Below are 57,671 nucleotides of genomic sequence, written 5' to 3' on the forward strand. Positions count from 1 at the left end.
TATTCTTAGTGACAAAGTGAAATGTCCTTAACATACTTATTTTGAGCCATCCATGATGATTTACTACAGATTAAATATCCCTCAGATTTTAATTCATCATCAACATAAAAAGATACAAATAAAGTAAGAATAAACCCCATTATTGATACACATGAAAGATAATCCCAAATTTTACTATTGAGATTTTTTGTTCTATTTTTAGCAATCCTTAAAAAGCATAATAAATATGAATAAGCAAAGGAGTAAACCAAATAAATCCCGCACTCTTCCATGAAAATGGAATAACACTATCACGCCTAAAAAACCTATATAATCATTTAATGAGAAAAATACAAATAATGCCGCCATAAAAAAACAAATAGCGAACCTAAATATATTTTTATTTTATTTATATTATCCACGGCTATATCTACCCCACATATTAAAAAATTGATCTGCCGTAGGTGTTCCTACAAGCACATTTCTTTTTCTATTTTTTATATTTTTTATATTTTTTATATTTTTTATATTTTTTATATTTTTAATTATTCTTTCACTAATTTTAAAATAATCATCCAACCAATATAAAGCAAACGAAACTCCAACCCCAAGAGCAAAAACGCCAAGAGCTACAAGCATAAGACTTCCCCCTACAGCTAAGAGTGGAGAAACTATTAGAGTATTAGCAGCCGTAGCAATACCTATTGAAATAGCTAATTTTGCACCATCTATTGTTAAGTTCACAAACAAATCAGCTAATCCATAATCATCTTTAAGTATTAACTCAACGGCTCTATATGCTGCTGAGAATACTATACCGAATCTAGCACCTTTAACAATCCCATCATGAATACCTAGAGTACCTACTCCAAAAGAGACTATATACCCGTTATCTTTCAAGTTGCCTCTTTGTTGGCTGCACTCGCTCACCCCGGTCACATAGTTTGCTATGCTCCCGGGGATTCTCTCCCTTGCCGTTGCGATGCATCTTGAAATCCATTGGGTATACGTGGATTATTAGCAAGATATCTTGTAGAATTTAAATAGTCTCTCACACTAGGGTAGGGTAGGGTAACCTGTCAATTTTATATATTTTTTACCATCTTTCCCGGCATACTCCGTTGCCTTAACACCGAAACCTCTTAAATCATTTACTATTTTAGCCACGCCATAAGAGTCTTTTATATTACCAGCAAATGATGAAACTGGATCAGCATAAGAATAAAAGGTTTTAACATTATTTTTCCATTTATTATAGAAGTTATGATCTAGTGTTTTTATATAATTTATTGCCTCATCTTCTGTTAATAAAGCAATAACTTCTTGGTTTAGTTTAAATTGATGCTCCAATTCCAATAGCATACGGTTATATTTTTGATCTTCTATTTTTTTTAAAATCAAAATGATCTTCTAATCTGTAATCATTATCAACAAATGTTTTTAACCGTAGGTCATACTTCATTTTATAACTCCATCTATATTATATAGTTTATTGAAGTTTTATTTCATATTTTATCGGACTTAGCTATTTTTTCTTTAATTTTTCTGAATTATTGGGAACTGGATCAAGTTTCCCTGTTGAGGATTGACACTCTGTTTTAATCTGTTCGATAAGATTAAGCCTGACATCTTTTAAATATGTACTGAGTTGTTTCGAATTAGTCACTTTCATATTGAGGTCAACCAATTTGAGCAGTTAACCTCATTGTTACACGGTATAACAGGTAAATCAATTTTTACACGCTAAAACCGTTAAATGTAATTTAACCTGTTATAGCCGGTAAAAAAATTCCACATCCTCCTTCTACAAATTCACTTACCAATACAAAATGTGAAAAATATTATTAAAACAATTTGTTATGTGCATTCTGGAGTAAGTATGGATCAAAGTATTTACTCCCTAATTAATACTATGCTTAGTAAAACTTTGTTCTGAAAGGATAATCGTAAAACCATTACTCGTGCGCTTAGCCAAAAAGCAGATGTTGAGGCAGAAGTTGAGCGCTTACCCAAGTTATTGGATCAGGCTAAACAATTCCAAGCGCTGGGTATTGATGAAAAGTTGAAAGTGATTCCAAAGCTGGAAAAGGAAAAACAACTGAGTGGGAGAGTTAATGAAGAAATTGCTCGAGTAAAAGAAGCTATCAACATCTTAAAAGACAGTTTGCCAGATACGGTATTTTTAAGCGATGCCAGCTTAGAAGGATTGCCACACTTAGATCTTTTAAAACAAAAGCGTCAAGTTTTAGAAATGTTAAAGAGCTCTTTAACTCAATGTTTAATCCAGGTTGAGGAGCTCTCCAGTAAAGCCTCGAGTGATTTACTTCCTCTACAGCAACAACTGTCGGAAAGGTTACAAGCGGAAGAAGAACAACTTGAAAATGCGTTTAAAGACATACCTACAAGTCAGGGTAAAACGGGTCGGCAGATTGACGCTGAATATCAAACCTTACTCAAGCAAATTGAACAGATTCGCCCAAAAGAAACTACCTTGCAAAACCGACAAACCCAACTCAACGAGCTCTATAGTCAGCGCAAGAAACTATTGCTTGAGTTAGATCAGCAGACCAGCGCACGTGCTAGCGCCATGCAGAAGTCGGTTAAACGGCTCACTCGCAAGTTGGATCAGAAGGTACGCCTTAGTCTGAATTCTAAAGGTAACCGCCAAGAATTAGTGAATTTCCTGAGTGATTGCAATTTGGAAGGTGTTGGGCAGGAAAGACTAGCGTGGGTTTTAGAGGGTGAGTTCACACCAGCTAATCTTGCTGCCACTATTCGCCAAGGTGAGGCTGAATTAACCTCTAATTTCGGTATATCTAATTCCGTTGTACGAGCGTTAAGCCGTTTGCCTGAATGTAAACTGCTTGAGCTAGAAGAGTTGCAGCTTCCCGATACAATGGCGATTGAGCTGAATATAACTCACGGTGAACGGGAAGCCGTTTTCCGCCCAATTGGGGAACTATCGACCGGCCAACAATGTACGGCGATTTTGCACCTGTTGCTATTGGACAACCAAGATCCACTTATCCTTGATCAGCCGGAGGATAACCTTGATAACGCCTTTATTGCTGAGCGTATAGTTTCTGAGCTGCGCAGAGCCAAGCTAAGCCGACAGTTCTTATTCGCAACCCACAACGCCAATATTCCGGTATTTGGTGACGCGGAATGGATTGGTGTGCTGAGTGTGGAAGATAGCAAAGGGTTGATCCTGCCAGAACAGCAGGGTGCGATCGATATGCCAGAAGTGCAAAAACTAGCGGCAGATATATTGGAAGGTGGTAAGAGTGCGTTTAATCAACGCCGTGAAAAGTACGGCTTTAACTGAATGCTTTACTTCCTTGGGAGAGAACGATGTTAAAAACAGAATTGAGGTTTCTAGTTATTCCGACCGGCTTGAAGTAATTAGCCTAGGTTCTTTACCAAACTCCATGACGGTAGAAAAAATGAAAGCAGGACAGCGTTCACCCAGAAATACCATTGTTATGGAAGTATTACGTGATTATGGCTATGTCGATTACCGAGGAATGGGTGTGAGGACTAAAATTATGCCACTAACGAAAGCGTTAACAGGTAAAGATCCTGAGTTTGATTTGGCAGGCGATCATTTAAAAACAATCTTGTTTCGGTAACAGATGTTGTGGCTGTTGGAACAGCGTATACCGCACTGTATTTGGCGCTTTTAAAACAGCGCCATTTTTTAAAAGCAATCGGAAAACGACTTTGCAATGCGCGATGGAATTCCGGTAAAACGGATCAAAGCGAAGTAAATGGGTTTTGAAGCGTTACACTTTAAAAATGACCACTTCACTTACCAATACAAAAACTCGAAAAAATCCTTCCTAGCAGATCATCGGAAGTAAATTCACCCGTGATCTCACTCAATGCCTGCTGCGCCAGACGCAGCTCTTCTGCCAGCAATTCACCTGAACGAGCAACCACCAATTGTTCATGGCCCTGTTGTAAATGCTCCGCCGCGGTATTTAATGCTTGTAAATGACGACGACGAGCCAAGAAACCACCTTCGGTATTACTACTAAAACCCATCGTTTCTTTTAGATGATCGCGCAATAAATCGATACCTTCACCGCTACGGGCAGAAAGTCTAACCAGCGAGTAACCACTTACTTCGGCAATACTTGTCTCTTCATCAGTCATATCTGTCTTATTACGAACGACTGTGATAGGGAGCGATTTAGGCAGACGAGCCATAAATTCAGGCCAGATTTCCACAGGTTCAACCGCGTTCGTTGTCGTGCTATCTACCATAAACAGTACACGATCAGCCTGCTCAATTTCCTGCCAAGCACGCTCAATACCAATACGCTCAACTTCGTCACTGGCTTCACGCAAACCTGCGGTATCAATAATATGCAACGGCATACCGTCAATATGGATATGTTCACGCAACACATCACGGGTTGTGCCTGCAATATCCGTCACAATCGCCGCTTCACGGCCTGCTAATGCATTAAGCAAGCTGGACTTCCCTGCATTAGGGCGACCGGCGATAACAACTTTCATCCCTTCACGTAAAAGGCTACCCTGACGAGCCTGAGCACGTACACGCCCAAGCTCAGCCATCACTTCATCCAATTTGGCCTCGATTTTCCCATCAGAAAGGAAATCAATCTCTTCATCTGGAAAATCAATAGCCGCTTCTACATAGATTCGTAAGTGAGTAAGTGCTTCCACCATCTGGTGAACTTGAGTCGAAAAAGCGCCCTGTAAGGAATTCATCGCTGAACGGGCAGCCTGCTCCGAACTGGCATCGATCAGGTCAGCAATGGCTTCCGCCTGAGCTAAATCCAGTTTGTCATTAAGAAAAGCGCGTTCAGAAAACTCACCAGGATTAGCGATTCGCACACCTGGCAGAGTCAGAATACGTTTAAGTAGCAAATCGAGAATAACCGGCCCACCATGCCCTTGAAGCTCCAGTACATCTTCTCCGGTAAATGAATTGGGTCCCGGAAAGTAAATAGCAATTCCCTGATCAAGTACCTGACCATCTACATCACGAAATGGCAGATAATCTGCATAACGGGGTTTGGGTAATTTACCTAATACCACCTCAGCGACCTGTGCAGCTTTCGGGCCGGAAACACGCAAAATGCCAACCCCTCCTCGCCCTAGTGGGGTAGCCTGAGCAACAATCGTATCCGTGGTATTCATGGTTATCTCTCTATTGACTTTTTCGCTCAAATTGCTTTTAACTCAAATAGTTAAGGCGGTCAATGACCGCCTTTCCCGTTACAACGGCCAGCATGTATTCTGGCTGAAGCTATACCCGTCATCTTTCAAGTTGCCTCTTTGTTGGCTGCACTCACTCACCCCGGTCACATCGTTATCTATGCTCCCGGGGATTCGCTCCCTTGCCGCCGCGATGCATCTTGAAATCCATAGGGTATATGTTTTATTTCGCTGGCTTTTTCTCGCGACTATGCAAACCGCGTTTTTCCAGCCCACGATAAATCAATTGCTGCTGAATAATTGTCACCAAATTACTGACGATATAGTACAAAACCAGACCTGATGGGAACCATAAGAAGAATATGGTAAATATGACTGGCATATAGGTCATAATCTTCTGTTGCATCGGATCAGTAATTGTTGTCGGAGACATTTTCTGGATGATGAACATGGTCACACCCATCAGCAACGGCAGGATGTAATAAGGATCTTGCGCAGACAGATCATTAATCCAGCCAGCAAATGGCGCATGACGCAATTCAACAGAACCCATCAACATGTAATATAAAGCAAGGAAGATTGGCATTTGAATCAACAGAGGCAAACAGCCACCCAGTGGGTTCACTTTCTCTGCTTTGTACAATGCCATCATTTCCTGGCTCATACGCTGTTTATCATCACCAATCCGCTCGCGCATAGCCGCCAATTTAGGCTGTAACAGACGCATTTTCGCCATTGAAGTGTATTGTGCTTTGGTCAGCGGGTACATGATACCACGCACAATAAAGGTGATAACAATGATGGAGAAGCCCCAGTTACCAATAAAACCATGCAGGAACTTCAACAGTTTAAATAATGGCTGAGAGATAAACCACAACCAACCATAGTCTACAGACAGATCCAGATGAGGTGCTACAGCGGCCATTTCATCTTGAATTTCCGGACCAATCCACAGTGTAGAAGAGACCGTTTTTTCACTGTTAGCGGCAACAGAGATTGGTGCACTCTTATAGCCAATCGCCGCCATCTCTTTACCTAATGCGGCAGTGTAGAAGGTACTGGTTTCATTCACCGCGGGAACCCAAGCGGTAGCAAAATATTGCTGCAACATGGCAATCCAGCCACCTTTGGTGGTCACGGATAAAGATTCACCTTCAATATCGCTAAAGCTGTATTTTTTGTATTTGGTATCATCTGAAGAATAGGCGGCGCCACGATAAGTATGCAGGGCAAAGTTACTGCTGCCTGTATCACGATGCTTGGGTAGTTCAACACTTTGTTTCAACTGACCAAAGAAGGTCATCTGTAACGGTTTTTCTGTCGTGTTATGAATATGGTAATCCACACTAATCGCGTATTCACCACGTTTCAGGACAAATGTTTTGACGTAAACAATGCCATCTTTAGTGACGAAATTCATCGGGATACGCAATTCATCCTGTCCATCAGCCAATACATAGCTATCCTGTGCTGCGGTATACAGCGGGCGCTCACTATTCATCGGGTTATCTGGACCATCTTTCCCCGTCAATCCGCTTTGCGCTTGATAAATGAAAGCAGGTGTTGTTTCCAACAATTTGAATGGCTGGTTTGAACCCAAGGTATCAGGATAGGCTAACAGGTCAGCCTCTTCGATATCACCGCCACGAGTATTGATGGTCAAAGAGAGCACATCAGTTTTAACCGTGATAAGTTTACCTTTTCCACTGCCTGGTACAGCTTGATTCTCACTGCTCGGCATATCCGTTTGTTGCGTGGCCTGTACTGTCGTTGGCTGCGGATTTTTATCTGCTTCCCATGCTTGCCAGACCAAGAAAGAAACGAACAGCAAAGCGATGAGAAGAAGATTACGTTGCGAATCCATCGTTAGTGTTCTCTGTTATCGTTGTTTTTTACCGGTGGGACAGGATCATCACCACCTTCATGTAAAGGGTGGCATTTTAATACGCGTTTCACCGTTAACCAACAGCCTTTTATCACCCCAAATCGACATAATGCCTCAATGCCATATTGAGAGCATGTAGGATTAAAGCGACAACGAGGCCCCAACAGCGGGCTTATTACCAACTGATATCCCCGGATTAATGCGATCAGGAAACGCGAGCCAAACGACAGTGACGACGCCATAATTTACCCAACGCCTCCGTTAACGCACGGTTATCAAGCTCAGCAACGCCTTTCCTAACCAATACCACAAAATCCATAGGAGGCAAGTTATGTTGGTTTAAACGGAAGCTTTCACGGGCTAACCGCTTAATCCGGTTACGCTCATGAGCACGTTTAACATTTTTCTTGGCTATAGTAAGACCGATACGGGGATGCCCCAGCTCGTTCGGGCGACCAAGGATAGTAATCTCTGGCGAACTTGCCCGTTGGGGTTGCTGGAAAACATAAGTGAAATACTTGGGAGTTAACAAGCGTAACTCCCTCGGAAAAGCGAGCTTAACCACTAGATGGTTAGCTTTATTACTTAGAAACGGTCAGACGAGTACGGCCTTTTGCACGACGGCGAGCCAGAACCTGACGACCATTTTTGGTAGCCATACGAGCGCGGAAACCATGAGAACGGTTACGCTTCAGTACGGATGGTTGGAAAGTGCGTTTCATAGCGATTTCTACCTAACTTAAGATTATTACTGATTCAGTAAATGCGTTGGCAGCCAGTGAGAAATAGACACCGATGCCTCAATCGCAACATCAATATAAAAGAAGCGGGATTGTAATAAAATGTACAGCCCTGAGTCAATTTACATAACACAAAGTCGGCCGGCTTTTCTACTGAGTTGGATGTTTACCAACACTCTGGCCCATGCGTACACCAGACCCTTCACCAAACATTATCGGTAAAAACTCTGGTATCGCACATAGGGTGCAATATTATACGGACTACTGAACAAAGCGCAACGATCACTGGCAGATCTTCGTTTTTTGTTATGATCCTTGGCCCGATTTTATTTCGAATATCGGCTTATCCTCGATCTGCATTTGGCATCCTCCATAATTCCACTACAACCCCTTTACAGCCCTTTATTTCACACACAATTTTATCCTGTGGATAAAAAGCGCTTAAACTGTGTAAAAGAATGAAGATCTATATCGTCTTTTGCGCTATGATCCCAAGCCATGATTTGGATCTTATCCTCGGATCATGGGGGAGCGATGACATTAAAAATCGCCATACACATAACAATTGATCCTTCCTCGCCTTAGAGGAGTCGTTGTTTTGTACCCAATATAATGAGCTAACCACTCCGATTTCTTTAATTGTTAATTGGCCTTGTTTTAGGGGAGTCCACCGTGTCACTTTCGCTTTGGCAGCAATGTCTTGCCCGATTGCAGGATGAATTACCTGCCACAGAATTCAGTATGTGGATACGCCCCCTTCAGGCAGAGCTAAGTGGTAACACTCTGGCACTTTATGCCCCAAATCGGTTCGTTCTGGACTGGGTAAGAGAGAAGTATATCAACAATATCAATGGATTGTTGAATGACTTCTGTGGAGCAGAAGTACCATTATTACGTTTCGAAGTTGGCAATAAACCCGTTTCCCAAAACGATAGCCCACCACAAAGGGTTGTTGCTCATACGCCAGTTACACCTGCACCACAGAGCACATCAGTACGCCCCAGTTGGGATAACACTACGGTACAACCAGAGCTCTCTTATCGCTCTAATGTTAACCAAAAACATACTTTTGATAACTTTGTTGAAGGTAAATCCAACCAACTTGCTCGTGCTGCTGCAAGACAGGTAGCTGATAATCCCGGCGGTGCCTATAACCCACTATTTCTTTATGGTGGTACGGGTTTGGGTAAAACCCACCTATTACATGCCGTAGGTAACAGTATTATGGCACGTAAGGCAAATGCCAAGGTGGTCTATATGCATTCTGAACGTTTTGTTCAGGATATGGTCAAGGCATTACAAAATAATGCAATAGAAGAGTTCAAACGCTATTACCGCTCTGTCGACGCATTACTGATCGATGATATTCAGTTTTTTGCCAATAAAGAACGCTCTCAAGAAGAGTTCTTCCACACATTCAATGCATTACTGGAAGGTAATCAACAGATTATTCTGACATCAGATCGCTACCCAAAAGAGATCAATGGGGTAGAAGATCGGTTAAAATCCCGTTTTGGCTGGGGGCTAACCGTTGCAATTGAACCACCGGAACTCGAAACCCGTGTCGCTATTTTGATGAAAAAGGCAGACGAAAACGAAATCCAGTTACCAGGCGAAGTTGCTTTCTTTATAGCCAAACGTCTGCGTTCTAATGTCCGTGAGCTTGAAGGGGCATTGAACAGGGTAATAGCAAATGCCAATTTTACTGGCCGAGCGATTACTATTGATTTTGTACGTGAAGCATTACGTGATCTGTTAGCACTGCAAGAAAAACTGGTTACCATTGATAATATTCAGAAAACAGTCGCTGAGTATTATAAAATCAAGGTGGCCGATTTACTTTCCAAACGGCGCTCCCGTTCCGTTGCCCGTCCAAGGCAAATGGCAATGGCGCTGGCAAAAGAGTTAACCAACCACAGCTTGCCTGAAATCGGGGATGCCTTTGGTGGACGTGACCACACAACTGTGCTGCATGCTTGTCGTAAAATCGAGCAACTGCGTGAAGAAAGTCACGACATCAAAGAGGATTTTTCTAACTTAATCAGAACATTGTCTTCCTAGTGCTATGAAATTTATCATTGAACGTGAGCAATTGTTAAAACCACTGCAACAGGTCAGTAGCCCGCTGAGTGGGCGTCCTACCCTGCCTATTCTTGGTAATTTATTACTACAGGTTACAGAAGGTTCCCTGTTGCTGACCGGCACAGATTTAGAAATGGAAATGATGGCAAGAGTCACGCTTTCATTGCCACACGAAGAAGGTGCAACCACGGTACCGGCACGTAAATTCTTTGATATCTGGCGAGGTTTGCCAGATGGGGCCGAGATCAGTGTAGAACTGGATGGCGACCGCCTATTGGTGCGTTCTGGTCGCAGCCGTTTCTCACTTTCCACACTGCCCGCTTCTGATTTTCCAAATCTTGATGACTGGCAAAGTGAGGTGGAGTTTTCACTGCCACAAGCCACACTGAAGCGCCTTATTGAATCAACTCAGTTCTCAATGGCTCACCAGGATGTCCGCTATTACCTCAACGGTATGTTGTTTGAAACCGAAGGAGAAGAGCTGCGTACAGTTGCAACGGATGGTCACCGTCTGGCAGTCTGTTCTATGGGAATTGGTCAAAAGCTGCCTTCCCATTCGGTCATCGTGCCACGTAAAGGCGTTATTGAACTAATGAGATTGCTGGATGGTGGCGATACTCCGCTACAGTTACAAATCGGCAGTAACAATATTCGTGCCCACGTTGGCGACTTTATTTTCACCTCTAAATTGGTGGATGGACGTTTTCCTGATTATCGTCGCGTATTACCAAAGAACCCGGATAAAACTCTGGAAGCTAATTGCGATATGCTGAAACAGGCTTTTTCACGCGCAGCTATTCTCTCTAATGAGAAATTTCGCGGAGTTCGCCTTTATTTCAGTGAAAACCAGCTAAAAATCACAGCAAATAACCCTGAACAGGAAGAAGCCGAAGAGATTGTAGATGTCAGCTACCAAGGTGCTGAAATGGAAATAGGCTTTAATGTCAGTTACGTGCTAGATGTTCTCAATACACTAAGATGTGAAGAGGTCCGTTTACTACTGACTGATGCTATTTCCAGTGTTCAGATAGAAGACTGTGCAAACCACAATGCGGCTTATGTCGTGATGCCAATGCGCCTGTAACCGGATTTTTATTTCAGGTATATGACTCTCACGCGTTTACTTATCCGCGGTTTTCGTAATATCGCCGCCGCTGATTTGCCTCTAGCTACCGGATTTAACTTTCTGGTTGGATCTAATGGCAGCGGCAAAACCAGCGTACTGGAAGCGATTTATACGCTGGGTCACGGGCGCTCTTTTCGTAGTATTCAAGCAGGACGGGTAATCCGTCATGACTGCGATGAGTTCGTTCTGCATGGGCGGTTAGGACAACAGGAGAATGAGCGGGAACGGTCTATCGGTCTGAGTAAAAACCGTAATGGCGACAGTAAAGTCAGAATTGATGGTAGTGATGGCTGTAAAATTGCAGAACTGGCCAAGATGTTACCTATGCAGCTTATTACTCCAGAAGGGTTTACCCTGTTAAATGGCGGGCCAAAGTATCGACGGGCTTTTATTGACTGGGGGTGCTTTCACAATGAGCCACGCTTTTTTTCTGCATGGGTAAACTTAAAACGGCTACTCAAACAACGCAATGCAGCACTACGACAAGTTACCCGCTACAGCCAGATACGGCCTTGGGATCAGGAATTGGTACCACTCGCTAACCAAATAAATCAGTGGCGTGGTGAATATGTTACAAACATCACTCAGGATATCACGAATACCTGTAAGCAGTTCTTACCCGAATTTACATTAAGTTTCTCTTTTCAACAGGGATGGGACAAAGAGAGTGATTATGCTGAATTACTGGAGCGCCAATTTGAGCGTGACAGAACGTTAACCTATACAGCTTCCGGCCCACACAAGGCAGATCTGCGCATTCGTGCAGAAGGAACACCAGTAGAAGATATGCTATCCCGCGGTCAATTAAAGTTACTGATGTGCGCACTGCGGCTAGCACAGGGTGAATATTTCACCCGACAGAGCGGACAACAATGTCTGTATCTGCTTGATGATTTTGCCTCCGAACTGGATGCCGGCCGCCGTCAGTTGCTGGCCGCTCGTCTAAAATCCACGCAAGCTCAGGTATTTGTCAGTGCGATAAATCCTGACCAAATAACAGACATGCTTGATGGAAATAGCAAGATGTTTCGCGTGGAAAATGGCAAAATAGAGGTTCAACCACAGGATTAAAAATGAGCGAGAAACGTTGATGTCGAATACATATGACTCCTCAAGTATCAAGGTATTAAAAGGGCTGGATGCGGTTCGTAAACGTCCGGGCATGTATATCGGTGATACAGACGATGGTACCGGCTTACACCACATGGTCTTCGAGGTTGTCGACAACGCTATCGACGAAGCCCTCGCAGGCCACTGTAGTGAAGTTATCGTCACTATCCATGCTGATAACTCAGTCTCCGTACAGGATGATGGCCGCGGTATTCCTACCGGTATACACGAAGAAGAAGGTGTTTCAGCAGCCGAAGTTATTATGACGGTGCTGCATGCGGGGGGTAAATTCGATGATAACTCTTATAAGGTCTCCGGCGGTTTGCACGGCGTAGGGGTTTCTGTTGTTAACGCCTTGTCTGAAAAGCTGGAGTTGGTTATCCGCCGTGACGGTAAAGTTCATGAACAGACTTATCACCTTGGTGTGCCACAAAGCCCACTGAAAGTCGTTGGAGAAACTGAACAAACAGGTACCCGTGTCCGCTTCTGGCCGAGCATGGATACTTTCCGTAATAACACAGAATTCCAGCACGACATTCTGGCTAAACGCCTGCGTGAACTATCCTTCCTGAATTCCGGTGTATCCATCCGTCTTATTGATAAGCGCACTAATATAGAAGACCACTTCCATTATGAAGGTGGAATTAAAGCGTTTGTTGAGTTCCTAAATAAAAACAAAACACCCATTCATCCAAATGTTTTCTATTTTTCTACAGAAAAAGATGGCATCGGCGTTGAAATTTCAATGCAATGGAATGATGGTTTCCAGGAAAATATTTACTGCTTTACCAATAATATCCCACAACGCGATGGGGGAACTCACTTAGTTGGCTTCCGCACTGCGATGACACGTACCCTTAATAGTTACATGGATAAAGAAGGGTACAACAAGAAATCTAAAGTCAGCGCCACCGGCGATGATGCACGTGAAGGTTTGGTCGCAGTTATTTCTGTTAAAGTACCTGATCCAAAATTCTCTTCTCAGACCAAAGATAAACTGGTTTCTTCCGAGGTGAAAACGGCGGTTGAAACACTGATGAACGAGAAGCTGGTGGAATACCTGCTGGAAAACCCAAATGACGCTAAAACCGTCGTTGGTAAAATTATCGACGCTGCCCGTGCCCGTGAAGCAGCCCGTAAAGCACGTGAAATGACACGTCGTAAAGGTGCTCTTGATCTGGCTGGACTGCCAGGCAAACTGGCTGATTGTCAGGAACGTGATCCCGCACTTTCTGAACTCTACTTAGTGGAAGGGGACTCTGCGGGCGGTTCGGCAAAACAGGGCCGTAACCGCAAAAATCAGGCAATTTTGCCGCTAAAAGGCAAAATCCTGAATGTCGAAAAAGCACGTTTCGATAAAATGCTCTCTTCTCAAGAAGTCGCGACCCTGATCACTGCATTGGGCTGTGGAATTGGCCGTGACGAATATAACCCAGATAAGCTGCGTTACCACAGCATTATCATCATGACGGATGCGGACGTCGATGGTTCTCATATTCGTACCCTATTGCTGACTTTCTTCTATCGTCAAATGCCAGAAATCATTGAACGTGGTCATGTATTTATTGCTCAACCACCGTTGTATAAAGTCAAAAAAGGCAAACAAGAACAATATATTAAAGATGATGAAGCAATGGATGAATACCAACTATCCATTGCACTAGATGGCGCTTCACTTTACACCAATGAGCACACGCCAGCCCTGAGAGGCGAACCGCTGGAAAAATTGGTGACCGAATTTAATGGTGTTCAAAAAATCATTAAACGCATGGAACGTCTGTATCCGCTAAGTTTATTAAATAGCCTAATTTATCATCCGAAACTGACCGAAGAAGTATTGTCTGATAAGACGAAAGTTGAAGAATGGATTGAAATGCTGGTCACCCGTCTGAATGACAGTGAACAAAACGGCAGCAGCTACAGTTATCGCCTCCATGAAAATCGTGAGCGCCAAATGTACGAACCGATTCTGTGTGTTCGTACACATGGTGTTGATACTGATTATCTGTTGGACTTCGATTTTGTCCACGGTGGCGAATATCACCGTATCACTCAGCTAGGCGATAAACTTCGCAACTTGATCGAAGAAAGCGCTTATATCGAACGTGGTGAACGACGCCAATCGGTTAGCAGCTTTGAACAAGCGCTAAACTGGTTGACTAAAGAGTCTCGCCGTGGATTGTCTATACAGCGTTATAAAGGCTTGGGAGAAATGAACCCTGAACAGTTATGGGAAACTACCATGAACCCAGAAACCCGCCGCATGATGCGTGTAACAGTAAAAGATGCCATTGCAACTGACCAACTGTTTACAACTCTGATGGGTGATGCTGTTGAACCTCGTCGAGCATTTATTGAAGAGAATGCCCTGAAAGCAGCCAATATTGATATCTAATTGATATTATTATCAACTGAAATAAGCGCTCATATTGATTCTCTATGGGCGCTTTTTTTATCTGTTATTTCCAATAGATAAAGTGTAATTTATTTAATGTTTCTGTAAAACATCACTTAAATATAATCTAAGGATATAAATATGGCTGACATGATTTACATGACAATAAAGGGGAAAAAACAGGGATTAATATCGGCTGGATGTTCTTCTGTTGATTCTATTGGTAATAAATATCAAGCAAACCATCTTGATCAGATATTAGTTTATAGCTTAAGCCATGCGATAACACGGGCTCAAAATGTCGATCATCAACCCATTATTATCCAAAAACCTATCGACAAATCATCACCATTACTCGGTGTGGCTATTTCTGATAATGAGTCTCTTGAATGCTCTATTGATTTTTACCGAACTAACTCAAATGGTGCTCAAGAACGTTATTACAATATAAAGATCACTGGCGCCACAATCACTGAAATAAGTGTCTTACATCCACATTCATTGAATCATAATGAGCTTCCACCACAGGAAAGTATTTCGTTAAAATATACAAACATTACCTGGAATCACCTTATCGCAGGTACTGGCGGTTATAGTATTTTGGATGACAGGATTTATTAAATAATCAAAACAAGGCGTTTTAATTTAACACCTTATTTCATTATTGAACTTTTTTCGGTAGAACCAAAGCATATAAAACAGAGAATATCATACTTCCTATTTTAATATCTTCACTATTTAAATTAATAAAAATTGATATAACTTCATGATATCCATCATATTTAACAATAAATAATTGAATTGAACAAAAAATTACTATTATAAAGAAACCAAAAACAGAGAGTATATAACTTCTTTTTTTTCTATGAAAAATTTTATAAAAAAAAGAAAAAGCAAAATAATCAATGATAAAGAATAGTACAGAAAAACATCCTGCCAAGTAGATTGAGTGGAAATTGTAACATCAATATAATCCATCATTATTTTTCCTTTTCTAGCTGATAAATACTCAGAACTGTAGCGTTATCAACAATTAGTTCAGTAACTAAATTTTATATCTTTGAAAAAATCATCTAGAATATCTTCTTAGTATTAAAATAATATACAATAATGAAAATATAAAACCACCAACCTTTATACTTTCGCTTTTAAAATTAATAAAAATTGGGCATATCGTACTCATATCCTGTTAGAATTAATTGGGCACTAGATAATAAAATAACCAAGATAACACCAAAAATAACTATGATATTGTTATTGTTATTGTTATTGTTATATTTATTCTTATCTTAAAAATAAATATAAAAAACAATATAACAAGAGATAAAACATAATAGTATAATATATCCAACCATGATGATTTAGTAGAAATAATAATTTCGGTATAATCCATTATTCTTTTTCACCAGTAATTTATCGTCAACATTTAAACTTCCTTGGGAACATTATCATGATTAAAATTGAAAATATCACCGCACTTACTCTTATTACCTCATCATTTAAATTCAAAAATCTAAATGGTGGAATCAAGGAATAACTAAATTTAGATATAATTAATTGATCTGTGCAAAAAGAAAACAAAAACAAAAGATTAATTATAAATAGAAAAATACTCTTTTTACTTTCTGTGTATTTTTTAATAAATAAAAAAAACATAGAAAAAATTATCATAAATAAAAAATATAATAAAAAATCCATATCAGATGATTGAGTAGATATAATTAACTCCTGTCCCATATTATTTCTCTTCTTCTGTTATCTTATAAATACTCCAAAGAGTAACACCATCAACCGCTGTCTCCATAAAAACGATTCACTATACATTTAGACAGAAAAACCATAAATATAATTTATGAAAAATAACAAAGATAAACCAATAAAGAAAGGTTTTTCAAAACTCACTAATCCGTGAAATTTACGAAATAATAGTTTCGTATTGGTACTAAGCAGGGATATATATGGCGAAGATTAGCTATATTCGGGTACTAATAAATGACCAGAATTGTGGTTTATGAAAAAATGTGTTGACAAGAGTAAATTATGAACTATTTTGGAAGATAAATTTGTAGTAAAAATAAGCCTCTGTATTTTCAACGTACAGAGGCTTCTTTCTGTTGGTAAACAATAACCCTATTATTACCTATAGGGATTTGATTGTTATAAATAAACCTCGGATGCAAGCAGTAAGTGAGGTGGTCCAGATCTCAAGTTGATACTTGATCGAATCTTAGGGAGGACATCATAATTAATCAGACACGCTAATAGTTCTCTGCCATTTTTCTCCAATCACTCGAAAGGTTGAAAGGACCGCTTTTACCATGTCTTCCACCATTGGCGCAATGAAAGCCAAAAACAAAGGTAAATCTGTATAGAAAAGTATTATGTAGCAAAGGGGTATACCAAAAAACCATGCTGCTACCACATCCATAATGATGATAAAGCGATTGTCTCCCCCACTCCTGAGAGCGCCGACGATATTTATCGTTGAAAGTGACCTGATAACAATAGTAAATAATACAATAAAATAAGCGCCCTGAATAAAGTCAATAGACCTTTGTGATAACCCAGGATAAAAGGATAAAATAAACCCATTTAGCAGATAGAGTAGGACTGCGAGTAGTAAAGCGAATGCCAAACCTAATGCTATACACAAACGTGATATAGCCGTGGCTCTTTCATACTCCTTTTTGCCTAACGCTTCACTTATCACGATCCCTGCAGCAATTGCAATCCCCCAATAAGAAATATGGGCTAGGTTAGTAATTGAGGAGATCACTGCTGCTGAAGCCACTAAATCTTTGCCTTGAAAAGCAATTATTAAAGTGTATAGGTTCACACTCGCCGCCCACAGTAAAGCATTTATAGCTTGCGCACCTCCTATATTCAGCAACTCTCTAGAGGATTTGCACTTATAATTAAACTTGTAAAAGTCAAGGTACAATCCATTGTACTTTTTTAATAGAAAGAATATGATTAGCCCTATTTCTACTAACTTTGAAAGAATTGAGCCCAATGCAGCTCCAATAAATCCAAGTCCATCCACATCAGCTATGCCAAAAACCAAAAAATAGCTGAAAAAGATATTGGAAACAACACCACTTGCAGATATCAGAAACGCTAACAATGTGTTACCGAGCGCATTGAGAAGACCTATATAGACTTGAATGATGGCAGACGCCAAAATTGTATATGAAATGACATCAAGGTAGTCTATTGCTTTAGAGGTGTAATCCTCCTCTCCCCAAAAAAACAAAATAACTTCTTCGTTAAACAGCTTAACAATAGAAAAAATGAAAAATGATAAAGTAAGACTAAGTACAAGCCCATTAGTCACAATCAATTTTAGAGTGTTTGGCAAGTGCTTATTTTGAGCAACTATAACTGATACTGAATTTGAGAAAGAGTAGACTACACTCAAAAAAACTAACACAATACTAGTTGCCAGTCCCATTCCAGCTAGCTCTTCTGTGCCTATATACCCAATCATTATTGTGTCGATAATTGACATCGAAGTAAACAATATCGACTGAGCCATAATCGGCAACGCAAGCTTAATTATTCGATAAGTATCAGTGGTTACGCGAGACGTCATTGAGTCCGCCTCAAAACTGATCTTTGACGAAGTACCTCTTCAATCCCCCAATATTCATGCTGTAATAACAGGTATGTTTCATCTAGTAAATGCTTAGAGTGTATATATTCAAAGGCATTAAAGTTAGATTTCTTTTTACTGACAACGTCTTCTGATTGAGGGATATGCATCGAAGCTGATTCAAAAACGAAACTAAATATTGCTCCCTCTTTCATAAGCCTAATACCCAACTCGATATCCTCGCCTCCCCAAGATCTGAACGACTCATCAAATCCAGATATAGAGTCGAAGAGAGACTTGTGTATAGCTATTACCCCACCCCAGCAATACACCCATGGAGCACGTAAGTTCCGCATATCCATATCATGATATGAAAGATGATAGATTCTAGGATCAAGAAAAGTGGAAGTTGAGATATATAGTTTTAATGCACCTTCGACTCCATAATTTTCAATATCGCTAAGAATGATTTTCTTGTTGTCAGCGCAGTTAGTGATTCCGTAAATATTTCCTAGAGACACACAGCATTTATCACACAAAGAAGGTTCGATAATACTCGAAACAGCATTTTTTTCTAGATATATTCCACAATCAACGAACAATAAAACTTCACCACTGGCAATCCTTGCTCCTCGGTTTCTAGCTAATGACACTTGAAATCCTTCATCCCTTTGAGAAACGACAATTATTTCATGCATGCAATTAATATTATTTACATTTATGGGCTCGTCTGAACCGTCATCAACTATCACCACCTCCAATTCAACCTTATTTGGTAGTATTTGATTATCTAAAGATGCTATAGTCGATAGTAATTGAATCGTATTATTATAACAAGGAATGATAATACTGATAATCATAATAAGCCAGCCTAAAATATCTCACTTTTAATCATTTTTACAATATCATGCCTACCACATATTAATGCTTGAGCACTGCTTATATCACTAAAAGAATAATGTACCTGAAAGCCTGCCTCCTTTAATATAATATATCCCGCTGCGACATCCCATTGATACAAATTTAGCTCAAAGAACGCAAGCAGACGGTTTGCAGCAACGTATGACATACAGAGAGCTGCGCTACCATTTCTATAGGGCAAGTAGCCAAACTCAAGTAAACTTGTTAATGCTTTTGAAATTTTCCTCTTGTCATCACGATAAGACGTACCAAACGCTAAGTAAGGCATAGGACTATGCTCCTGCTCTACAAACGGCTGGGCGCTTGCAGATAATCTTGTGGAATTTAAGAAAGCTCCTTGAGCATGGTAAGCACTAAAACATTCTTTACGAATTGGATCGTAGATTAAACCAAATAATATGCTGCCTTTCCTAAAGGCAGCAATAGATATACACCATCCAAACACACCTGTGGAAAAGCTATGAGTTCCGTCAATTGGATCAATTAGCCAGATATATTCGCTTGTATCTGTAAAGTGATGAAAGGAAGACTCTTCAGAAACAATCGTATCACTAGGAAATATATCTGAAATGGAGCTTTTTATATACTCATCTACAATCAGGTCAGCACTGGTAAGCACATCTCCTTCTTTTTTATGTTCACATATAAAAGCTAGGTTGTTAAACATTTCTAGTGCAATATTTCCTGCATCTGCAATAACTTGCTTGGCATGTACAAACCTTTCATCCTTTAGCATACTTCTCTACTTCCTATGAATGAGATAGTTATCTATAATTAAAAAATCCAGCTTGCTTTCCCTATAGAAATTAATCGCATCTTCGGGAGTTTCTACAATGGGAGTGTCCTTGCCATTAAAGGAGGTATTCAGCAAAATTGGGACATCTGTAAGTTTGTAGAACTCATTAATAAGATTATAGTAGTTTCTGTTTAATTCTCTAGTCACTGTTTGAACGCGAGCAGTTCCATCGACATGTACTACCGCACCAATTTGCTCTGATTTCTCTGGTATTACTTGTGAAACCTTGATCATATAATCGCTATCTTCATTGCCAGGCTTAAAGAAGTCTGAATACCTATCCTTTAAAATTGAAGGCGCGAATGGACGAAATTCTTCACGATTCTTGATTTCAATGTTGATATAATCGAGCATCTCTTTTCTTCTTGGATCAGCTAATATACTCCTGTTCCCCAAAGCCCGAGGTCCAAATTCAGATCCCTTTCTAAAACACCCGACTACCTTTCCCTCACTAATATGCTTTGCGACAACTTCTTCCAAATTACCCGGCTTAGTTATTACATAGTTGTCATCCAAGTATTTGCATAGACTAGACTCAGAGGTATCATACTTTATGCCAAAATATGGGTTTCCATTAAATAGGACTTTTTCTTTATTAAGTACTTTCATCCAACCGTAATAACATGCTCCTATTGCAAGGCCATTATCACCAGCAGCTGGCTGAATATAAACATTCTTGAATGGCGTATTCTGCGTTATTTTACTATTAGCTACCGCGTTTAGTGCTAATCCACCCGCATAACATAAGTTATCTGACGAGTACATTTTGTAGTATTCATTAAGCAGATAAAATAAAGCTTCTTCAGTTTGTTCTTGCACCCATTTAGCTAAATCAGCACAATACTGGAAATTATCCTTGATGTTTGTATCTTTTAGGCCCAAGTTCTCAATTAGGTCATAGTTTATCTTGACCCTGGCATCCTTCATCAGAAATAGTTCGCCCGAGAATCTTCCACTTTTACCATATGGTGCCAAGCCCATTAATTTGCCTTCGTTGAAGTCGTTACCGAATACAAACTTACTTGCACCTCCATATAGCCCACCTATGGAATGTTCGATATCATAAGGCGCAATTTTATATCTATTTAGATCATTAAAATTAAATCTTGAGTAATCTTTAAATACTGGTATTACATTATTATTAAAGAATTTATAGTAGCTCTCCTTTTCAAAATAGTCGATATAGTCCGATTTAGATAATTTTGCTATATCGCTGGGAACTAGTCTTATGTCATGATCTAGGCAACTATCAATACTTCCTCCCATGCCATCGCATACAATCACGGCAGACTCTGAAAATGGAGAAGTGCCAACTGCACTGTATGCGTGCGCAATATGGTGACCAATTCTAACAATGGGGAGGTACTCAGGTATAATTCTACCTCGACGTTTGATTACATCATCAGGCTTGTGTTTTTCATTTACCGTATATTTCTCAACAAATAGATCTATACCCAATGGATTTCAAGATGCATCGCGACGGCAAGGGAGTGAATCCCCGGGAGCATAGCAAACTATGTGACCGGGGTGAGCGAGTGCAGCCAACAAAGAGGCAACTTGAAAGATGACGGGTATACATCCTTAAAAGTGATTCCTGCTGCGTTTAAGCAATACCTTATAGCATCATTATCATTAAATCCATCATGCTTAATCTTCGTGAGCCTTTCTTTTTCAATGCCAACGATAATCTTACCATTCTTCATTAAGCACGCTGATCCGTCATGTGATAACCCAGAACCTAAAACATAAATTGGCTTGTTCATAGTTCCCCTCAAACTTAAAACATGTATTTTGGTACTTCAAAGGCAACCAGCTTTTGACATTCAGAAATTGCTTCTTCGATTTTTAACTGCACAGGGGGTGTTTTCTGAGTCCATGCTGAAGGACCTTTTAAGGCACCTTTTAATCCCATGTCTCTAGCAATCTTCAAATAACGTATAGCGTCAATCACAACGCCAGCTGAGTTCTCAGAATCTTGCACCGATAATTTAGTGTCAATTTCGACTTTGCTTCCTCCAAACCCGGTAAGCTCCAAGCGTATATGCGCAACCTTATTATCCTTCAAATAAGGTATATAAGTCGATGGTCCGGCAAAAATAGAATCCTCGTGAACATACACTCCGGCAATTTCATTTTGACTTCTAATAACGTTCTCTTTCGAGATTTTTTTGGATGTTAATCTCTCTTGAACCATCATATTATTAAAGTCAGTATTTCCACCAATATTAATTTGCTGATGATAGTCAACAGTTAGATTTCTTGAGTGTGCTAATTCCTGGTATACTTGTGACAATATTGACGCACCTAAATGACTCTTCATATCATCACCTATGATAGGGATGCCTTTATCGTAGAACTTCTTGTCCCACTCCGGATCAGACGCTATGAAAACTGGAATACAATTAAGCAACGAAACACCAGATTCCAGACAACATTCAGCAAGATATTCGGTAGCCTTCTGAGGGCCAACAGGTAAATAGTTTATCAATATATCTATTTCGTTTTCTTTAAGGCCAGAAACCAAGTCAATTGGTTTTTGATCACTCGAAACCCGAAACCCGCGATCTTCAGGTTGATTGCTCATATACGGAGATACACCATCAAAAACTTCAATTTTCTCGACGATCGGACCTTCTGGCAAATCGGTACAGAATACCCTTGCACAGTTGGGTTTTGCAAAAATTGCTTTTGATATTGGTAAGCCAACTTTCCTACAATCAACATCATATGCAGCTTTCACATTAATATCTTTGATTGAAATACCTAGATTATTAATTATTGGATCGCTATCTGAGTGAAAATAAATCCCTTGATAAAGAGACGAACAGCAATTTCCAACACCTACAATAGCAACGTTAATCATATTAAAAATCCTTTTTGTTAGTGTTTTTTGAAATTATTAAATCATTTAATTTGAATATATTCTCTTCTTTTATAAGCCAATCAGTCATTTCATTACTATACTTCTCAGAAATATACTTTTTATTTTCCAAGTTGGTCTTATAGTTTGCATCATCATCCTCTGGATGAGACAGATGTATACCTTCTATCCCCTCAAACAAATGAAATTGAGAATTAGCTTTGTGTAGCCGGAAACCAAGATCAATATCTTCACCACCCCATGATTTAAAATGTTCATCAAAACAGCCCACTTTTTCAAAGAGTTCTTTTTCTACACTAAATATTGTTCCCCATAAAAAAACCCAAGGTGCAGGCATGGAGCACAATTTATAGTCGAATCTCGCGTACGAGCTTTGGCGAATATCTTTGCCAACACCCAGTTCTTTCATCCTTTTAATTGTGCTGTCTACATCATCTAGGTCAACCTTTAGATCCCACTTATTTTCAGAGTACAGACCGTATACATTTCCAATCGAAACTGATTGTGGGTTAGATATATGGAACTTAATCACGCTCTTAACGAAATCGCTTGGCAAAAGTACGTCAGCATCAACAAAAGCCAGTAGCTCCCCTTTTGCATTTTTAGCTCCAATATTTCTCGCTCGGGCTACACGGAAACCTTCGTCAGGTACATATATATACTTGAGTTTATAGTTGTAAACTTGTTTAGTAACAGCGAGACAAGTCTCATCGCTAGAACCATCATCTACAACTATTACTTCGAAGTCACTAAAGTCCGCACTTTGCTTGTTTAGTAAAGAGAGCAAGGACATTAGGCTTTCTTTTTTGTTATAAGAAGGGATGATTATACTTAGAGTCATAAATTTCTTACTCCTTGATCTTACTTTTTATTTCAAGAAAAGAGGCTTTAAAATTATACATATCTGATAGAGTATAGTTTCCTTGTACAGATAAACAATTATTTAATCTGTTTAGGAATTCTTCAATAACCTCGTTAATATTGAAATAAGCACCAAATTTTTCAATATATGAATTCATTGAGATTATAAAGCCTTCAATATCGTTCTTATACTTTTCTTCCAAAAAGGTATCAGGACGATGCACAGCATCTCCTTTGAACCTATATTTAAATGGAATATCTTCTAGTATTTTAATAAATGCCCCACCCGCAACCATATTCATCCAAGTGACATGATCTTCCGAAACTGAAAAGTCTGGGAATGGACATCTAAGCGCCAAGTCAACATTGACTGCCGTGCCTGACGTCGGGAATATGTACCCACAGTGCCTTATCATATCGAGGTATTTATTGCTTCCTTCTGGAGTATACCGACTATGCTGAACAGCGACGTCGAGCATATCACTCCTAAAGTTTTCGAGAGAAACCGAATTACCACTTTCATCGATTCCGGTAAAGGTTGTGCTAATAATTAAGTCTGATTGATTAATCTGTTCTGCAGCACATAACGTTTTCTCTATACGATATGGATGCGCAATATCATCATCGTCCTGAAAAAAAATGATATTGGCACCATATTTGTGAGCATACTTGACACCAATATTTCTTGCTGATGATACCTCCCCCCTCTTCTCGTTAACTATAAAATGAAATCTATTATCAATTATATCGCTCGGCAAATAGTCTTTTATTCTAACATTCAATCGATCATAGAAACTTGAATTATCATTCACTATTACAACGCACCAATCTGGGGTTGACTGAGCATGTATTGAAAATAAGGTTTCAACCAGATAATCACTATCTCGTTTGCTCTTTGCATGATGAGGAATCACAAACCAACTTGACATTTATGTGCAACCTTATTTATTTCTTTTGCAAAATCAACTATCCAATCTTCCGATTGAAGTAACACTTGATGAGGGAACGCCATTGTTCGATTGTAAAAATTCTCAGCACCTGGAAGCTTATAACTTATACTATTCAGTCTTTCGAAATGGCTATAATACTTGTTTCTATCAACTCGACTTGGTTGGTAGAGTGGATTGTTATTTAAAGGTTTATCAAGCCTTTCAAAAGGTATTCGATATTTCTCTGAGAAATAGTTCGATATTGCTTGTGCTTGTTCATCTTTAACTTCACAATTGAAGTCAACGACACAACGCCAATATACTCTTTGATCAATATTTTCGTCTGCATCAAGGATATTACATATTTTATTTTTTCTAAGGCAGTCATCAAGAATCATGGCGTTTAAACGTCGCTTTTCGTTCTCGCCATCTAATCTTTTCAGACCGTTTAACAAAATGGCACACTGCATCTCAGTAATGTTGTAGTTCCTTCCTTGCACTTCTCCATTACCGGAAATAACCATAAGATTTCTTGGATTTACGCTATCAGTTTTAGCTCTCCCATCCACCATCAAATTTTGTATTATGGAATAGTAAACATCCGAGCTAGTAGCAATAATCCCACCTTCTCCACTAGTAAGTAGTTTTGATTGCTGGGTAGAAAATACAGATATATCAAAAAAAGAGCCAGCCTTCTTTGATTTCCACGTCGCCCCATGGCTTTGTGAACAATCTTCAATAACTTTTAAACCATATTTATTTGCAATAGCACCAATTTTTTTCACATCTACCATGCCGCAATAAGCATGTACCAAAATAATGGCTTTGGTGTTCTGGGTAATATTCTCTCGTATTGCCTTCTCTGATATTTGTCCGGTTAAAGGATCAATATCAGTCAAAACGGGAATAGCACCTAGATTATATACAACTTGGGCAACTGCAACCCAAGTCATACCTGGTACTATGACTTCATCTCCAGGCAAGATACCTATGGTTTCAAGAGCGATGGATAACGCCGCTGTTCCAGAAGTGCATGGAATAGCATGTTTAATACCTATGTAGTCTGCCCATCTTCTTGAGAAAAGAGTACTAAAGTATGGCAATGTTTCAGACTGGCCTGACAACGTCCAACGCGTAGATCTAAGTGCTCCTTCTACATCAGTTAGTAGGTCAACATCGCACACCGGCCAATTCATCTCAAAAGGTTTCATGCATCCTCCTATAACACCAAATTTAATAGCCTTTTGCTTAACAACCGTTTGTAGGCACTTATGATATCGCCTTCTCGAATACGTCCATCAAGTAGAAGTTGACTAATTGTTTTAATGCCATCAGCGACATCAAAACAGGACAACTCTGTCTCTGTAACCCGCTCGCTGTATGTTGCTATATTGATGTAATATGAACAGGATTCACTTGTAGCTTTTTTGATAGTAGTTACAAACTCTTTTTTTATTGGTCGCAATAACTCGTATAGCTTATCACCACGAATTCTTTTCTTAATAATGAAATCGCCGACAACCAAATAGTCCAAGTCTGTAAGTAGAAAGCATTGTATAGCATCATACGCATCACATACAATTGGCTCCGCATTTACATTAAATGAGGTATTCAATAAAACAGGAACCCCTGTAATTTCTTTAAAATTCTTTATTAGCTGGTAGATGTCTTTATTATATTCTCCAACAGCTTGAACTCTCGCTGTATTGTCTATATGTGTTATAGCTGCAAGTTTTTGTTGGTTTTCTTTAACAACCGGGAAATTAAATACCATATACTCCAAGTTCACTTTACAATCTGGAACTAGGAACCAATCTGAAATTTCATCCACCAACACCATGGGTGCAAATGGGCGATAGGACTCTCTCTGCTTAATAATTCGATTAGTTCTATATTTTGATTCAATAGGTCTGGGATCAGCTAGAATACTACGACTACCAAGAGCTCTTGGACCATATTCCATTCTACCTCTAGCCCATCCTATTATCTTGCCATTACTAATTTCATTCGCAAGAAACTGAAACTCATCTTCAGCATTAATAACTTCTATGATATCTTGATTTCTATCTATTATTTCAAGCGCATGTTTACTATTTATATCGGGTCCTAAGTAAACATTGTCGAGTTTATTTCCATTAATCCTAGCGTCAGGATACATTGCGCACATAGCTGCACCGACAGCACTTCCACCATCGTGTGAGGCCGGATGAACAAAAATATTATCAAACAATTCGCTAAAGGCGAGCTTTCCGTTCAATGTACAGTTTAGAGCTACCCCACCACTGAGACATAGATTTCTTTGATTTAGCTTCTTTGACCAGAAAGATATTATATGAAATGCCATCTTTTCCAAGTATTTTTGTATGGAATGCGCAAAGTTTTGATGACTTTTTGAAATATATTCATTTTCTCTTCTTGGCAAGATACCTCTATCTAAAAAGTAAGCAAGTATATTTGTATGATTAAATGAAACCTTTCCACCTTTTTCAAAATTTATAAGTTCTTCGAAAAGTTCATCAAATTGATTTTGTTTGCCATAGGAAGCCAACCCCATTACCTTATACTCATCAAATCGTTCATATCCTAGTAAAGATATACAATCGAGATAATATCTTCCCAGTGATGAAGAAACTGGATATCTATATATACTTCTAACAACCCCATCGATATATGAGTAGATTGATGTAGACTCATCTTCTCCATTTCCATCTATTATGACAACTAATGAACTATCGAAGCCAGAGTTTTCAGCCGCCATGATCGCGTGGGTGTCATGATGACGTACATATTCAATTGGGATATCTTTAACTTCTTCACCAAATTTACGCACAAGTATCTTGTTAATTAAACTTCTAGAAGTTTCGACCTCGAGACTTTTTCTTTCAATATATTGTAAGCCAAGTCCAGTATCTGTATTTAACTCTTCAAAATAAAATGCAATTTTGTCAACATCAGTTATTTCAACTTGTGCTATTTTTAAGCACTCAACAATGGCATCAATAGGAAACTGATTAGAGTGTTTAATCCTATCCAGACGCTCTTGTTCCACAGCCGCAACAACCTTACCATCTTTGATGATTGCAGCTGAGGCATCATGACCAAACCAATTTGGTATATCCCCAATAACAGGTATTTCAAATGTTTCGAAACTACCGCTAATCCCTAGAGTTATCATAAGAAGAATCTCCTTACCCTTGATGAAAATAATTCGATATCTAATAGCGTCTCATTCATTTTAGTAAGCGGCCTAAATTTACTATTCGTCATTATAGTTTCTATGATATTGATGGACTCCAAAGACCGTTTAATATCAAGTAAAGGTTCTAATTTGTAATTTAGTGAAGTGGCTAAGTCTAAGACGCCAGTAGCTTGGTCAATAAAGTGAGTATCATCATATCTTCTGTCTATCTTGTGAGGGTGAAGCATTTTTCTTAGAGAAAAGTGTTCTGGTGGGCGGTCGATTTTATCTTCTTTATTCTTCCTTAAAATTATTGGAGAGTTCGCCATCCATAAATCTTCAACTATTATTTCACCTTCATCTCCAATTATCCGAAAGCTATGATCCTCACTTTCAACAATGCTAAGCTCAATTTTTGCTCTTCTACTATCACCATACTCCAAAGTAAGATCAATCCAATCAGGAGCAGGTGAATCTGTAACTTCTTTATCCGGGTAGATTAAGGCAGAGCTATAGTTCATACTATCTGGCGTCCCCATTAAAGCCAGAATTAGATCAATCACATAAGAACCATGTTCAAAGCCACAACCAACTTCGAATTCATTCTTTGCCGGCCAAGGTGCTCCTGAAAGACTAACCCAACTACCAAAGTTCATTTTATGAACTGGTCCCTCATGGATAGCACTCTTAATTAAACGTATTTCTCCAATTTCGCCAGAACTCAATATCTCCATTACCTTGATGATTGGAGGATTTAATAATAAGGAGGGTGCGCTTGTTATAATACAATTATTATTTTTGGAAACTTCTACCAATTTTCTTGATTCTGTAATGCCCATAGTAAATGGCTTTTCACTGTATACTGAAATTCCATTAGTCACAGCTTCCAGTGACACATTGTAGTGTTCTTCTGGATTCGTCAAGTTTAGCAATATATCAACATTTACATTTTCTAACGCATCGCTTACCGAAGAGTAAGCATCGAAACTATGATAGTTTGAGAAAGCTTCAAGTCGATTGCTATCTCTATCGACACAGCCAACAATATTTAGGCATTCATAGTTATTAAGATTTGACACATAGAAGTCTGCAGCATAACCACAACCAACAATTAGAATATTTAACTTTTTCGCCTAGCCTCCACTTTCAGATTAATGCGCACTAGGTAACCACGCTTATTAATATAATAGTTAACCCACCCTCAAAGGCGATTAAGCAATACGCTAAATTCGAAGCCCATCTATATTCCTACAGTAAATAACTGTGCCTAATTGTGCTCCACTTTCAGTAATCCATGTTGACTACTGGGAAACGGTGAGGCGTTGTTGATCAATTCCTAAGGTCGGAGCATACTTTGGCGAATACCTAGCCAAAGAATATTTGAGCCCAATAGCCATCCCTCTAACCCGCCTTTTAAACTTATTTCGTTGACTTGGGGAATTACGGTTACATTGTCGAGCATATTTCTCAATATAAAAATGCACATAATTTCATAAGATGCGACTCAGTTATCAGATTGAAAATAACTATCTCACCTATGCTGGAATGGTATCGCCTAACACAAAATATGTAACCGTTCACCAGTCCCTAATTGACATTCCAATGTGGCCAAGCACATGTAATGACCCAAAGAAGAGTTTGACATGATATTGTGTCACTCCAATTAGGACTCATTATGAGTAACAAACAATCAACAGAACCATCAAATGCCATATAGATAAATCCACTCGAATAACGAGTGGATTTTCACATAAATAAATAGATTAAAATAATTGAACCAAGATACGCAGCATACGACGCAGAGGCTCTGCTGCTCCCCACAGCAACTGGTCACCTACCGTAAAAGCAGATAAATACTCTGGGCCCATATTCAGCTTACGTAAACGCCCTACAGGAGTATTCAAAGTTCCCGTTACAGCAGCTGGGGTTAATTCGCGCATACTCAATTCGCGATCATTTGGAATAACACGAACCCAGTCATTATGTGCAGCCAGCAATTGCTCAATTTCAGGAACCGAAATATCTTTTTTCAATTTCAAAGTAAATGCTTGGCTGTGGCAACGCAACGCCCCAATACGCACACACAAACCATCCACAGTAATGATATTATTACCGGTATTGAGGATCTTATTGGTTTCTGCCTGCCCTTTCCACTCTTCACGGCTTTGGCCGTTATCAAGTTGTTTATCAATCCACGGAATCAAACTACCAGCCAACGGCACGCCAAATTGCTCAGTTGACATAACTCCGCTACGGGTGAAATCCGTTACTTTTCTTTCAATATCCAGAATAGCCGATGCCGGATCTTGCAACTCTTTTGCTACCTGAGTATGTAGAGATCCCATCTGAACCAGCAATTCCCGCATATGACGAGCACCAGCACCAGAAGCCGCCTGATAAGTTGCAACAGAAACCCATTCAACTAAATCATTAGCAAATAAGCCGCCTAAAGACATCAACATTAGGCTAACGGTACAATTACCACCAACAAAAGTTTTTATGCCTTTATTAAGACCTTGCTGAATATGCGTATGGTTAACTGGATCAAGAATAATAATGGAATCATCATTCATACGCAGCGCTGACGCTGCATCAATCCAATATCCCTGCCAACCCGTTGCCCTTAACTTTGGATAAATCTCATTAGTATAATCTCCCCCCTGACAGCTAATAATAATATCCAAAACACCAAGAGCTTCGATATCGAAAGCATTCTGTAACGTACCTTGCTGACCAGTAAAATCAGGTGCTGGCTGTCCGTATTGTGATGTCGTGAAGAATACCGGACGAATAACATCAAAATCCTGCTCTTCAATCATACGCTGCATTAATACTGAGCCGACCATACCGCGCCAGCCGATAAAGCCCACATTTTTCATCATTATTGTCCTACTTTGGTGAGTGTTGATCAGTGATTCTGATTACACCAAAGCTGACAAAATATGACCAGGGACGCAAGTGAATTTATTAACTAATTCACAAGATATTTAGCAACGTAACTAGCAGCAAGATATATAACAAATCTGGCATCCAAGTAAAAAGCCACCTATTGGTGGCAAATATTTACTATTAACTTTTAATCTTCAAGTCACATTCAATTGAGTTTTAGTTTTTTCTTTGGGATGCGGCTTAACACTTATCACTTCACCCGGTTTGGAAATAAAACGGACAAACGTTTCATGGCTGACGAAAGTAGCACCACAATTGATGTTCTGGCATTGATTATAACGTTCTTTTGTATGGCAGGAATGCTCAAAGCTGCTGCGTGCATGAGCAGCTTTACCACAAAGAGGACACTTGATCATATTTTTTACCTTTAACTAAAACATGAACTCTCATTATGCGAACAATATAACAATGAGATCTCATTTGAAGAACAATTATTTCATGTCGAGATCATCAATTTTTAATTCCAGAGTCAGTGCTGTTGTAAAACCACCAGCTCCATTCACCGTGTGGGTAACTGTCGTTAATGTCCATTCAGCGGCATCTATTTCTGGTTTAAAGCCGGTAACTTTGATTGGTATTTCAGGGTAGAGATCTGCACGCCCCTGAGCCAATTGAATCGAAAACGTCGCTGCCCCACGTTGTATTTTCTCCCAGGCAACCTTGGCAGCACGTTTAGCACTGGCTTCATCAGCATAAGTACGGGAAAGTTCCAATACGTTATCTTTGCTACCTACTAAATAAGAGGTTAATTTATCAGCATTTTTCTGACTTTTTCGCTCAACGGTTAAGGTATGTTTTTTCTCCGGTTTACGGACATCCAACCAGTTTGCTACCACGCCAGTATAAGCCTCTCGGTCAGATAGCGTAAAATTGTGGTTGTCACCTGACCGACGTGTAATCACCAATGCAGGGATAACCGCACCACTGGCTGTTTTATTCTGTCCCTGCCGAATAAATATCAACTTACCATTTTTTACTGAAGCAATTGCCCCTTCTTGCCTTGCCAAGCGCGTAAGAAAACTACCATCTGACTCATTCGTCTGATCAATATGGTTAATAAATATCTTCGCAATATCCTGATGCAAATCGGCGGTAAGGTTATTTCTAGCAGCGATAGTATGGACAATATCCCCTATCGTTTTCTCATGATAAGACTCTTCACGTCTCATATTGAGAGATTCACGGAAATCAGCACTACGGGCACGAATCGTTAATTTGTCCGGTGCTCCACTGTGACCAATTTCATCCACAGTAAAACGCCCTTTACTAATCAGTGGCTGATCACGCCATCCCAACGCCAATGAAATTACATTACCTCTGGAAGGTAGCACTAAACTTCCATCTGCATCATCCAGTTCAATATCAAGCTGGTCGGCTTCAAAGCCACGATTATCTGTCATCGTTAGTGACATTAGGCGCGATTGAATGCGCCCGCTGATATCTTTATTGTCAATTTCCAAAAGAAATGCTGGTGCACTGCCTTTTTCGGAACCTCTGCCAAATTCAGATGTCATGGCAACACCTCTCTGACCCTATCTGACAAATTGTCTGTAAGCATAGAGAATTGTTCCTGAAGATCACCGAACATTTCACTTAGAGAACTATCCACTCGCCGTAATGTCAATGTGAAATCAATTTTGCGGGCAGAACCATTCGACATAAATTCAGTTTTTGTCTGGTCGATACTCTCAATGACAAACATACCGTAAACCGTGCCGCTGCCATCTATAAAGGACCAAGCTTTACCGCTATCAGCCATCACTTGTAGTACCGTCAATGATAAACGACCACCGGTAATTTCTGGATATAACGAACCGGAAAGTGTCATTGTGTCGTTATCCGGCCCCAGAAATTGCCAGGCAGGCCGCATCCCGATACGGCTGTTAAAAGCATGCCGCCATGACTGCTGATGTTGCATACTTTGGTATGGTGTGGTTTTCAACATAAAAACAAATAAACCCAGTGCAGCCATCATAATTAGAATTCTCCTCTATCAGAGAATGAACTGCGTAAACGCGCCTGCTGTTTACGTTCCCGATCATCCAATTCGCGCCTAACCGCTGCTGCAATATCCTGCGCAGATTGCCCCGGCGCACCATAGATATTTATATGATAGACCGGTGATTCACTGCGGTACTCTACCATCTGACGTTTGTCCGCTTTCTTTTCCTGAATCTGAGGATAAGCATGAACCGGTAAGCTCTGAACATGCAATGGTGCGGTTCTGGCTGCGGCAGAAGGCGCCATTACGCTCAAAGAAAATGCCGCAGCGGCAGCAAGTTTAGCAGTCTGTCGGCGGCTAATCACATTAACAGGGCCAGTAACAATCTCTGGTCCATATTCACCAACAATACCAAATCGGCCAACCGGAATAATGCCCCCCTTATCATGTTTGGGCAGAACCGAACTAACATTAGGACTCATATTATTACTGGCGTCTTTTGAAATATCCTCCTTTGACCGCATCCAATCAGGGAGATACTCAGACAATGAAGTCAGTTTCTGTTTCAGGGCTTCCCATTTTTCATTAATCCCATCTAGCAAACTATTAACTATCGCAGTTCCGAACTCTTTAAATTTATCGGGCAGACTCATTATGCCGGCAATAATTTCATTCCATTTATCCGAAATCGATATTTTAATATTCTCCCAGATATCCAACGTGTTCTGCTTAACTAATTCCCAGGCATTACTGATATTAGTTTTAATACTTTCCCAAGTTTGCAAAACACTCTGTTTAATGGATTCCCATTTCTCACTTAGGCTAATTTTAATATTTTCCCAAAGCTGAGAAAATTTCGGCCCCAATGTTTCCCAGTTTTGCCAAATATAAACAGCCGCCATAGCAATTACACCAATAATGGCGAGGATTGGGTTAGCCATCATCAAACGACCAACGATCATCATGGTGCTACCCAACATTTTCAGAGCATTCCCGACTAATCCGAGCGCTCTCACACCAGTACTACCAAAGAAAGTAAGACTATATTTCGCCACAGCTAACGGAAGTAATATTGAAGCGATCGCCTGTACCAATGCGCCAAAAACAGTTAACATGCCTCCGACCACTACTGTAATAGTCGCAAGCGTTGCAGCCAAGCGTGGGTTGGCTTCCATCCATTCACTGACTTTATTGACTACATTTGTTACTTGCTGAGTGACTTCTCTTGTAGGACCTTCTACGCCAGAAAACATCTGAACGCCCAGATTACTCCAAGCGGCATTGAGTTTTTGGATATCACCGGTGAGATTATTCGTCACTACAGATGCAACTTTTTGGGATTCACCTTGAACATTTTTTAGTCCAGCGATAAAAGTTTGCAATCCTCCCTGCCCTGCTTGATTTACCAATATATCCAAAGCAGGAACAGCGTTTTCACCACCAATTGCGGTGAAATAACTCGTACGTTGTTTACCGTTCATTGAACGGGTTTTATTATCTAGTTCAACGAGAATATCAGGTAATTGCCGTAAATTACCTTTAGCATCACGAGTCTTAATATCTAGTTGTTTCAATGCGGCGGCGGCAGCTTTAGGCGGTTCAGCCAACCGACTTAGTACATTGCTCAAAGCCTCTCCAGCTTCACTTCCCTTAATATTGGCATCACTTAGCTTTCTTGTAGCAGCCGCAACGGTTTCAATATCAATCCCCAAAGAAGTGGCCGCTGGAGCGACAGATTTCATGGTGTCACCCAATCCCGCCAACGTTGTTTTTGAGCCAATAAGCGTTGCCGTCAAAACATCACTAACATGCCCCATCTCCTCGGATTGTAATTTAAACCCTTCCAGTACATTAGTACTAATATCAACCACATTGGCGAAATCTGTACCGCTTGCCTGCGACATTAATACCGCACCAGGCATCACATTCTTTATCTGGTCAGGAGAATACCCCTTGGAGGCATACAGGCTCTGTCCCTGTGCAATCTGGCTGGCAGGAATCCCTGTACTTTTGCTCAACTCACGACTTTGATTGAGCAACATAGTGTATTCAGGAGAATTTTTTTCAATATTGGTTTGTGCCTGAATTTTAGACATTTGAACATGAAGATCATAACCCGGCATCAGAAAGTTTTTACTGGTTGTCAGTATCTTGCTACCGGCTGATTTTGCACTAGCACCATATTGGCTAACGCGGTCACGAAGCTCTTTGATTTTGCTATAACGACCTTCACCGCGATCTTCTTCCTTTTTGTTACTGGTATGCGCAGTTTCCTGCGCATATTCAGGAGCAGAATAAGGTTTAATTGCTTCATAAGTCTGATTTAATCGCTTGAATTCATCGCGATTTTGCCGGAGAGAATCCGCCAACCTTTTATTATTTCGCTGGGCAGATTTCAAGGCGCTGGTCAGCTTATTAACGGACTGTATTACCAATTTAAGCTGTGACTGTGTATTACTCATTTTCTGCACCACTTCGTAAGATGGCCCGATGTCGCCAGTCCAGTAATTCCGGTAGTGACATTTCATCTGTCACTGCCGGAGACCAGTGGAAAACGGTGGCAATATCTGCCACCAATTCATCTACGGTTAGTCGGTCTGGAAACCGGACTTCGCCGACTTCGGTAACAAAAAATTGACCACCTCAACACTGAGATTAATCAGATCGCCGGGTGTCATTGACAACAGGTCGCTTTTAGTGAGCGCTGGTGTGGTAACACGTGGCAAAACCAATATCATTGAATCCACATCCATCTCCAGCAAAGCCTGTAGCCGAGCACCACGCAGCGCGCCACTGTTCGGTTTGCGCACCACCACTTCAGTGATGTTGCTACTACCACGTGCAAGCGGTTCTTCTAATACGATTGTGCGCTGCTCGTCGTTTTGAGTAATTAGTGTTTCTGTCATGGTTCAACCTTGTTTATCCGATTAGATTAAAGACCCATAGCGCGACGGTGATCTGCCAAGCGATCCTCACCATTAACGACTTCAACCATGTTAACGGTATCCACTTCGATCAGAACTTCACCGTCCCATGTCAATTTGAAATAGGTGTTTTTAGCGCTGATTTTGGTCTGAGTATTATCTCCTTGCTTATAAGTACCGTGGTCAAACTCATGGAAACGGCCACGCATCACGATTTCAACAGCAATCACATCGCTGGTATCATCGCGCTGGCAGGAGCCCGCAAAGCGCAACATTACGCCATCGGCTTTGGTCAGACCCCATTGCCGATAATGTTGAGCTTCCATACCTCCCAGAGTAAATTCAACGTCCAATGCACCTTCATCCAAGCCTAAATCCACGGTTGCGCTACCGTTCATACCACCGCCACGATAGGTTTCCAGTTTACGACTCAGCTTAGGCAGAGTAAGTTCTTCCACGATTCCCTGATAACTATTGCCATCATTAAACAAGTTCAGGAATTTAAGTTTGCGAGGTAATGCCATCTGTGTCCCCTTAGCCGTTTATGCTTTTAGCGAAATCCATCAGGTAACGATCTGTAATACGCTGGCGTAACATCATGTTTTCCAGTGGTGGTACAGGTGTATAGTCGTAATCGAGGGTCAATTTACCCGCTTTCAAGGTGTCTTTATCATTGGCGTTTTCGTCATACCAACACTGACCGTCAATAATGTAACCCCCAGATTTCAGTTCGCGGAACTTAGCGTTAATACCTTCGATAATGTCTCGTACGAGTGAAGGAGTAAGTGGTTTATCGATCGCCCACATATGCGCTTCCGCCATAGTGTCAGCCAATACTTGAGCGGTACGAGTGTAACTTTCGAACTGGAACAATGGGTCATCAGCACAGGTACGGGAACCCCAGAAACGGAAGCCATTTTTACGGATAAGTGTTGTGATACCATTTTGGTTTAGCAGACCTGAATCTGTTGCTGGCTCTTGAAGATCCCAGAATACGTCTGCTGAAAGACCGGTCACACCATTGACACCGATATTGGACAGTGTTTTGTGCCAACCTGTTTCTTCATCAATTTTTGCGCGCAAACCCAGTGCACGAGCAGTAGCGTAGGCGATAGTCTCTTTATTAGCAACAGTATCCCAACTCAGGAAATCAGGCCAAATCAGCATCAGTTCGCGCTGACTGAAGTTTTTGCGATATTCGATAACTTCTGAGATAGTCTTACTGCCATAGGCGCTGATATAAGCCATTGCTCTCAGCTTGTATGCGATACTCGCCAACTCAACAGCAACAGCCTTTGTATCCAGCCCAGGAACCCCCAGAATACGTGGCTTCACACCTAATTGGCTTTGTGCTGCCAACAGTGCCTGTATACCGGTTTTCTTACCTTCATTAGTTGTAGTACCAATGATGTTGCTGGTAGTTTGTTCTTCCGTTTCACCTTGTGCTACACGGACAACAACAGTAACGGGTTTAGACTGGTCTGAGATAGCTTTAAGTGCCTGAGGCAATGTACCGGTTTTACCCGCTTTGCCAATTGCCATCGAAACATCAGTAATCAAAACCGGAGTGTTTAATGGAAAAGTTTTTTCGTCTGCCTCAGGACCAGTACAGACCATACCGACAATAGCGGTGCTAACAGTGGTTATGGTGCGTGTGCCTTCGTTAATTTCCTTTACACGGACGCCGTGATGATATTCTTGTGCCATATTAGCGGTTCTCCTATTAAGGTGTCCCGCTATGTTGAAGTATCCGAATTATTAAATCATTCGATGGGAAATGTGTGGGAGATGATACAAATCAGGTTGGTTAATTTATTATTTTTTCTAATTATTTAACTACCCATCTTTATAGAGAGTGGAAAATGAAACCTCAGTAAATCAATATCTGTTTCTTCTGTCGTGAACTCTTAGCTCTGTTCATTGATTATTTTTTCACAGATTTTCTCTACAAAGACAGATGATAATTTATACACATCGACGCATTTCTCTGTAAATCACTGTTTTGGTCATTTATTGGCACCCTGATATAGCCAATCTTTGCCATATATACTCCTGCTTAGTGCCGATACGAAACTATTCTTTCGGAAATCTCACGGATTAGTGAGTTTTGAAAAATCTTGGTTTGGTGGAAACCGTTACCAAAGCCGCAGACGCGTTGCAACGTAGCGGAGGCAGTGTAACAGGTGACATAACTATTACTACTGACTCTATGCTGAGTTGGAACAGACACACCGACTTCGCCTCTGTCGGTTTTAAAGACACAGGAGATAATGATACAGACTCCTATATGTGGTTTAGAACAGGAGATAATGGTAACGAATATTTCAAATGGCAGCATGCTCTCTCTGGAGGGCCAACCAATGAATGGATGAGCTTGAAATCTGATAATCTTCGAGTTAGGGGGTATCAGGTCTATCATGAAGGATATAGACCAACCGCTGCGATTATTGGTGCTTATACAAAATCAGAATCAGATACGCGTTATATTCAAGACATTCGCCTTGGCGCTAAAGAGAGCGCACAAATATGGAAAAGTCCCGGAGATAAAGACACAAGTGGGCATACCATTATTGCTGCAATAAATGAAAATAGAGATGAATTAGTTGACACCGTAAACCGCAGGCCAATACAGAAGAAGGTTAACGGCATATGGATGAATATATCCAATATTTAGTAAGGTGATAAATGTATGCAAAATATTAAAAATTTTTCCCAATACATACCTGACTCAAAACAAGCCAAAAAATTCATTGCGGATTTTAATGTCATTTATTTGAAGTCAGAAGACGGCCAAGACTGGTATGAATGCCAGAAAAGCTTTAACCCTGACACAATCAAAGTAATGTATGATTTTAATAATGTAATCCGTTCAATATCAGGAGATATATCAGCTTTTAACCCAGATGGAATGAGTGTAGCTGAGGTGAGTAATTTGCCTGATTCTTGTGATATTTCTGGCAAATGGCAATATATAAATGGTGATATTGTTCCGCGTGAGTATACAAAGGCCGAGTTAGTTGCTCAAGCAGAAAGACATAAAGAGGAATTGTTAGCCCTTGCCAGCAATAATATTGCCCCCTTACAGGATGCCATTGATCTGAGCGAAGCAACTGCGGAAGAGATAGAACGACTCAAAGCCTGGAAAAAATACCGAATGCAGGCAAACCGCATTGATCCCACCATAGCACCAGATATTGAGTGGCCTGTACTACCAGTATAAATAATATAGGCCCGCAGTTCACAGACCGCAGGCCTTTTTTCTACTCTGGCTTTTTAGGGTAATCAATAAGTGTTTACCTAATGCGTCAGGTCTTATTGGAATGGAAAAAATACCTAGCCATACTTAACCAGGTTGATACTTCAAAAGCATCAAAAATCGACAGGCCAACATAGCCATAGCCTTAACTGAAAAAAGACCGGAGACAGAATAACGCCCGGTCTTGATAATTTTATTATTCTGGTATTTGCGGCCACTCAATATCTGAAGCCATTGAAGTATCAACACGGCTCAGTAATACCACATACTTCTTCCAGGCAAGCAATAATGTTTTCTCTGCGTCTGAGGCCATCTCAGTCTCAATAGCATATTGTAATAAAGTCATGGCTTCATCAGCCTGTTGGCGAAGAGTGACACGTTGTTGTTCTGCCTGTTTAATCTGAGCGGCTTTTTGAGCTTCAATGTCCGTTACCCATCTTTCACCATCCCACTTGTCAAAATCGGTGCTTGGCTGTTTGAATGTCAGCATTTCTGGTAATTCACCAGGTTTAATGATTTCCTTCTGTTCCCCAGTTTGTGTGCTGTAAGCTATTTTTCCTCGATAATCTGGTACAATTTGCCAACCGGTCAAATCAGATGAACGGCAGGCGACATATCCCTCTTGGGTATCAGGTGGCGCGTCTGCGCAGGAATTGGCAGGAATACCGACACCAACGGGAAGATACTCATCAGAACTGTTTAAATATTCCAGCGTAATCGCATCGTAATTAAACACAACGATACTTCCAGTACTGATAGCAATATTATTTTTATCCAGTACAACCTTATTCATCAGGCAATCCTTACAATGTAATTAAATGCCACGTTTCGTGGACGTGTTTCTATTCCTGTTGAAGCAGCAATTGCATTATCCATATAACCGAAACCACCAGCTCCCATTCCAATAGCAACACCTAATCCGCGAGGATCAATTCCGTAGTTAACGCCTTGGTGCACACTATTGAGAATATAGCTTGGTGTACCCACCCCCTCGATTCCACCATTTGAGTTAGACCACATCCGTCCAATCCTGTGACTGTGTGGAGCAATATCTGCTAATTGAGAGGATAATATATATCGACCAATATCTACCCCACGTCCATCATCCCAGCCCCGGATAAATTCACCACGTAAATCGGGTAATCTACCAGTAGGATAAACTTCCGCTAATTTTGGATATAAAGACTTATCAAAGATTGCCCCATTACATTTCACCCACCCATTTGGTGGTATGTCAGTCGGCCAAGGAAGTGGTATTCCTACCGGGATCTCTTCAAGTACAGACATGAGCATTATGCTGCCCTTACAATGTAGTTAAACGCTACGTTACGTGGCCTTGATACCCCTATATAATTAGCACTGGTAGTCCAAGTCGTTGCTGAACCTCCAGAAGCTCTAGCTCTTAATTGAATATCTTTATTTTGAGGGGTATCCCACTGTAATTTCGTACGCTCATTAACTGAGAAGTTAACAACATTATCAGCAGGTTGATGAACTTCCTGTAGTAAATAAGACCCTTCTTGCCATACCAATAATGTACGATCTGGATCAACGCCACGCTTGTCATCCCAGCCACGGATAAATTCACCCCTTAAATCGGGCAAATTACCACCAGGATAAGCCTTGGCTAATTCCGGAAATTTCGCTTTATCAAAGGCCGCACCATTACATTGCAACCACCCATCCGGCAGTGTGGCCGTCGGCCAAGGAAGTGGTACACCTATCGGAATTAGCTTTTCCATCAAACCAAGGTTTTTTACAAAAGCATTTTTATCTGGGATATCCGCGCCATTTTGGTTTTTTGCCAATTTACTATTAGCATTATCATAAGCCGCTTTTACTGCTTTGGGTGTTGCTGCTGTAGTTTCATCATTACTGTTAATAGCACTACTAAGTTTTGTAAAACCTTTTTCTGTCAACGTGGCGTCTGGGTGATTACGGCTTTTTTCATGTTTCTGAATAGAGCTATCTACATAATCACGAGTTGCTAAAACTACAGAGGGATCGATTTTCAGCGTTACCGAATCCGTATTGCTAACAATCAAGATCATTCTGATAGTTTGTGTTCTACCCGAACCTTCCTGTAATTGTGGTTTATAGGTTTCCGGACAGTTTGCTACTGCAATCAAGTTACCTTCACTGTCAAACAGACCAATTTCACGCATCCACCAACCACCCTCACTTTCAGGGATAATTTGTTCGGCAATAATTTGGTTGGTGTTTACCGGGTCGACGCCTAATGTATTAATTGCAGCACGACGCTTTTCATTAACTAATTTTGTCTGATTGACGTCAGGATCTGGTAATTTACCGCCACCGTCACCAACAGCCATGTGAGTAATATCGACTTTTGTCCCCAAAGCAGCAGCATTTGCCAGTTTCGCCGCTCCCAGGTTAGTTAAAATTGCAAAATATTTCATGGTGAAACCCTCAATGTATCTGTTTCGATCAAATGAATTGCTGCCCCTAAAGGCGTATTGTCGCTAGTTGTAATGATGTCAGGGAGATATTGGTAAACAGTGAGGTCATCTCCACTATAACTCGTCGCAGCACAATAAAATTCGCCCTTAACATCCAGATTGATTGACAAACCTATCAAATGACGACTTACAGGCTTGGCATCAGAAATTAGTCGTTCCAGCTCTAAAAAAGTTTCTTCGGTGATCCCGTTTTCCTGTACCCCTATCGCCAACCGGAATGTGCCCGGTGTTTCATTGTTCTGCCACCATTCCTTTATTTGAATGAGATAACCAAGCGGTTCTACCACGCGACGGACGGCACCAATGGTTCCCTTGTGTTTATGCAGAAACAGCGAATTTTTTATCACTTCCCGCTTAGTGTTTGCCGACCAATTTTCGTCCCAGCGATCAACCGACCACGCCCATGCTAGATAGGGTAATAATTCCTCAGGGCAAGTATCAGGATTCCAGAGTTGGCGAAGCGGGACTGGAATATTTTGCAATTGTGAACATGCCTTAGCAGCAGCCAACTCCAAAACCGTAGAACCTGTTGGTAACAGGCGGTCATTCATCAGAACCTCCTACTATCAAACCTGAATTTGGTTTGGAACAATCAGCAGTTTGTGTTTTACCTATTTCCAGTTTTGCGTCAGTACAATAAGGAGCTTGATCTTTACACAGAATTATGTCCTTCGTCGGAGCTCTCAGTTCTACCTGCTGTACTCCCGCGACATGCAGCGCAGCATAAATGGCAGATAACCGAATATCTCTGCCTAACTTATGTTGATCTAGCATGTATTTATCCATATTTTGTTGAGCCAATTTACGGATAGGCTCAGATTCAGGTGTCGGATAGAGATAAAGCACAGCATCAATTTGATATTCCACTATTTGGGCTGACTGCACTTTGACCCGATCAGCAACTGGTCTGACGTTTTCATCATTAAGTGCCACAATCACTTTATCTAATAAATCTTGTGAAGCTACACCGTTATGCTCCTTATCTTCCTCATCTTCTTTATCTTTTTCCCATTTCCATTTCCGTGATAAAACAGTCACAGTCACATTGGCTGGTGATGGGCTGATGACGGAAACATCTGCAACAGTTTGATATTCACCTTTGTATTCGCTTTTATTAGCATGAATACTTTCATTAACCTTAAGAGCATGATATTCATACGCACCTATTGGCCCTGCAACACTTAGCCCTTCGAAGGCTCTTTGGATGCGATCACGGAAAGTGCTATCAGGCTCCATAACTGCCCGGGTAACGTTATAGTTCGCTCCTAACTGGTCTAAATCGCTATTGGTTGCATAGGCCAACATTACTGCACGAGCAGCTTCATTAACCCGCTGGCGCAATATCAATTCCCGGTAAGCATTTTCCTCAAGTAACTTAACCAGAGGTTCGGATTCTAATTCCAATGTTCGAGTAATAGCATCCTGTTGTTCTTCAGGATAAAGAGATATTAATTTGGCTTTACGTTCAGCCAACAGGCTTTCATAATCTAGTGGCTCGACTACATCAGGTGGCGGCAACTGGCTTAGATCAATGGTCGGCATTGTTTTACCTCACAGGGATAGATAAAGAAAACCCCCCAGGGGACAGCTGATAATGACCAGATATATCTACTGTCATTTTGCCGTCTTGTTGGGTATTTATGGTGATAGCTGTCAGATTAATTCGCGGTTCCCAACGGCTAATAGCTGTATAGGTGGCTGCCATAATTTGCAGGCGTAGAGCCGCGTTCTGTGGCCAGTCAATTAATTCAGGTAGCAGAGAACCATAAGTACGACGAGCCAAACGACTACCGATGGGGGTTAGTAAGATGTCGCTGACAGACTGGCGTACATGATCCAGATCCGTCAGGCTATGACCGGTTTGTCGATTCATTCCAAGGTACATCATTATACTGGGCCTCCTGTTGTCGCACCGCCTGCCATAACGCCGGTATGTTGGTGAGAATGTAAGGTCACACCATTAGAACAGAGTTTTCCTCCTGTATTTTCAACATTACCTTCCAGTTTAGTATTTCCTTTCAGAGACAAATCTGGTGCTTTCAGTTCGATTTCTTTTTCTGCTTCACACTTGACTTCATGTGATTTCATTTTGAGCTCTTTTGTTGCATCTAGCCCAATTTCGTTGAGTGCTTTCAATCCAATTTTGTTTTTTGCATCCAATTCAATCTTGTTATATGACTCCAATTTTATTTCGTTGTATGCCTTTAGTTTTATATTTGTCGCTTCAAGATCTATGGAATATAAAGCCTGTATCTTAGCAGTCTTAACACCTGTTACCTTTAATGCACCAGATAACGGTTCATATTCCATTACTGCTCCATCAGGAAAAGCTATATGGACAGCTTCGGAAGAAGCTGATGGAGCTGGAAATTGATCAGAATATACAGCCGGTAATACAAAGGAGGTGGTCAATTCTCCACCAACAGATAGTAATAAAACCTGTTCACTAACACTGGGGGACCACCAGGTACGGGAATGACCTGCTCGCATTGTCAACCAAGGCCGCCAATCGGTTTCAAGATTACCTGTCGCGACTCGGCACATACCTCGGGCATGATCTACCTCGGTAACAACACCAGTTCTGATCAGGTTACGCAATAAGCGCAAAAGTTCTGTTAGTTGTGTATCCATGTTTGGAAAAATGCCATTTGGTGGTTGTGGATTTATGTATGAAAGAATGCCAGCAAAGACAGTTTCCAACATCAAAGAGGAATTGTAAGAAAGACAAAACAAGTTTCTTGAAAAGGGAAAATATAAAAACATAAATTAAAAAGCCCTTCCCGTAATCGAGAAAGGCCTTTATGTAATCTATGTTACTAGGTAATTCTTTTGTTAAAGCTTGACTCTAATAGTTAAAAAAATTCAAATTTGCGCTGATTGATTATATATTAAGTATAATGTTCCAGTTCAACTATTTATCTAGCCAGAATAGATAAGTTTAATTTCCTGATATAGAGTGATAATTCTATTTAAAAACCGCCAATTTAGGATGGATATCTTTAATCCCATAGTTGCAAAATAGGTTTCGTTGTAGCTGTCATAATTTCCGGCATCTCAACTTCTGTACCATGTGGCAGAATTACACCATACTCGGCCAAGCTTGGGTTAACTAATAATACCTGTTCTGTCATACCTTGAGTCCGACCATAATGACTCCAGCATAAAGCATCAACAGTATCATTCTGCTGTGCAATTATTTTCATTAGGTATACCCTCTCTAATTTAGTCAATATTGTTAATTTAAAGTGTTATGGTGCGCTGAATAGTGGGAGAGAAACAATGAAACAATATTGTTAAGGAAACAGTACAAATGAGAAGCAAGAAGCCACTTTTCAGTGGCTAATTTAATAATTAATCATATCTTCCAAAATTTGCTGAATTCATAGGCAAAGTCTATTTCTCAGCTCATTTTCCAATGCAATCATTATCAATTTAGAAACTTTAGATTATTTATCATACAGAATTCCCACATTTATCTGCCGCATTTATTCTTCAAGCGTTTCGTGGTGGTTAATAAGTTGTTTTGCAAGTGGTGTCGACAACTCAGCAATCCAAACTAAAGCAAGTTCTTTATCTTCAGCATGATTACATTCACAGCTCGTTGCCATTCTGGCTATAAAATTAATACGTTGCGCTATTACTGATTCCATAAGAAAGTCCACTGACAAACTTACCTCCGCATAACATAACTGTATATAAGAACAGTACACTTTGATTAGAAAAATTTAAAGTGGTTTTTCATCTTTTTTGAGAACTATATTTGATAGTGTTAATATATTAATTATTGTTTTTATTGAAATAATTAATGGTTAAAAAGGTTTCTTTCCGATCACAATCCATTGTAATTAATAAGTTTTTCTTATTTTATCGATTGGAAGATTTTTTCTCTTTATTTAGATGACATAGTTTCACAAAGTATATATACCCTATGGATTTCAAGATGCATCGCGACGGCAAGGGAGCGAATCCCCGGGAGCATAGGTAACTATGTGACCGGGGTGAGTGAGTGTAGCCAACAAAGAGGCAACTTGAAAGATAACTGGTATAGATTGAAATTTATATGCCCATGATGCAATATCCCCTATCGGATCTAATAAATTTATTTGGGATCACTATAGCTCTTAATCAGAGGGCTTTGTGGAGACGGCAAACTCACTAAACTGTACTTTCAATGAAAAAAAACATAACTGAGATAAAAATGGGTGCAGATAGTGGAGGAAAGCAAGCTATCGAACGCCTTATCAGTGCATATAGTTTTAAATCACGTCAAGCATTGAGCGACCATTTAGGCGTGTCTAAAAGCACAATGGCAAACCGTTATTTAAGGGACAGCTTTCCAGCCGATTGGGTTATTCAATGCAACCTTGAAACCAATGCTTCATTGTTATGGCTAAGCACAGGACAAGGAGAAATGTTCCCTGATGGAGAAAAGAAAAAGGAATCTTTAAAAAACATTATTACCCCGAAAATACAACGCGTTAAATTGATTGGTGGAAAGCTGAGCGATGACGATCCAGTGATTTTAGATAATCAACTGATTGCCAGAGAAATAAAAAAACCTCTTATTGTCGATAACAATAAAACTTGGTATTTGCTAGATACAGAAGAACCTGATGTTCAAGATGGTTTATGGTTAATTGATATTGAAGGCATGCACAGCATTAAAAAAATTACAAGAATCCCAGTCAGTAAGATCCGAGTTTGTGATAACGATGTAACTTTTGACTGTGCAATTAATGAAATCAACTTTATTGGTCGCGTTTACCTAGTGATTTCCAGGTACTGACACACTTTTCAATTGTAAATAAATTAATTTACTTAGATGTGTAAATCCTATGCTGATGGCAATTCGTTACCCAAAAACGTCCAGATGCAGTGGATTTCATACACAATAGATTCTTTTGCTAGCAATAGCTGATTGTTAACTTATCCCATTGTTTCTTTATATCGTATAGTGCGGCGGAAGTTTTTTGTATAGAAAAGAAACGTGATATATTTTGGATAAATTAATAACCAATTAGCCTTGGATATTATGAATACAAAATTAAACATTTAACTAGCCGCACTGAAAATACTAATTTGATCGACAATTTGTTTTATTTACTGGAAAATATTTATATATTGTAGATAACGATATGTTGTAAATTAATGATAACTGTTTCCGTGTGTGGCCTTTTGCCAGCAATCTTGCTGCTTGTTGTTGTTCAACAAATGAAAGTGATACTGGTCTACCACCAATTCTCCCTTGGGCACGAGCAGCTATTAATCCTGCATTTGTTCTTTCTACGATTAATTCCCGCTCCATTTCAGCCAATGCACTCATAACATGAAAGAAAAATCGTCCCATAGAAGTACTGGTATCAATGCTATCAGTCAAGCTTTGAAAATGAATACCGCGTTCACTTAAATCGGAAATCAAAGTCACCATATTTTTTACGCTACGCCCTAGTCGATCCAATTTCCAAACGACTAGAGTGTCACCTTTTTTAAGTAGTTTTAAAGCTCGTTTTAAACCTGGTCTGTTGGATGTTTTTCCGCTAATTTTATCCTCAAAAATTTGTTCACAATTTATACTTATCAATGCGTTTCGCTGTAAATCACTGTTTTGGTCATTTGTTGACACCCGAACATAGCCAATCTTTGCCATATGTAACCCTGAATAATACCAATATAATACTATTATTATCGAAATTATCACGGATTGGCGAGTTTTTAAAAACCTTGGTTTAGTGGAAACGGTGGATTTGGCTAAGGGTGCAGTTCCAAACAACCGGAAAGTGAATGGAAAAATCCTATCTGAAGATATCAATATTACTTCTCAGGATATCTTTAGTGAGCAGGCGGTTTATTTGGGTGATCAGGCAAATTTGGATAACTATAAAATACCAGGGATTTATTACCAAGATTACAATATTTACGCTCAAAATGGTGCTAACTATCCTGAACCACTTGCCGGTTCACTTGTCGTTTTACAGGCTGCTGGGATCATTCAGCGTTATTTTGTTTATAACAGCAGCCGGGTATATACACGCAGCCAATATCACAATTTACCATGGACACCTTGGGCCCAAGAATATAACACGCTCAATAAACCCACTGCGTCGGATATTCAGGGTGAACCACGCTATACCACCACGATTGATCTTACTGGACTGAGTACTGAACGCTATTATCCGATTTGGTGGGACTTCCCACCAAATGTCGGAGCGAATTCTTGGTTAACGCTTCATAGGCCCTATCCATATGATGCAGAAAAAAAACCATTCGGGGAGGGCGTGACACATGTAGCCGGATTACTTACACAAATAGAAGGCGGAGAGCATCGGTGGGGTGGTGATGCACAATATTTAAATATTAAACGCATAAATCAAACCTATCGTAAAACAATAAAAGCGATCCGCTACACCATGATAAGCATCGCCAGACCCGTCGATGGTAAATATCCTCTCTATGGTGATGTTAAATCTGGTGATGTTGTAGGTTGTTATGTTTACAGTGGTTGTTATTTACGTGGTGGTTTAACCTATTTTGTGACCAGTAATTTCCAACCAATTCATTATTCACGTGAAGAAGGAGAGGTTGAAATATATCGGTGGTCAAATTCAGACCTTAATAGAGAAATTAAGTGGATGGTGAAATCGTTAGCCATCAATGATCCGTTATTAGGTGAAGAATATATTGATAATACAATACCTTACTCCCTAGAATATGACACGCTTTATCAAAAAAAACCATAATGAGGATATATGATAATATTAAATAGATTGGTAGATAAAAATGGCTATGAATATGTTAATGTGCCAGCTGAACCTCATCAATTAATCTCAATGGGTTTCAGTGCTCAAGAGGCTAAGGCATTATATCATCAGGCTATTATCGAACAGAAAAATAAAACCTATCACCGCCAACAATATTATTTATTAGAACAAGCTTCAATTAAAATGGCACCATTGCAAGATGCCATTGATTTAGGAATTGCTACTGATAATGAAATAACAATGTTGATGGAGTGGAAAAAATATCGCGTCGCGTTAAATCGAATGGATACCACGGCAAAAAATATTGAATGGCCAGAGCAACCAGAATAAAATGAATCATTTTTATGGTAATAAAAAATAGTAATTATTCATTAATTTGATTATGCATTTATGTCGCTCTTTATAAATACCTAACATGGTTGGGTATTTATATGATTTTTTATTTATTTAAATTCTTTGCTCTAAGTAATATCACCGATTTTAAAGCTATCAGTTATTCTTTCTGAAAAATGATTCTTTATAGTTTTTCTATTATTTCAGTGATTTTTATAGACTGATATAAAATATTAAATATAGTGTTGGAGGTTGAATTACAATAGCATATAAAGTTATGAAGTTAATTTTTTATTTTTCACTTAAAAATTCAGAGACATTTTATGAAAGAACAAAATAAAAATCTGTTAATAATTCTGATGTAAAGATATGGTTTCAGAAACGATAAACATCTATAATTTTGTTTATAAGTCTTAAATCTACGGCCTGAAAAACAGGCCGGTATTATTTTATTCTGGTTTTTCAGGCCAGTTAATATCTGGAGCTGAAGAAATATTAATCCGGTTCATTAATACAAAGTACTTTTTCCAATCTAGCAACAATAGCTTTTCTTTTTCTGAAGCCAGCTCAGTATCTACTGCATGTTGTAGCAATGCGACTGTTTCGTTTGCTTGTTGTAACAGTGTTACTCGCCGCTGCTCTGCCTGTTCAATTTGATTGTCTTTTACAGCAGCTTTATCAATTACCCACTTTTTACCATCCCATTTATCAAAATCAGTGGCAGGTTGCTTGAATGTCAGAAATTCTGGTAGTTCACCTAGAGCAGTAATTTCATATTGTGCTCGTGTCTGCTTGTTATAAGCTGTTTTTCCACGGTAATCAGGTACTATTTGCCAACAACTTTTATCTTCGCTGCGGTAAACAGCCATGTCATCAGAATCTGGAAGTTCTGGTGCGTCTGGATAGGAATAGGCAGGAAGTCCCACTCCTTCCATTAGATATTCTGGTCTGGTACCAATAAATTCTCTGGAATAAGGCTCTGCATGATAGATTGTTAACCAACCAGCCTTGGTTGCTAATCCATTATTTCCCAATATTGCGGATTCTGGTTCTAGGGAATATTTTTGTTTCTGTGTTGTCATTATGCTGCTCTCACTATGTAGTTAAATGCGATATTACGGGGACGTACTCTAAATGTAGATAATGAAACTGCACCACCAGGATTTAGTTGGGTCGAAAAATATTTACCGCTCCCGAATTCTGTTTCCTCAAAATCACTAGCCATAATTTCTGATGGATAATTACTTGAAAAACGATTAATAGGAGGAGATACCAATACTCCTATATTTGCAGAGGCAGCATGGGTGTAAAGATTAGGTAACTTTGTTGAATTCTGATGGGATAATATATCTCTCCCTGAATCAATACTTCTCCCATTATCCCAACCTCGAATAAATTCACCGCGTAGATCAGGGAGTGCACCAGAGGGATATGCTTCCCCTAATTTAGGGTATATAGATTTGTCAAACTGCTGACCACTACAAATAAGATAACCTGCTGGTGCGGTTGGTTTAGACCACGGTAGCGGAATACCAACAAGGATATCATCCTCTGTTAATATCTTACGTTTCCCCCTGAAGTTACCATTTTCATCGAAAGCGTAAGTAGAAACGCTGAATGCTTCTGAATATCCCCCGTACCCGAAAGAAAGCCCGCGAGCGTGCTGAGAGCTATCAACGTCAGGATGAGCTATATGAATTGCTAATGCCCCCAGATTATCAATTCCATTAGGCCTCAAAAATCCCGAACGGCCCAAATGACGTGAATTAGGATCATCATAATAGTTTGCAGTTTTAGCTAATATATAACCTGATGTTTTTGTATCCGTATTCAATTGAATAAATCGACTGTCAGACTCTGATTTAGAATAATGTTCATTAGCTATTGCAACATAGCCGTTCTTTCGAGGGAGTTGAACAACATTTATATTTGAGGAGTCAGACTCACGATATCCTATTGCACAAAAAGAATCTGCTTCATGAGAAGTGGTTTCTATGAAGACATATCGACCATCGCTTTTTGTTAGTGACAAACTGGAATAATTTCCACCTGTTTTAATATTGTGATTACCTGATATGAGTGATTCAGTTGAGTCTTTAGGAAGAGCGTTTTTCGCCAAATCCACCGTTTCCACTAAACCAAGATTTTTCAAAACTCACTAATCCGTGAGATTTCCGAAAAAATAGTTTCGTATCGGCACTAAGCAGGAGTATATATGGTGAAGATTGGCTATATTCAGGTGCCAATAAATGACCAGAACTGTGGTTTATGAAAAAATGTGTTGATAAGAGTAAATTATGAACTATTTTGGAGGATAAATTTGTAGCAAAAACAACCAATTGAAGATTTAATTTTATACTATACAACAAGCATTTATGAGATTTCATTTTGCATAAAATATAAATTTTATTTATATTAAATTCAACTATGCTAACTCTATTCCCAAACAAAGTTTAGGTCAGTTATTTTCAAGATAATCAGAAGTAAAATTAAATATGGACAGTAAACCCGAAGTTATAAGCTGAGAGTTCTATCAATAAAACGCCCGAATTTTTTCTGGAATCGCGCAGCCAATTGCAAAGTAGGTATTAAAATACAACTCCCCAATAGTTTGGATGGATATCTGGTTTCATAAATTTCGCCATAATATAACATTACAATGGCGTGATTTATTTTTATCGGCAAAAAAATAATGATAAATTTTCTCAGTTCAAAAAAAAGCCTCTGTATTTTTAATGTACAGAGGCTTGTTTCAACTTCTTATTATAAAACGATTATTCTACAGTCACTGACTTAGCCAAGTTACGAGGCTGATCAACATCAGTTCCTTTGATCAGAGCAACATGATAGGAAAGCAATTGCAATGGTACTGTATAAAATATTGGTGCAATCAGCTCTTCAACATGCGGCAATGGAATAATCTTCATTCCTTCACTATCGGTAAAACCCGCGTCCTGATCAGCAAAAACATATAGCAATCCACCACGAGCACGTACTTCTTCGATATTAGATTTCAGTTTTTCTAGCAGTTCATTGTTCGGAGCTACAATGATAACCGGCATATCTGCATCAATCAGTGCCAGTGGGCCATGTTTTAATTCACCAGCAGCATAAGCTTCAGCATGGATATAAGAAATCTCTTTTAATTTCAGAGCGCCTTCAACCGCAATCGGATATTGATCACCACGACCAAGGAATAAAGCATGGTGTTTGTCAGAAAAATCTTCCGCCAGCGCTTCAATAATTTTATCTTTCGATAACATGCTTTCGATACGGCTTGGCAGTGCATGTAATGCATGAACAATTTCTTGTTCCTGCTCTGCATCAACACCTTTCAAGCGTCCAAGGTAAGCCACCAGCATCAGTAATACTGTCAATTGAGTTGTAAACGCCTTAGTTGAAGCAACACCAATTTCTGCGCCGGCTTTGGTCATCAGAGCAAAATCAGATTCACGTACTAAAGAAGAACCCGCTACGTTACAGACAGTCAACGATGTGAGATAGCCAAGTTCTTTAGATAAACGCAGGGCTGCCAATGTATCTGCGGTTTCACCCGATTGAGACAAGGTGATAAGTAAGCTTCCTGAACGGCGCGCTGATTTGCGGTAACGGAATTCAGAAGCAATTTCCACATCACAAGGAATACCAGCCAATGCTTCAAACCAATAACGGGAAACCATACCTGCGTTATAGGATGTACCACAAGCAACTATCTGAATATGCTCTACTTTAGATAATAATTTAGCTGCGTTAGGACCAAGCTCAGACAGATCTACCTGCCCATGACTCAAGCGTCTTTCCAGAGTGCTTTTAATCGCCATTGGTTGTTCATAGATCTCTTTTTGCATGTAATGACGGTAGACACCTTTATCACCAGCATCATACTGAATATTGGATTCAATCTGTTCCCGCTCAACCGGTTTGCTCTGAGCATTAAAAATACGTACAGTACGGCGAGTTACTTCAGCAATATCCCCTTCCTCAAGGAAGATAAAACGACGAGTAACAGGCAATAGCGCCAACTGATCAGACGCCAGAAAGTTTTCTCCAACGCCTAGTCCTATAACCAAAGGACTACCCGATCTTGCAGCAATTATTGTTCCAGGATCACGGCTATCCATGATGACTGCACCATAAGCACCACGCAACCGAGGAATAACTCGTTGAATAGCTTCCAACAAAGTACCACCTTGTTTTTGTTCCCAATGAACAAGGTGGGCAATAACTTCTGTATCAGTATCCGAGATAAACTGATAACCGAGTGCAATTAATTGAACGCGTAATTCTTCATAGTTTTCAATAATACCGTTGTGAACAACAGCAATATAATCAGATACATGCGGGTGAGCATTTTTCTCGTTTGGTTCGCCGTGTGTAGCCCAACGGGTATGAGCAATACCTGTCCCACCAAGGACTGGCTGCTTACCAACCTCATCAGCAAGTACTTGTACCTTACCGACTTCACGCAGGCGAAACATATTTTTTTCGTTATCAACAACCGCCAAGCCGGCGGAGTCGTAACCTCGGTATTCCAAACGACGAAGTCCTTCAATCAGGATTTCTGCAATATCTCGTTGTGCTACTGCACCAACAATTCCACACATCAGTTTTATTCCTAAAAATAGGGCTGATGAAAGCCCTTTATATGTCAAGAGCCTGATTGTTTTCCGGTTTTTCCGGTCCCCGAGCCTGTAGAGTGGGGATTATTATTTTATTTTTTTTCTTTCACCGGGCGTTTCCACCCTTGAATATGTGTTTGTTTAGTTCTGCTTACAACCAGCTCATTTTCAGCGATGTTTTTTGTCACTGTTGTCCCCGCTCCGATTGTAGCGCCTTTAGCAACAGTCACCGGAGCAACAAGCTGAGTATCAGAACCAACAAAAACATTGTCACCAATAATGGTCTTAAATTTATTAGCACCGTCATAATTACAGGTAATAGTACCTGCACCAATATTTACATCACGACCAATGTCTGCGTCGCCAAGATAAGTCAAATGTCCAGCTTTAGAACCTTTACCCAGATAAGATTTTTTCATCTCAACGAAATTCCCTACATGGGCTTTTTCAGCGAGTTTAGAACCGGGACGCAAACGTGCAAAAGGCCCAACAGTACAACCAGTTTCCATTTCAGAATCTTCAACTATTGTATAGGGGCTAATAATAGAATCATCACCAATGATGCAATTCTTCAATACACAACCGGTACCAATCTGTACATTATTACCAAGGGCTACATTACCCTCAATAATGACATTAGTATCAATAACCACATCATGGCCGTGAATTAGTGTGCCACGTAAATCAAAACGAGCAGGATCCAACAACATAACACCCGCTAGTAATAATTGTTCCGCTTGTTCAGATTGATAAATACGCTCAAGAGCGGAAAGTTGAAGGCGGTTATTTACACCTTCCATTTCACTCAAGCGAGTTGGGTGCACCACTTCAATTTTTCGACCTTCTTTATAAGCTAGCGCAATCACATCAGTCAGGTAGTATTCACCCTGAACATTGTTATTATCCAATTGGGCCAACCAACGTTTTAAATCACTACCATTAGCAACCAGAATACCTGTATTTATTTCATTGATTTTACGTTGTTCTTCAGTCGCGTCTTTTTGCTCAATGATGCCCGTTACTTCTCCGTTTTCACGAACAATACGACCATAACCTGTTGGATTATCCAAAATTGCCGTTAATAAACCGATACCACCGTCAGGTTTAACCGCTAGCAGGCGTTCAAGGGTATCTGTACCAATAAGAGGCACGTCACCATACAATATCAAAATATCTTCATCATCAGCGAAATGTGGTGCTGCCTGCTGCATTGCATGGCCAGTCCCTAACTGCTCTGCTTGTAATACCCAATTTAGTGTTTGATCAGAAAGGGTTTGCTTCATCAGGTTTCCTCCATGTCCATAAACTAGATGAACATTTTTAGCCCCTAATGCCATTGCAGTATCAATCACATGCTGAACCATAGGTTTACCGGCCAGCAAGTGCAGCACTTTAGGGAGATCAGAGTACATGCGGGTTCCTTTACCCGCGGCAAGGATCACAACACTTTTTGCACTGTTAGACATAAGAAACCCGATAACTCCAATTTAAGAGAGAAAAGTAAACCTGTTTATAAGATAAATTACTACATATTTCGCAATACAAAAAAGCCAGTTAGCTCGCACCAACTGGCTTTTTTTATTTAACTGCCTGTATTACATCGCTTTTTTTGTTAACTCGATTACACGAAGTTTCGCAATCGCTTTAGACAATTCAGCTGATGCCTGAGCATAGTCAACATCACCGTGAGAATTACGGATGTGTTCTTCAGCTTTACGTTTAGATTCCAACGCCTTAGCTTCATCCAAATCTTTACCACGGATCGCAGTGTCAGCCAGTACGATAACGCCGCTCGGTTGTACCTCAAGGATACCCCCAGAAAGGTAAATGACCTCTTCTTCACCGAACTGCTTAACAATACGTACCATGCCAGGTTTTATGGCAGTCAGTAGCGGAGCATGTCCTGGGTAAATGCCCAGTTCACCTTCACTACCTGTCACCTGAATTTTCTGTACCAAACCTTCAAACATCCGGCTTTCAGCACTGACAACATTCAAATGGTAAGTCATTGCAGCCATGTCAACCTCCGGTCAGCCGTATTAAAGTTTCTTCGCTTTTTCCACAGCTTCTTCGATGGTGCCAACCATGTAGAACGCCTGTTCTGGTAAGTGGTCATAGTCGCCGTCTAAGATACCTTTAAAGCCACGGATAGTGTCTTTCAGGGAAACGAACTTACCTGGTGAACCAGTAAAGACTTCTGCAACGAAGAACGGCTGAGACAGGAAGCGCTGGATCTTACGAGCACGCGCAACTACCAGCTTATCGTCTTCTGACAGTTCATCCATACCCAAGATGGCGATAATATCTTTCAGCTCCTGATAACGTTGCAGGATAGACTGAACGCCACGAGCAACATTATAGTGCTCTTGACCAACAACCAATGGATCGAGCTGACGACTGGTAGAATCTAACGGATCAACCGCAGGGTAAATACCCAAAGAAGCGATCTGACGACTCAAAACTACGGTTGCGTCTAAGTGCGCGAAAGTCGTTGCCGGAGATGGGTCAGTTAAGTCATCCGCCGGTACATAAACAGCCTGTACGGAGGTAATAGAACCGGTTTTGGTAGAAGTAATACGTTCTTGCAGAACACCCATTTCTTCCGCCAGAGTTGGCTGATAACCTACCGCAGATGGCATACGACCAAGCAGCGCAGATACTTCAGTACCTGCCAAAGTATAACGATAGATGTTATCAACAAATAGCAGAACATCGCGGCCTTCATCACGGAACTTTTCAGCCATTGTCAGACCAGTCAGCGCAACACGTAGGCGGTTTCCTGGTGGCTCGTTCATCTGACCATATACCAGAGATACTTTATCCAGTACGTTAGAGTCTGTCATTTCGTGGTAGAAGTCGTTACCTTCACGAGTACGTTCACCTACACCGGCAAATACAGAGTAACCCGAATGCTCAATCGCAATGTTACGGATCAACTCCATCATGTTTACGGTTTTACCTACACCCGCACCACCAAACAGACCAACTTTACCACCCTTAGCGAATGGGCAAATTAGGTCCATTACCTTAATACCGGTTTCCAGTAGTTCTTGAGAGTTAGATAACTCTTCATAGCTTGGAGCCGGGCGATGAATAGCCCAACGCTCTTCTTCACCGATATCGCCTTTCATGTCGATTGGTTCACCCAATACGTTCATGATACGGCCCAATGTCGCTTTACCAACCGGAACCTCAATTGGGTGGCCTAAATCAGTGACACTTAAACCACGGCTTAAGCCATCAGAAGTACCCATTGCAATACAACGAACAACGCCGCCGCCCAACTGCTGCTGAACTTCCAGCACCAGCTTAGCTTCGCCGTTTTGAACCTCAAGAGCATCGTATACTTTTGGTACGGTATCTTGAGGGAATTCGACGTCCACCACGGCGCCGATTACCTGGATAATCTTTCCAGTAGCCATCTTGAATCCTCTACGTAATTCATAAACCTAGCTGTTAAACCGCGGAAGCACCCGATACAATCTCGGTCAGCTCCTGAGTTATGTTGGCCTGACGAGCTTTGTTATAAACCAACTGCAACTCTTTGATCAGGCTACCACCATTATCAGTTGCGGCTTTCATCGCCACCATTCGTGCGGCCTGTTCACTAGCCAGGTTTTCAACGACGCCCTGATAAACCTGCGATTCTACATAACGACGCAGCAGTATATCTAGCAACGCCTTAGGATCAGGTTCGTATAAATAATCCCAGGATTTCTTCTTCAGTGTTTCATCATCTCCGGCAGGCAGAGGTAATAACTGAGTAATAGTCGGTTCCTGGGACATCGTATTGATGAACTTGTTTGTCACCACATACAGTTTATCCAGACGTCCCTCATCGTATGCCCGCAGCATGATATTCACTGGCCCGATCAATTCAGACAGTGAAGGGTTATCTCCCATGCCTGTTACCTGAGCAACAACGTTGCCCCCAACAGAAGCAAAGAAAGAGGTAGCCTTAGAGCCGATAAGCGCCAGATCACACTGGACACCTTTATCAGACCAGTCTTTCATTTCTGAAAGCAGTTTTTTGAACAGATTAGTATTCAAACCACCGCACAAGCCACGATCGGTAGAAACAACCAGATACCCGACACGTTTGGTTTCACGCTCTTCAAGGTATGGATGTTTATATTCCAGATTACCTAACGCAAGGTGACCAATCACGCTGCGTATGGTTTCTGCATAAGGACGACTGGCCGCCATGCGATCCTGCGTTTTACGCATTTTGGACGCAGCAACCATCTCCATCGCTTTAGTGATTTTTTGCGTGTTTTGCACGCTGGCGATCTTGGTACGTATCTCTTTTGCGCCGGCCATTCCTGATTCTCCTCATTAACCAGACGGCCCATGTTTAATTAAACCGGGCCGAATAGTGTTACCAGGACTGAGTTGCCTTGAAGGAATCCAGCAGAGCTTTCAGCTTTGCTTCGATCTCTTCGTTGTAACCACCAGACTGGTCAATCTCTTTTAGAAGATCAGCATGTTCACGGTTGGCATATGCAAGCAACGCAGATTCGAAATCAATAACCTTAGCAATTTCGATATCTTCCAGATAACCACGTTCCGCAGAAAACAGAGACAACGACTGTTGTGCAACAGACATTGGCGCATATTGTTTCTGTTTCAGCAATTCAGTTACTTTTTGACCATGATCCAACTGCTTACGGGTTGCATCATCAAGGTCAGAAGCAAACTGAGAAAACGCTGCCAGTTCGCGATATTGAGCCAGAGCAGTACGAATGCCC

57 protein-coding genes and 2 pseudogenes (1 of these 59 running past the window's edge) are annotated in these 57,671 nt (G+C 40.3%); 13 read left to right on the top strand and 46 right to left on the bottom strand.

Going from position 1 to position 57,671, the window contains the following annotated elements; translation table 11 throughout:
- Window positions 1–5 precede the first annotated feature (5 nt).
- The 3 genes from LG003_RS23465 to LG003_RS12525 form a co-directional block, all read right to left on the bottom strand.
- The gene (locus LG003_RS23465; RefSeq protein WP_390894139.1) at window positions 6–272 is read right to left on the bottom strand and encodes a DUF1240 domain-containing protein; all 267 of its coding nucleotides are present in this window, start codon (window positions 270–272) and stop codon (window positions 6–8) included.
- Between the two features lie 121 nt (window positions 273–393).
- Complete coding sequence (locus LG003_RS12520; RefSeq protein WP_262980872.1) at window positions 394–879, bottom strand: hypothetical protein; 486 nt, start codon at window positions 877–879, stop codon at window positions 394–396.
- Window positions 880–1,035: 156 nt separating this feature from the next.
- Window positions 1,036–1,380, bottom strand: a complete 345-nt coding sequence (locus LG003_RS12525; protein WP_262980873.1) for a hypothetical protein — start codon at window positions 1,378–1,380, stop codon at window positions 1,036–1,038.
- Between the two features lie 535 nt (window positions 1,381–1,915).
- Here LG003_RS12525 and LG003_RS12530 point away from each other — a divergent pair.
- Both LG003_RS12530 and LG003_RS12535 read left to right on the top strand, forming a co-directional pair.
- Window positions 1,916–3,304, top strand: a pseudogene (locus LG003_RS12530) (TrlF family ATPase); the annotation flags it as partial.
- Window positions 3,264–3,608, top strand: coding sequence for an ATP-binding protein (locus LG003_RS12535; protein WP_262980875.1), 345 nt, complete (start codon window positions 3,264–3,266; stop codon window positions 3,606–3,608). The pseudogene LG003_RS12530 and the gene LG003_RS12535, both read left to right, overlap by 41 nt.
- A 175-nt stretch (window positions 3,609–3,783) precedes the next feature.
- Here the strand turns inward: LG003_RS12535 and mnmE are convergent, their stop codons facing one another.
- The 5 genes from mnmE to rpmH all read right to left on the bottom strand — a co-directional run bounded on the left by mnmE (window position 3,784) and on the right by rpmH (window position 7,773).
- On the bottom strand, window positions 3,784–5,148 hold the full coding sequence (gene mnmE, locus LG003_RS12540; RefSeq protein WP_262980876.1) for a tRNA uridine-5-carboxymethylaminomethyl(34) synthesis GTPase MnmE: 1,365 nt from the start codon (window positions 5,146–5,148) through the stop codon (window positions 3,784–3,786).
- A 241-nt stretch (window positions 5,149–5,389) separates the two neighbouring features.
- Entirely contained in the window at window positions 5,390–7,030 is a 1,641-nt protein-coding gene (yidC, locus tag LG003_RS12545) for a membrane protein insertase YidC (protein ID WP_262980877.1), read from the bottom strand.
- Window positions 7,031–7,032: 2 nt separating this feature from the next.
- The gene (gene yidD, locus LG003_RS12550) at window positions 7,033–7,293 is read right to left on the bottom strand and encodes a membrane protein insertion efficiency factor YidD (RefSeq protein WP_112879275.1); all 261 of its coding nucleotides are present in this window, start codon (window positions 7,291–7,293) and stop codon (window positions 7,033–7,035) included.
- Window positions 7,257–7,616: a ribonuclease P protein component gene (gene rnpA / locus LG003_RS12555; protein WP_112879276.1), complete on the bottom strand. Its 360-nt coding sequence runs from the start codon at window positions 7,614–7,616 to the stop codon at window positions 7,257–7,259. Before rnpA ends, yidD begins: the two co-directional genes overlap by 37 nt.
- 16 nt (window positions 7,617–7,632) lie before the next feature.
- Window positions 7,633–7,773 (bottom strand): 50S ribosomal protein L34, encoded by a 141-nt coding sequence (gene rpmH / locus LG003_RS12560; protein ID WP_004093983.1) that lies wholly within the window; start codon window positions 7,771–7,773, stop codon window positions 7,633–7,635.
- Window positions 7,774–8,463: 690 nt separating this feature from the next.
- Here rpmH and dnaA point away from each other — a divergent pair.
- The 5 genes from dnaA to LG003_RS12585 all read left to right on the top strand — a co-directional run bounded on the left by dnaA (window position 8,464) and on the right by LG003_RS12585 (window position 15,125).
- Window positions 8,464–9,852, top strand: coding sequence for a chromosomal replication initiator protein DnaA (gene dnaA / locus LG003_RS12565; protein WP_112879277.1), 1,389 nt, complete (start codon window positions 8,464–8,466; stop codon window positions 9,850–9,852).
- Between the two features lie 4 nt (window positions 9,853–9,856).
- On the top strand, window positions 9,857–10,957 hold the full coding sequence (gene dnaN / locus LG003_RS12570; protein ID WP_112879278.1) for a DNA polymerase III subunit beta: 1,101 nt from the start codon (window positions 9,857–9,859) through the stop codon (window positions 10,955–10,957).
- 21 nt (window positions 10,958–10,978) lie between these two features.
- Window positions 10,979–12,070, top strand: a complete 1,092-nt coding sequence (gene recF / locus LG003_RS12575; protein ID WP_112879279.1) for a DNA replication/repair protein RecF — start codon at window positions 10,979–10,981, stop codon at window positions 12,068–12,070.
- A 19-nt stretch (window positions 12,071–12,089) separates the two neighbouring features.
- The gene (gene gyrB, locus LG003_RS12580; protein WP_262980878.1) at window positions 12,090–14,504 is read left to right on the top strand and encodes a DNA topoisomerase (ATP-hydrolyzing) subunit B; all 2,415 of its coding nucleotides are present in this window, start codon (window positions 12,090–12,092) and stop codon (window positions 14,502–14,504) included.
- Between the two features lie 141 nt (window positions 14,505–14,645).
- Window positions 14,646–15,125: an Hcp family type VI secretion system effector gene (locus LG003_RS12585; protein ID WP_262980879.1), complete on the top strand. Its 480-nt coding sequence runs from the start codon at window positions 14,646–14,648 to the stop codon at window positions 15,123–15,125.
- A 1,624-nt stretch (window positions 15,126–16,749) separates the two neighbouring features.
- Here the strand turns inward: LG003_RS12585 and LG003_RS12590 are convergent.
- From LG003_RS12590 to LG003_RS12685, 20 genes are all read right to left on the bottom strand, one after another.
- Window positions 16,750–18,096: an MATE family efflux transporter gene (locus tag LG003_RS12590; RefSeq protein WP_262980880.1), complete on the bottom strand. Its 1,347-nt coding sequence runs from the start codon at window positions 18,094–18,096 to the stop codon at window positions 16,750–16,752.
- Complete coding sequence (locus LG003_RS12595; protein WP_112879284.1) at window positions 18,093–18,956, bottom strand: glycosyltransferase; 864 nt, start codon at window positions 18,954–18,956, stop codon at window positions 18,093–18,095. Before LG003_RS12595 ends, LG003_RS12590 begins: the two co-directional genes overlap by 4 nt.
- 11 nt (window positions 18,957–18,967) lie before the next feature.
- A complete protein-coding gene (locus LG003_RS12600; RefSeq protein ID WP_112879285.1) occupies window positions 18,968–19,753 on the bottom strand; it encodes an inositol monophosphatase family protein in 786 nt (261 codons plus the stop codon).
- Between the two features lie 6 nt (window positions 19,754–19,759).
- Window positions 19,760–21,271: a carbamoyltransferase C-terminal domain-containing protein gene (locus tag LG003_RS12605; RefSeq protein ID WP_112879286.1), complete on the bottom strand. Its 1,512-nt coding sequence runs from the start codon at window positions 21,269–21,271 to the stop codon at window positions 19,760–19,762.
- A 56-nt stretch (window positions 21,272–21,327) separates the two neighbouring features.
- Window positions 21,328–21,576: a carbamoyltransferase N-terminal domain-containing protein gene (locus LG003_RS12610; RefSeq protein ID WP_112879288.1), complete on the bottom strand. Its 249-nt coding sequence runs from the start codon at window positions 21,574–21,576 to the stop codon at window positions 21,328–21,330.
- Window positions 21,577–21,590: 14 nt separating this feature from the next.
- Window positions 21,591–22,676, bottom strand: coding sequence for an inositol-3-phosphate synthase (locus LG003_RS12615; protein ID WP_112879289.1), 1,086 nt, complete (start codon window positions 22,674–22,676; stop codon window positions 21,591–21,593).
- 1 nt (window position 22,677) lies between these two features.
- Window positions 22,678–23,535: a glycosyltransferase family 2 protein gene (locus LG003_RS12620; RefSeq protein WP_262980881.1), complete on the bottom strand. Its 858-nt coding sequence runs from the start codon at window positions 23,533–23,535 to the stop codon at window positions 22,678–22,680.
- A gap of 7 nt (window positions 23,536–23,542) precedes the next feature.
- Window positions 23,543–24,484, bottom strand: coding sequence for a glycosyltransferase family A protein (locus LG003_RS12625; protein WP_262980882.1), 942 nt, complete (start codon window positions 24,482–24,484; stop codon window positions 23,543–23,545).
- Complete coding sequence (locus LG003_RS12630) at window positions 24,466–25,695, bottom strand: DegT/DnrJ/EryC1/StrS family aminotransferase (protein WP_262980883.1); 1,230 nt, start codon at window positions 25,693–25,695, stop codon at window positions 24,466–24,468. Before LG003_RS12630 ends, LG003_RS12625 begins: the two co-directional genes overlap by 19 nt.
- Window positions 25,696–25,703: 8 nt before the next feature.
- Window positions 25,704–27,659 (bottom strand): carbamoyltransferase family protein, encoded by a 1,956-nt coding sequence (locus LG003_RS12635; RefSeq protein ID WP_262980884.1) that lies wholly within the window; start codon window positions 27,657–27,659, stop codon window positions 25,704–25,706.
- On the bottom strand, window positions 27,656–28,780 hold the full coding sequence (locus LG003_RS12640; RefSeq protein ID WP_112878678.1) for a Gfo/Idh/MocA family protein: 1,125 nt from the start codon (window positions 28,778–28,780) through the stop codon (window positions 27,656–27,658). The genes LG003_RS12635 and LG003_RS12640 overlap by 4 nt, the downstream gene beginning before the upstream one ends.
- A 645-nt stretch (window positions 28,781–29,425) precedes the next feature.
- Window positions 29,426–30,541: an aspartate-semialdehyde dehydrogenase gene (gene asd / locus LG003_RS12645; protein ID WP_262980902.1), complete on the bottom strand. Its 1,116-nt coding sequence runs from the start codon at window positions 30,539–30,541 to the stop codon at window positions 29,426–29,428.
- A 204-nt stretch (window positions 30,542–30,745) separates the two neighbouring features.
- Window positions 30,746–30,967 (bottom strand): ogr/Delta-like zinc finger family protein, encoded by a 222-nt coding sequence (locus LG003_RS12650; protein ID WP_011144421.1) that lies wholly within the window; start codon window positions 30,965–30,967, stop codon window positions 30,746–30,748.
- Window positions 30,968–31,042: 75 nt separating this feature from the next.
- Window positions 31,043–32,125 carry a phage late control D family protein gene (locus LG003_RS12655; RefSeq protein WP_262980885.1) on the bottom strand — a complete coding sequence of 361 codons (1,083 nt, stop codon included), beginning with the start codon at window positions 32,123–32,125 and terminating at the stop codon, window positions 31,043–31,045.
- The gene (locus LG003_RS12660) at window positions 32,122–32,586 is read right to left on the bottom strand and encodes a phage tail protein (protein ID WP_112878681.1); all 465 of its coding nucleotides are present in this window, start codon (window positions 32,584–32,586) and stop codon (window positions 32,122–32,124) included. Before LG003_RS12660 ends, LG003_RS12655 begins: the two co-directional genes overlap by 4 nt.
- 2 nt (window positions 32,587–32,588) lie before the next feature.
- The gene (locus tag LG003_RS12665) at window positions 32,589–35,015 is read right to left on the bottom strand and encodes a phage tail tape measure protein (protein WP_240000882.1); all 2,427 of its coding nucleotides are present in this window, start codon (window positions 35,013–35,015) and stop codon (window positions 32,589–32,591) included.
- Window positions 35,008–35,127: a GpE family phage tail protein gene (locus tag LG003_RS12670; RefSeq protein ID WP_011144425.1), complete on the bottom strand. Its 120-nt coding sequence runs from the start codon at window positions 35,125–35,127 to the stop codon at window positions 35,008–35,010. The genes LG003_RS12665 and LG003_RS12670 overlap by 8 nt, the downstream gene beginning before the upstream one ends.
- Window positions 35,128–35,141: 14 nt before the next feature.
- On the bottom strand, window positions 35,142–35,459 hold the full coding sequence (locus LG003_RS12675; RefSeq protein WP_011144426.1) for a phage tail assembly protein: 318 nt from the start codon (window positions 35,457–35,459) through the stop codon (window positions 35,142–35,144).
- A 26-nt stretch (window positions 35,460–35,485) separates the two neighbouring features.
- The gene (locus LG003_RS12680; protein WP_036782412.1) at window positions 35,486–36,001 is read right to left on the bottom strand and encodes a phage major tail tube protein; all 516 of its coding nucleotides are present in this window, start codon (window positions 35,999–36,001) and stop codon (window positions 35,486–35,488) included.
- Between the two features lie 10 nt (window positions 36,002–36,011).
- Window positions 36,012–37,184 carry a phage tail sheath protein gene (locus LG003_RS12685; RefSeq protein ID WP_262980886.1) on the bottom strand — a complete coding sequence of 391 codons (1,173 nt, stop codon included), beginning with the start codon at window positions 37,182–37,184 and terminating at the stop codon, window positions 36,012–36,014.
- A 418-nt stretch (window positions 37,185–37,602) separates the two neighbouring features.
- On the opposite strand from LG003_RS12685, the gene LG003_RS12690 reads away from it, so the two are divergent.
- The 3 genes from LG003_RS12690 to LG003_RS23470 all read left to right on the top strand — a co-directional run bounded on the left by LG003_RS12690 (window position 37,603) and on the right by LG003_RS23470 (window position 38,870).
- Complete coding sequence (locus LG003_RS12690; RefSeq protein ID WP_262980887.1) at window positions 37,603–38,151, top strand: hypothetical protein; 549 nt, start codon at window positions 37,603–37,605, stop codon at window positions 38,149–38,151.
- Window positions 38,152–38,166: 15 nt separating this feature from the next.
- Window positions 38,167–38,697, top strand: a complete 531-nt coding sequence (locus LG003_RS12695) for a tail fiber assembly protein (RefSeq protein ID WP_262980888.1) — start codon at window positions 38,167–38,169, stop codon at window positions 38,695–38,697.
- 80 nt (window positions 38,698–38,777) lie between these two features.
- Window positions 38,778–38,870: a tail fiber assembly protein gene (locus LG003_RS23470; protein WP_112878685.1), complete on the top strand. Its 93-nt coding sequence runs from the start codon at window positions 38,778–38,780 to the stop codon at window positions 38,868–38,870.
- A 59-nt stretch (window positions 38,871–38,929) separates the two neighbouring features.
- On the opposite strand, the gene LG003_RS12700 is transcribed toward LG003_RS23470, so the two are convergent.
- From LG003_RS12700 to LG003_RS12740, 9 genes and pseudogenes are all read right to left on the bottom strand, one after another.
- Window positions 38,930–39,526 carry a tail fiber assembly protein gene (locus tag LG003_RS12700; protein ID WP_112878686.1) on the bottom strand — a complete coding sequence of 199 codons (597 nt, stop codon included), beginning with the start codon at window positions 39,524–39,526 and terminating at the stop codon, window positions 38,930–38,932.
- A gap of 265 nt (window positions 39,527–39,791) precedes the next feature.
- A pseudogene (locus LG003_RS23475) lies at window positions 39,792–39,996 on the bottom strand (phage tail protein); the annotation flags it as partial.
- A gap of 29 nt (window positions 39,997–40,025) precedes the next feature.
- A complete protein-coding gene (locus LG003_RS12710; protein ID WP_262980890.1) occupies window positions 40,026–41,153 on the bottom strand; it encodes a phage tail protein in 1,128 nt (375 codons plus the stop codon).
- Entirely contained in the window at window positions 41,150–41,764 is a 615-nt protein-coding gene (locus LG003_RS12715; protein ID WP_112878689.1) for a phage tail protein I, read from the bottom strand. The genes LG003_RS12710 and LG003_RS12715 overlap by 4 nt, the downstream gene beginning before the upstream one ends.
- Complete coding sequence (locus LG003_RS12720; RefSeq protein ID WP_112878690.1) at window positions 41,757–42,755, bottom strand: baseplate assembly protein; 999 nt, start codon at window positions 42,753–42,755, stop codon at window positions 41,757–41,759. The genes LG003_RS12715 and LG003_RS12720 overlap by 8 nt, the downstream gene beginning before the upstream one ends.
- Window positions 42,756–42,759: 4 nt before the next feature.
- Window positions 42,760–43,101, bottom strand: a complete 342-nt coding sequence (locus tag LG003_RS12725; protein WP_112878691.1) for a GPW/gp25 family protein — start codon at window positions 43,099–43,101, stop codon at window positions 42,760–42,762.
- The gene (locus LG003_RS12730; protein WP_262980891.1) at window positions 43,101–43,844 is read right to left on the bottom strand and encodes a phage baseplate assembly protein V; all 744 of its coding nucleotides are present in this window, start codon (window positions 43,842–43,844) and stop codon (window positions 43,101–43,103) included. The genes LG003_RS12725 and LG003_RS12730 overlap by 1 nt, the downstream gene beginning before the upstream one ends.
- Before the next feature lie 368 nt (window positions 43,845–44,212).
- Entirely contained in the window at window positions 44,213–44,416 is a 204-nt protein-coding gene (locus LG003_RS12735; protein WP_262980892.1) for a tail protein X, read from the bottom strand.
- A 282-nt stretch (window positions 44,417–44,698) separates the two neighbouring features.
- Entirely contained in the window at window positions 44,699–44,863 is a 165-nt protein-coding gene (locus tag LG003_RS12740; RefSeq protein WP_165603259.1) for a hypothetical protein, read from the bottom strand.
- Window positions 44,864–45,384: 521 nt separating this feature from the next.
- Here LG003_RS12740 and LG003_RS12745 point away from each other — a divergent pair.
- Window positions 45,385–45,999 carry a helix-turn-helix domain-containing protein gene (locus LG003_RS12745; RefSeq protein WP_112878693.1) on the top strand — a complete coding sequence of 205 codons (615 nt, stop codon included), beginning with the start codon at window positions 45,385–45,387 and terminating at the stop codon, window positions 45,997–45,999.
- A 288-nt stretch (window positions 46,000–46,287) separates the two neighbouring features.
- Here the strand turns inward: LG003_RS12745 and LG003_RS12750 are convergent, their stop codons facing one another.
- Window positions 46,288–46,860 carry a recombinase family protein gene (locus tag LG003_RS12750; protein WP_112878694.1) on the bottom strand — a complete coding sequence of 191 codons (573 nt, stop codon included), beginning with the start codon at window positions 46,858–46,860 and terminating at the stop codon, window positions 46,288–46,290.
- Between the two features lie 97 nt (window positions 46,861–46,957).
- On the opposite strand from LG003_RS12750, the gene LG003_RS12755 reads away from it, so the two are divergent.
- The gene (locus LG003_RS12755; RefSeq protein ID WP_240003009.1) at window positions 46,958–47,950 is read left to right on the top strand and encodes a pyocin knob domain-containing protein; all 993 of its coding nucleotides are present in this window, start codon (window positions 46,958–46,960) and stop codon (window positions 47,948–47,950) included.
- 90 nt (window positions 47,951–48,040) lie between these two features.
- Window positions 48,041–48,301 carry a tail fiber assembly protein gene (locus LG003_RS12760; RefSeq protein WP_255566987.1) on the top strand — a complete coding sequence of 87 codons (261 nt, stop codon included), beginning with the start codon at window positions 48,041–48,043 and terminating at the stop codon, window positions 48,299–48,301.
- A 452-nt stretch (window positions 48,302–48,753) separates the two neighbouring features.
- Here the strand turns inward: LG003_RS12760 and LG003_RS12765 are convergent, their stop codons facing one another.
- From LG003_RS12765 to atpA, 8 genes are all read right to left on the bottom strand, one after another.
- Window positions 48,754–49,386, bottom strand: coding sequence for a tail fiber assembly protein (locus tag LG003_RS12765; protein WP_262980893.1), 633 nt, complete (start codon window positions 49,384–49,386; stop codon window positions 48,754–48,756).
- Entirely contained in the window at window positions 49,386–50,456 is a 1,071-nt protein-coding gene (locus LG003_RS12770; RefSeq protein WP_262980894.1) for a phage tail protein, read from the bottom strand. The genes LG003_RS12765 and LG003_RS12770 overlap by 1 nt, the downstream gene beginning before the upstream one ends.
- 622 nt (window positions 50,457–51,078) lie before the next feature.
- Window positions 51,079–52,908 (bottom strand): glutamine--fructose-6-phosphate transaminase (isomerizing), encoded by a 1,830-nt coding sequence (gene glmS / locus LG003_RS12775; RefSeq protein WP_112878698.1) that lies wholly within the window; start codon window positions 52,906–52,908, stop codon window positions 51,079–51,081.
- A 107-nt stretch (window positions 52,909–53,015) separates the two neighbouring features.
- Window positions 53,016–54,389: a bifunctional UDP-N-acetylglucosamine diphosphorylase/glucosamine-1-phosphate N-acetyltransferase GlmU gene (gene glmU, locus LG003_RS12780; RefSeq protein ID WP_262980895.1), complete on the bottom strand. Its 1,374-nt coding sequence runs from the start codon at window positions 54,387–54,389 to the stop codon at window positions 53,016–53,018.
- Between the two features lie 129 nt (window positions 54,390–54,518).
- On the bottom strand, window positions 54,519–54,941 hold the full coding sequence (locus tag LG003_RS12785; protein ID WP_011144452.1) for a F0F1 ATP synthase subunit epsilon: 423 nt from the start codon (window positions 54,939–54,941) through the stop codon (window positions 54,519–54,521).
- A gap of 21 nt (window positions 54,942–54,962) precedes the next feature.
- On the bottom strand, window positions 54,963–56,345 hold the full coding sequence (gene atpD / locus LG003_RS12790; RefSeq protein WP_011144453.1) for a F0F1 ATP synthase subunit beta: 1,383 nt from the start codon (window positions 56,343–56,345) through the stop codon (window positions 54,963–54,965).
- A 34-nt stretch (window positions 56,346–56,379) separates the two neighbouring features.
- Window positions 56,380–57,243, bottom strand: a complete 864-nt coding sequence (gene atpG / locus LG003_RS12795; RefSeq protein WP_262980896.1) for a F0F1 ATP synthase subunit gamma — start codon at window positions 57,241–57,243, stop codon at window positions 56,380–56,382.
- A gap of 58 nt (window positions 57,244–57,301) precedes the next feature.
- Window positions 57,302–57,671, bottom strand: partial view of a F0F1 ATP synthase subunit alpha gene (gene atpA / locus LG003_RS12800; protein WP_036814820.1) — the 3' end only. The gene runs 1,172 nt beyond the window's last position; 370 of the gene's 1,542 nt are visible here — the last part of the coding sequence; its start codon lies off the right edge, out of view — the gene reads right to left on this strand; the stop codon is at window positions 57,302–57,304.

This window comes from Photorhabdus kleinii, from assembly GCF_025384885.1.
Lineage (GTDB): Bacteria > Pseudomonadota > Gammaproteobacteria > Enterobacterales > Enterobacteriaceae > Photorhabdus > Photorhabdus kayaii.

Bases quoted from the DNA above. Each gene is read 5' to 3' on its own strand.
- LG003_RS23465 (WP_390894139.1), bottom strand. From the start codon at position 272: ATGGAAGAGTGCGGGATTTATTTGGTTTACTCCTTTGCTTATTCATAT.
- mnmE (WP_262980876.1), bottom strand. From the start codon at position 5,148: ATGAATACCACGGATACGATTGTTGCTCAGGCTACCCCACTAGGGCGA.
- yidC (WP_262980877.1), bottom strand. From the start codon at position 7,030: ATGGATTCGCAACGTAATCTTCTTCTCATCGCTTTGCTGTTCGTTTCT.
- yidD (WP_112879275.1), bottom strand. From the start codon at position 7,293: ATGGCGTCGTCACTGTCGTTTGGCTCGCGTTTCCTGATCGCATTAATC.
- rpmH (WP_004093983.1), bottom strand. From the start codon at position 7,773: ATGAAACGCACTTTCCAACCATCCGTACTGAAGCGTAACCGTTCTCAT.
- dnaN (WP_112879278.1), top strand. From the start codon at position 9,857: ATGAAATTTATCATTGAACGTGAGCAATTGTTAAAACCACTGCAACAG.
- recF (WP_112879279.1), top strand. From the start codon at position 10,979: ATGACTCTCACGCGTTTACTTATCCGCGGTTTTCGTAATATCGCCGCC.
- gyrB (WP_262980878.1), top strand. From the start codon at position 12,090: ATGTCGAATACATATGACTCCTCAAGTATCAAGGTATTAAAAGGGCTG.
- LG003_RS12585 (WP_262980879.1), top strand. From the start codon at position 14,646: ATGGCTGACATGATTTACATGACAATAAAGGGGAAAAAACAGGGATTA.
- LG003_RS12590 (WP_262980880.1), bottom strand. From the start codon at position 18,096: ATGACGTCTCGCGTAACCACTGATACTTATCGAATAATTAAGCTTGCG.
- LG003_RS12595 (WP_112879284.1), bottom strand. From the start codon at position 18,956: ATGATTATCAGTATTATCATTCCTTGTTATAATAATACGATTCAATTA.
- LG003_RS12600 (WP_112879285.1), bottom strand. From the start codon at position 19,753: ATGCTAAAGGATGAAAGGTTTGTACATGCCAAGCAAGTTATTGCAGAT.
- LG003_RS12610 (WP_112879288.1), bottom strand. From the start codon at position 21,576: ATGAACAAGCCAATTTATGTTTTAGGTTCTGGGTTATCACATGACGGA.
- LG003_RS12615 (WP_112879289.1), bottom strand. From the start codon at position 22,676: ATGATTAACGTTGCTATTGTAGGTGTTGGAAATTGCTGTTCGTCTCTT.
- LG003_RS12620 (WP_262980881.1), bottom strand. From the start codon at position 23,535: ATGACTCTAAGTATAATCATCCCTTCTTATAACAAAAAAGAAAGCCTA.
- LG003_RS12625 (WP_262980882.1), bottom strand. From the start codon at position 24,484: ATGTCAAGTTGGTTTGTGATTCCTCATCATGCAAAGAGCAAACGAGAT.
- LG003_RS12630 (WP_262980883.1), bottom strand. From the start codon at position 25,695: ATGAAACCTTTTGAGATGAATTGGCCGGTGTGCGATGTTGACCTACTA.
- LG003_RS12635 (WP_262980884.1), bottom strand. From the start codon at position 27,659: ATGATAACTCTAGGGATTAGCGGTAGTTTCGAAACATTTGAAATACCT.
- asd (WP_262980902.1), bottom strand. From the start codon at position 30,541: ATGAAAAATGTGGGCTTTATCGGCTGGCGCGGTATGGTCGGCTCAGTA.
- LG003_RS12650 (WP_011144421.1), bottom strand. From the start codon at position 30,967: ATGATCAAGTGTCCTCTTTGTGGTAAAGCTGCTCATGCACGCAGCAGC.
- LG003_RS12655 (WP_262980885.1), bottom strand. From the start codon at position 32,125: ATGACATCTGAATTTGGCAGAGGTTCCGAAAAAGGCAGTGCACCAGCA.
- LG003_RS12660 (WP_112878681.1), bottom strand. From the start codon at position 32,586: ATGATGGCTGCACTGGGTTTATTTGTTTTTATGTTGAAAACCACACCA.
- LG003_RS12665 (WP_240000882.1), bottom strand. From the start codon at position 35,015: ATGAGTAATACACAGTCACAGCTTAAATTGGTAATACAGTCCGTTAAT.
- LG003_RS12675 (WP_011144426.1), bottom strand. From the start codon at position 35,459: ATGACAGAAACACTAATTACTCAAAACGACGAGCAGCGCACAATCGTA.
- LG003_RS12680 (WP_036782412.1), bottom strand. From the start codon at position 36,001: ATGGCATTACCTCGCAAACTTAAATTCCTGAACTTGTTTAATGATGGC.
- LG003_RS12685 (WP_262980886.1), bottom strand. From the start codon at position 37,184: ATGGCACAAGAATATCATCACGGCGTCCGTGTAAAGGAAATTAACGAA.
- LG003_RS12695 (WP_262980888.1), top strand. From the start codon at position 38,167: ATGCAAAATATTAAAAATTTTTCCCAATACATACCTGACTCAAAACAA.
- LG003_RS23470 (WP_112878685.1), top strand. From the start codon at position 38,778: ATGCGTCAGGTCTTATTGGAATGGAAAAAATACCTAGCCATACTTAAC.
- LG003_RS12700 (WP_112878686.1), bottom strand. From the start codon at position 39,526: ATGAATAAGGTTGTACTGGATAAAAATAATATTGCTATCAGTACTGGA.
- LG003_RS12710 (WP_262980890.1), bottom strand. From the start codon at position 41,153: ATGAAATATTTTGCAATTTTAACTAACCTGGGAGCGGCGAAACTGGCA.
- LG003_RS12715 (WP_112878689.1), bottom strand. From the start codon at position 41,764: ATGAATGACCGCCTGTTACCAACAGGTTCTACGGTTTTGGAGTTGGCT.
- LG003_RS12720 (WP_112878690.1), bottom strand. From the start codon at position 42,755: ATGCCGACCATTGATCTAAGCCAGTTGCCGCCACCTGATGTAGTCGAG.
- LG003_RS12725 (WP_112878691.1), bottom strand. From the start codon at position 43,101: ATGATGTACCTTGGAATGAATCGACAAACCGGTCATAGCCTGACGGAT.
- LG003_RS12730 (WP_262980891.1), bottom strand. From the start codon at position 43,844: ATGGATACACAACTAACAGAACTTTTGCGCTTATTGCGTAACCTGATC.
- LG003_RS12735 (WP_262980892.1), bottom strand. From the start codon at position 44,416: ATGAAAATAATTGCACAGCAGAATGATACTGTTGATGCTTTATGCTGG.
- LG003_RS12740 (WP_165603259.1), bottom strand. From the start codon at position 44,863: ATGGAATCAGTAATAGCGCAACGTATTAATTTTATAGCCAGAATGGCA.
- LG003_RS12745 (WP_112878693.1), top strand. From the start codon at position 45,385: ATGAAAAAAAACATAACTGAGATAAAAATGGGTGCAGATAGTGGAGGA.
- LG003_RS12750 (WP_112878694.1), bottom strand. From the start codon at position 46,860: ATGGCAAAGATTGGCTATGTTCGGGTGTCAACAAATGACCAAAACAGT.
- LG003_RS12760 (WP_255566987.1), top strand. From the start codon at position 48,041: ATGGGTTTCAGTGCTCAAGAGGCTAAGGCATTATATCATCAGGCTATT.
- LG003_RS12765 (WP_262980893.1), bottom strand. From the start codon at position 49,386: ATGACAACACAGAAACAAAAATATTCCCTAGAACCAGAATCCGCAATA.
- glmS (WP_112878698.1), bottom strand. From the start codon at position 52,908: ATGTGTGGAATTGTTGGTGCAGTAGCACAACGAGATATTGCAGAAATC.
- glmU (WP_262980895.1), bottom strand. From the start codon at position 54,389: ATGTCTAACAGTGCAAAAAGTGTTGTGATCCTTGCCGCGGGTAAAGGA.
- LG003_RS12785 (WP_011144452.1), bottom strand. From the start codon at position 54,941: ATGGCTGCAATGACTTACCATTTGAATGTTGTCAGTGCTGAAAGCCGG.
- atpD (WP_011144453.1), bottom strand. From the start codon at position 56,345: ATGGCTACTGGAAAGATTATCCAGGTAATCGGCGCCGTGGTGGACGTC.
- atpG (WP_262980896.1), bottom strand. From the start codon at position 57,243: ATGGCCGGCGCAAAAGAGATACGTACCAAGATCGCCAGCGTGCAAAAC.